This is a genomic window from Pseudonocardia asaccharolytica DSM 44247 = NBRC 16224, assembly GCF_000423625.1.
Classification (GTDB): Bacteria; Actinomycetota; Actinomycetes; order Mycobacteriales; family Pseudonocardiaceae; genus Pseudonocardia; species Pseudonocardia asaccharolytica.
This window is the reverse complement of record NZ_AUII01000002.1, coordinates 346030-394110: the sequence shown is the minus strand read 5'-3', so window position 1 is coordinate 394110 and position 48081 is coordinate 346030. Positions and strand designations below refer to the sequence as shown.

At 72.0% G+C, this 48081-nt stretch carries 52 protein-coding genes (1 of these 52 only partly in view); 21 read left to right on the top strand and 31 right to left on the bottom strand.

The window, feature by feature from the left end; genetic code table 11:
- From G567_RS0104000 to otsB, 4 genes are all read left to right on the top strand, one after another.
- On the top strand, window positions 1-329 hold a 329-nt coding region (locus tag G567_RS0104000; RefSeq protein WP_028928952.1), incomplete at its 5' end, for an IS630 family transposase.
- A gap of 334 nt (window positions 330-663) precedes the next feature.
- Window positions 664-2076, top strand: a complete 1413-nt coding sequence (locus tag G567_RS26680; RefSeq protein ID WP_245585522.1) for a threonine/serine exporter family protein — start codon at window positions 664-666, stop codon at window positions 2074-2076.
- A gap of 56 nt (window positions 2077-2132) precedes the next feature.
- A complete protein-coding gene (locus G567_RS0103985) occupies window positions 2133-3557 on the top strand; it encodes an alpha,alpha-trehalose-phosphate synthase (UDP-forming) (RefSeq protein ID WP_028928951.1) in 1425 nt (474 codons plus the stop codon).
- Complete coding sequence (gene otsB, locus G567_RS0103980; RefSeq protein WP_028928950.1) at window positions 3554-4324, top strand: trehalose-phosphatase; 771 nt, start codon at window positions 3554-3556, stop codon at window positions 4322-4324. Before G567_RS0103985 ends, otsB begins: the two co-directional genes overlap by 4 nt.
- A 14-nt stretch (window positions 4325-4338) precedes the next feature.
- On the opposite strand, the gene G567_RS0103975 is transcribed toward otsB, so the two are convergent.
- Window positions 4339-5442: a LacI family DNA-binding transcriptional regulator gene (locus tag G567_RS0103975; RefSeq protein ID WP_028928949.1), complete on the bottom strand. Its 1104-nt coding sequence runs from the start codon at window positions 5440-5442 to the stop codon at window positions 4339-4341.
- Between the two features lie 139 nt (window positions 5443-5581).
- On the opposite strand from G567_RS0103975, the gene G567_RS0103970 reads away from it, so the two are divergent.
- From G567_RS0103970 to G567_RS0103960, 3 genes are read left to right on the top strand one after another with little or no spacing between them, the layout of a single operon-like run.
- Window positions 5582-6553, top strand: coding sequence for a metal ABC transporter solute-binding protein, Zn/Mn family (locus tag G567_RS0103970; protein ID WP_028928948.1), 972 nt, complete (start codon window positions 5582-5584; stop codon window positions 6551-6553).
- A 37-nt stretch (window positions 6554-6590) separates the two neighbouring features.
- Entirely contained in the window at window positions 6591-7466 is an 876-nt protein-coding gene (locus G567_RS0103965; RefSeq protein WP_051232255.1) for a metal ABC transporter ATP-binding protein, read from the top strand.
- Window positions 7459-8304, top strand: a complete 846-nt coding sequence (locus tag G567_RS0103960; RefSeq protein WP_028928946.1) for a metal ABC transporter permease — start codon at window positions 7459-7461, stop codon at window positions 8302-8304. The genes G567_RS0103965 and G567_RS0103960 overlap by 8 nt, the downstream gene beginning before the upstream one ends.
- 16 nt (window positions 8305-8320) lie before the next feature.
- Here the strand turns inward: G567_RS0103960 and rlmB are convergent, their stop codons facing one another.
- Window positions 8321-9301: a 23S rRNA (guanosine(2251)-2'-O)-methyltransferase RlmB gene (rlmB, locus tag G567_RS0103955; protein WP_028928945.1), complete on the bottom strand. Its 981-nt coding sequence runs from the start codon at window positions 9299-9301 to the stop codon at window positions 8321-8323.
- 40 nt (window positions 9302-9341) lie between these two features.
- Window positions 9342-10733 (bottom strand): cysteine--tRNA ligase, encoded by a 1392-nt coding sequence (cysS, locus tag G567_RS0103950; RefSeq protein ID WP_028928944.1) that lies wholly within the window; start codon window positions 10731-10733, stop codon window positions 9342-9344.
- 95 nt (window positions 10734-10828) lie between these two features.
- Here cysS and G567_RS0103945 point away from each other — a divergent pair, with 95 nt between their 5' ends.
- Window positions 10829-11257 carry a VOC family protein gene (locus tag G567_RS0103945; protein WP_028928943.1) on the top strand — a complete coding sequence of 143 codons (429 nt, stop codon included), beginning with the start codon at window positions 10829-10831 and terminating at the stop codon, window positions 11255-11257.
- Here the strand turns inward: G567_RS0103945 and ispF are convergent, their stop codons facing one another.
- The 3 genes from ispF to G567_RS0103930 are packed head-to-tail and all read right to left on the bottom strand — an operon-like array spanning window position 11258 to window position 12930.
- Window positions 11258-11725 carry a 2-C-methyl-D-erythritol 2,4-cyclodiphosphate synthase gene (gene ispF, locus G567_RS0103940; RefSeq protein WP_028928942.1) on the bottom strand — a complete coding sequence of 156 codons (468 nt, stop codon included), beginning with the start codon at window positions 11723-11725 and terminating at the stop codon, window positions 11258-11260.
- Entirely contained in the window at window positions 11722-12405 is a 684-nt protein-coding gene (gene ispD / locus G567_RS0103935; RefSeq protein WP_028928941.1) for a 2-C-methyl-D-erythritol 4-phosphate cytidylyltransferase, read from the bottom strand. The genes ispF and ispD overlap by 4 nt, the downstream gene beginning before the upstream one ends.
- Before the next feature lie 33 nt (window positions 12406-12438).
- Window positions 12439-12930: a CarD family transcriptional regulator gene (locus tag G567_RS0103930; protein WP_028928940.1), complete on the bottom strand. Its 492-nt coding sequence runs from the start codon at window positions 12928-12930 to the stop codon at window positions 12439-12441.
- A gap of 269 nt (window positions 12931-13199) precedes the next feature.
- Here G567_RS0103930 and G567_RS32760 point away from each other — a divergent pair, with 269 nt between their 5' ends.
- The 7 genes from G567_RS32760 (at window position 13200) to G567_RS0103895 (ending at window position 18375) form a co-directional block, all read left to right on the top strand.
- On the top strand, window positions 13200-13766 hold the full coding sequence (locus G567_RS32760; RefSeq protein WP_147200963.1) for a copper chaperone PCu(A)C: 567 nt from the start codon (window positions 13200-13202) through the stop codon (window positions 13764-13766).
- Window positions 13763-15139: a DNA repair protein RadA gene (gene radA / locus G567_RS26670; protein ID WP_037055824.1), complete on the top strand. Its 1377-nt coding sequence runs from the start codon at window positions 13763-13765 to the stop codon at window positions 15137-15139. Before G567_RS32760 ends, radA begins: the two co-directional genes overlap by 4 nt.
- A 49-nt stretch (window positions 15140-15188) precedes the next feature.
- The gene (locus tag G567_RS0103915; protein ID WP_037055617.1) at window positions 15189-16106 is read left to right on the top strand and encodes an HhH-GPD family protein; all 918 of its coding nucleotides are present in this window, start codon (window positions 15189-15191) and stop codon (window positions 16104-16106) included.
- Between the two features lie 31 nt (window positions 16107-16137).
- A complete protein-coding gene (locus G567_RS26665) occupies window positions 16138-16671 on the top strand; it encodes a hypothetical protein (RefSeq protein ID WP_051232217.1) in 534 nt (177 codons plus the stop codon).
- Complete coding sequence (locus tag G567_RS0103905; protein ID WP_028928938.1) at window positions 16634-16945, top strand: antibiotic biosynthesis monooxygenase family protein; 312 nt, start codon at window positions 16634-16636, stop codon at window positions 16943-16945. The genes G567_RS26665 and G567_RS0103905 overlap by 38 nt, the downstream gene beginning before the upstream one ends.
- A gap of 68 nt (window positions 16946-17013) precedes the next feature.
- Window positions 17014-17781 (top strand): SIR2 family NAD-dependent protein deacylase, encoded by a 768-nt coding sequence (locus tag G567_RS26660; protein ID WP_186814190.1) that lies wholly within the window; start codon window positions 17014-17016, stop codon window positions 17779-17781.
- 105 nt (window positions 17782-17886) lie between these two features.
- Window positions 17887-18375: a beta-class carbonic anhydrase gene (locus G567_RS0103895; protein WP_028928937.1), complete on the top strand. Its 489-nt coding sequence runs from the start codon at window positions 17887-17889 to the stop codon at window positions 18373-18375.
- Between the two features lie 52 nt (window positions 18376-18427).
- Here the strand turns inward: G567_RS0103895 and G567_RS0103890 are convergent, their stop codons facing one another.
- A complete protein-coding gene (locus tag G567_RS0103890; protein WP_028928936.1) occupies window positions 18428-18775 on the bottom strand; it encodes a DUF779 domain-containing protein in 348 nt (115 codons plus the stop codon).
- Window positions 18775-20298, bottom strand: coding sequence for an acetaldehyde dehydrogenase ExaC (gene exaC / locus G567_RS0103885; protein WP_028928935.1), 1524 nt, complete (start codon window positions 20296-20298; stop codon window positions 18775-18777). Before exaC ends, G567_RS0103890 begins: the two co-directional genes overlap by 1 nt.
- 191 nt (window positions 20299-20489) lie before the next feature.
- On the opposite strand from exaC, the gene G567_RS0103880 reads away from it, so the two are divergent.
- Window positions 20490-21944 carry a helix-turn-helix domain-containing protein gene (locus tag G567_RS0103880; RefSeq protein ID WP_028928934.1) on the top strand — a complete coding sequence of 485 codons (1455 nt, stop codon included), beginning with the start codon at window positions 20490-20492 and terminating at the stop codon, window positions 21942-21944.
- 59 nt (window positions 21945-22003) lie between these two features.
- Window positions 22004-22204, top strand: coding sequence for a hypothetical protein (locus G567_RS33890; RefSeq protein ID WP_147200964.1), 201 nt, complete (start codon window positions 22004-22006; stop codon window positions 22202-22204).
- A 76-nt stretch (window positions 22205-22280) separates the two neighbouring features.
- Here the strand turns inward: G567_RS33890 and G567_RS26655 are convergent, their stop codons facing one another.
- The 15 genes from G567_RS26655 to ftsH form a co-directional block, all read right to left on the bottom strand.
- On the bottom strand, window positions 22281-24830 hold the full coding sequence (locus G567_RS26655) for an ATP-dependent Clp protease ATP-binding subunit (RefSeq protein ID WP_037055612.1): 2550 nt from the start codon (window positions 24828-24830) through the stop codon (window positions 22281-22283).
- Window positions 24831-25013: 183 nt separating this feature from the next.
- Complete coding sequence (locus G567_RS0103865) at window positions 25014-25814, bottom strand: siderophore-interacting protein (protein WP_028928933.1); 801 nt, start codon at window positions 25812-25814, stop codon at window positions 25014-25016.
- A gap of 98 nt (window positions 25815-25912) precedes the next feature.
- Window positions 25913-26260, bottom strand: a complete 348-nt coding sequence (locus tag G567_RS0103860) for a histone-like nucleoid-structuring protein Lsr2 (protein WP_028928932.1) — start codon at window positions 26258-26260, stop codon at window positions 25913-25915.
- A gap of 145 nt (window positions 26261-26405) precedes the next feature.
- Window positions 26406-27902 (bottom strand): lysine--tRNA ligase, encoded by a 1497-nt coding sequence (gene lysS / locus G567_RS0103855; RefSeq protein ID WP_028928931.1) that lies wholly within the window; start codon window positions 27900-27902, stop codon window positions 26406-26408.
- A 56-nt stretch (window positions 27903-27958) separates the two neighbouring features.
- Complete coding sequence (locus G567_RS26650; RefSeq protein ID WP_037055610.1) at window positions 27959-28816, bottom strand: type III pantothenate kinase; 858 nt, start codon at window positions 28814-28816, stop codon at window positions 27959-27961.
- A gap of 2 nt (window positions 28817-28818) precedes the next feature.
- Complete coding sequence (panD, locus tag G567_RS26645; protein ID WP_037055609.1) at window positions 28819-29256, bottom strand: aspartate 1-decarboxylase; 438 nt, start codon at window positions 29254-29256, stop codon at window positions 28819-28821.
- Between the two features lie 12 nt (window positions 29257-29268).
- Entirely contained in the window at window positions 29269-30147 is an 879-nt protein-coding gene (gene panC, locus G567_RS0103840) for a pantoate--beta-alanine ligase (RefSeq protein ID WP_028928930.1), read from the bottom strand.
- The gene (locus G567_RS0103835; protein WP_028928929.1) at window positions 30144-31037 is read right to left on the bottom strand and encodes a Rossmann-like and DUF2520 domain-containing protein; all 894 of its coding nucleotides are present in this window, start codon (window positions 31035-31037) and stop codon (window positions 30144-30146) included. The genes panC and G567_RS0103835 overlap by 4 nt, the downstream gene beginning before the upstream one ends.
- A gap of 123 nt (window positions 31038-31160) precedes the next feature.
- A complete protein-coding gene (locus G567_RS26640) occupies window positions 31161-32444 on the bottom strand; it encodes a PrsW family intramembrane metalloprotease (RefSeq protein ID WP_037055608.1) in 1284 nt (427 codons plus the stop codon).
- A gap of 40 nt (window positions 32445-32484) precedes the next feature.
- The gene (locus tag G567_RS0103825) at window positions 32485-32940 is read right to left on the bottom strand and encodes a DUF3180 domain-containing protein (protein WP_028928928.1); all 456 of its coding nucleotides are present in this window, start codon (window positions 32938-32940) and stop codon (window positions 32485-32487) included.
- Window positions 32937-33440: a 2-amino-4-hydroxy-6-hydroxymethyldihydropteridine diphosphokinase gene (folK, locus tag G567_RS0103820; RefSeq protein WP_028928927.1), complete on the bottom strand. Its 504-nt coding sequence runs from the start codon at window positions 33438-33440 to the stop codon at window positions 32937-32939. The genes G567_RS0103825 and folK overlap by 4 nt, the downstream gene beginning before the upstream one ends.
- On the bottom strand, window positions 33437-33835 hold the full coding sequence (gene folB, locus G567_RS0103815; RefSeq protein WP_028928926.1) for a dihydroneopterin aldolase: 399 nt from the start codon (window positions 33833-33835) through the stop codon (window positions 33437-33439). Before folB ends, folK begins: the two co-directional genes overlap by 4 nt.
- A complete protein-coding gene (gene folP / locus G567_RS26635; RefSeq protein ID WP_051232215.1) occupies window positions 33832-34665 on the bottom strand; it encodes a dihydropteroate synthase in 834 nt (277 codons plus the stop codon). Before folP ends, folB begins: the two co-directional genes overlap by 4 nt.
- A gap of 48 nt (window positions 34666-34713) precedes the next feature.
- Complete coding sequence (gene folE / locus G567_RS0103805; protein WP_245585521.1) at window positions 34714-35295, bottom strand: GTP cyclohydrolase I FolE; 582 nt, start codon at window positions 35293-35295, stop codon at window positions 34714-34716.
- 41 nt (window positions 35296-35336) lie between these two features.
- Window positions 35337-37685: an ATP-dependent zinc metalloprotease FtsH gene (ftsH, locus tag G567_RS26630; protein ID WP_084795825.1), complete on the bottom strand. Its 2349-nt coding sequence runs from the start codon at window positions 37683-37685 to the stop codon at window positions 35337-35339.
- Window positions 37686-37988: 303 nt separating this feature from the next.
- Here ftsH and G567_RS0103795 point away from each other — a divergent pair, with 303 nt between their 5' ends.
- Window positions 37989-38966 (top strand): S1 family serine peptidase, encoded by a 978-nt coding sequence (locus tag G567_RS0103795; protein WP_245585520.1) that lies wholly within the window; start codon window positions 37989-37991, stop codon window positions 38964-38966.
- Window positions 38967-38975: 9 nt separating this feature from the next.
- Here the strand turns inward: G567_RS0103795 and hpt are convergent, their stop codons facing one another.
- The 4 genes from hpt to dacB all read right to left on the bottom strand — a co-directional run bounded on the left by hpt (window position 38976) and on the right by dacB (window position 43260).
- Window positions 38976-39539: a hypoxanthine phosphoribosyltransferase gene (gene hpt / locus G567_RS0103790; RefSeq protein ID WP_028928923.1), complete on the bottom strand. Its 564-nt coding sequence runs from the start codon at window positions 39537-39539 to the stop codon at window positions 38976-38978.
- Between the two features lie 76 nt (window positions 39540-39615).
- Complete coding sequence (tilS, locus tag G567_RS0103785; protein WP_028928922.1) at window positions 39616-40608, bottom strand: tRNA lysidine(34) synthetase TilS; 993 nt, start codon at window positions 40606-40608, stop codon at window positions 39616-39618.
- Between the two features lie 126 nt (window positions 40609-40734).
- Window positions 40735-41811: a zinc-dependent metalloprotease gene (locus G567_RS0103780; protein ID WP_186814188.1), complete on the bottom strand. Its 1077-nt coding sequence runs from the start codon at window positions 41809-41811 to the stop codon at window positions 40735-40737.
- 18 nt (window positions 41812-41829) lie between these two features.
- Window positions 41830-43260, bottom strand: coding sequence for a D-alanyl-D-alanine carboxypeptidase/D-alanyl-D-alanine endopeptidase (dacB, locus tag G567_RS0103775; protein ID WP_051232213.1), 1431 nt, complete (start codon window positions 43258-43260; stop codon window positions 41830-41832).
- Between the two features lie 165 nt (window positions 43261-43425).
- On the opposite strand from dacB, the gene G567_RS0103770 reads away from it, so the two are divergent.
- Window positions 43426-43935: an inorganic diphosphatase gene (locus G567_RS0103770; protein ID WP_028928919.1), complete on the top strand. Its 510-nt coding sequence runs from the start codon at window positions 43426-43428 to the stop codon at window positions 43933-43935.
- Window positions 43936-43984: 49 nt separating this feature from the next.
- Here the strand turns inward: G567_RS0103770 and G567_RS0103765 are convergent, their stop codons facing one another.
- From G567_RS0103765 to G567_RS0103755, 3 genes are all read right to left on the bottom strand, one after another.
- A complete protein-coding gene (locus G567_RS0103765; RefSeq protein ID WP_028928918.1) occupies window positions 43985-44239 on the bottom strand; it encodes a hypothetical protein in 255 nt (84 codons plus the stop codon).
- A 97-nt stretch (window positions 44240-44336) separates the two neighbouring features.
- Window positions 44337-45551: an acetyl-CoA C-acetyltransferase gene (locus G567_RS0103760; RefSeq protein ID WP_028928917.1), complete on the bottom strand. Its 1215-nt coding sequence runs from the start codon at window positions 45549-45551 to the stop codon at window positions 44337-44339.
- Window positions 45552-45579: 28 nt separating this feature from the next.
- The gene (locus G567_RS0103755) at window positions 45580-46032 is read right to left on the bottom strand and encodes a MaoC family dehydratase (protein ID WP_028928916.1); all 453 of its coding nucleotides are present in this window, start codon (window positions 46030-46032) and stop codon (window positions 45580-45582) included.
- A gap of 138 nt (window positions 46033-46170) precedes the next feature.
- Between G567_RS0103755 and G567_RS26625 the strand changes: the two genes are divergently transcribed.
- Both G567_RS26625 and surE read left to right on the top strand, forming a co-directional pair.
- Window positions 46171-46980 (top strand): SirB1 family protein, encoded by an 810-nt coding sequence (locus tag G567_RS26625; protein ID WP_051232211.1) that lies wholly within the window; start codon window positions 46171-46173, stop codon window positions 46978-46980.
- 72 nt (window positions 46981-47052) lie between these two features.
- The gene (gene surE / locus G567_RS0103745; protein ID WP_028928915.1) at window positions 47053-47841 is read left to right on the top strand and encodes a 5'/3'-nucleotidase SurE; all 789 of its coding nucleotides are present in this window, start codon (window positions 47053-47055) and stop codon (window positions 47839-47841) included.
- Between the two features lie 21 nt (window positions 47842-47862).
- Here the strand turns inward: surE and G567_RS26620 are convergent, their stop codons facing one another.
- Window positions 47863-48081: the final stretch of an MFS transporter gene (locus G567_RS26620; protein ID WP_084795821.1), read on the bottom strand. 1614 nt of this gene lie beyond the right edge of the window; the window shows 219 of its 1833 coding nt (coding positions 1615-1833); its start codon lies beyond the right edge, outside the window; it ends in the stop codon at window positions 47863-47865.

Sequence of the window (48081 nt, the reverse complement as noted above, 5' to 3'; positions counted from 1 at the left end):
TTGACGTACACCTGGTCTGCGACAACTACAGCACCCACAAGGCGCCCGTGGTCCGTGCCTGGCTGGAGCGCCATCCGCGCTTCCACCTGCACTTCACCCCGACCTACTCGTCCTGGCTCAACCAGGTCGAACGCTGGTTCGGGCTGCTGACCGACCAACGGCTCCGCCGCGGGGTCCACAAGAACCTCCAAGCCCTCGAACGCGACATCCGGGAGTGGATCCAGAGCTGGAACGACAACCCCCGGCCCTTCGCCTGGACCAAGACCGCGGACGAGATCCTCGAACGACTCGCCGCATATCTTGACCGGATTCCTGGCGCGACTCACTAGCCGAACGTGCCCGAACCCACGGCGGTGGCTGCGTCGACGGCCCGGTCGACACCCCCTGGAACACGCGCGATCTGACCACGGTCGATCCGGACGGCAACACCGTGGTGTTCACCGCCGGCCGACCGGCCGAGCACACCGACCCCGTCTTCACCCGCCGGATCCAGCAGCTGAACGAGGAGCAGGACATCACCCTCGGGCCCTGATCGCCGTGCTCCGCAGCGCTACCGGCACCTCTCGGCGCGTCCGGCGGCTTATCTACCCTGGCTGGCATGGCTCCCCCGACCACCGATCAGTTCGCCCGGCCCGGCCGCCGGCTGCGGCGCACGGGCTGAACGTGGTCGCCGAAGGCACCCCCGCCGACCGGTTCACCCGGCGGCTGCGCGGCGCGATACGTCGCGACGCCCGACGGCTGCTCGCCGCGGGCCCGCCGACGGTGCCGATGCTCACCGTCGGTCCGGAGGTCCCCGGCGACGCCCAGGTCCAGCAGGTGCTCGATCTGTGCATGCGCCTCGGCGAGGTCCTGCTGTCCAGCGGCGAGAGCGTCGACGAGGTCACCATGACGATGCTCCGGCTCGCCTCGGCCTGCGGCCTCTCGGCGGTGGCCGTGGACATCACGTTCACCTCGGTCACGATGTGCTGCCACCGCGGCATGACCGCCCCGCCGGTCACGTCCATGCGGCTGGTGCGCCACCGCTCGCTCGACCTCACCCGGCTGGCCGCCGCCCGCCGGATCGTCGTCGAGGTCGAGTCGGGCAGGCTCGACGTGCGCGGCGCCGCCAGGGAGCTCTCCGTGGTCACCGAGGCGCGGCACCCCTACCCGCGCTGGGTCGCGACCGTGGGCTGGGCCGGGTTGGCCGGGTCCATCGCGGTGCTGCTGGGCGGCGGCGCGCTCACCGCGGTCATCGCGTTCGTCGTCACCGCCGTCATCGACCGGACCGGACGGGTGCTCAACCGGTGGGGCCTGCCCGCGTTCTTCCAGCAGGTCGTCGGCGGCCTGCTCGCCACACTCGCGACGGTCGGGCTGCTGACGATCGGGGCCTTCCCGACGGGCACCGGACCCTCGCTCGTCATCGCGGCCGGAATCACGGTGCTGCTGTCCGGGCTGTCGGTCGTCGGCACCGTGCAGGACGCCGTCTTCGGCTTCTACGTCACATCGGCGGGCCGGGCCGCGGAGATCGCGGTGCTGTCCGCGGGCCTGCTGACCGGCGTCGTGATCGGGCTGAAGCTGGGCTTCCACGTCGGCGTGACACTCGAGGTCGCCGGCGCGCTGCGGGTCAGCCCCGGGCAGTTCAGCGCGTCGCTGTTCTCGGGGGCCGCCGCGGCGGCGGCGTTCGCGCTCGCGGGATACGCGCCGCTACGCATGCTGCCGGTCGCGGGCGGCGTGGGTGCGGCGGGATGGGGAACCTACGGCGGGTTGACCCAGTTCGCCGGGTTCGGCCCGGTGGCCGCAACCGGTGCCGCGGCGATCGTCGTCGGAGTCATCGCCGGGTTGCTGCACCGGCGCTTCCGGGTACCGACGGTCATGGTGACGCTCGCCGGGATCACCCCGCTGCTACCCGGGCTCACCGCCTACCGCGGCTTCTACGAGCTCGCGGTGGAGGGTCTGGCCGATGGGCTCGTCACGATCACCATCGCGATGGGTATCGGGCTCGCGCTGGCCTCGGGAGTCGCGCTGGGTGAGTTCGTGACCCGTCCGCGGGCCCGGTCCACCGTCGTCGTCCCCCCGCCGGACGGTGATCAGCAGTAGGCTCATTCGTCGGATCCGTGGCCCGAATGGACCAGGCCGCGGGACGAGGAGGATTCGTGGCTCTGCCAGGCGCCGAGTTCGTTGTGGTGGCCAACCGGCTACCGGTCGACCTGGAGAGGCTGCCGGACGGCAGCCAGCGGTGGAAACGCAGCCCGGGTGGGCTGGTGACCGCACTCGAACCGATGTTGCGCAGCCGCGACGGTGCCTGGGTGGGCTGGCCGGGTACACCGGACGTCGATGTCGAACCGCTCGTCGAGGACGGCCTGCAACTGCACCCGGTCCGGCTCTCGGCCACGGAGGTCGAGGAGTACTACGAGGGCTTCTCCAACGGCACCCTCTGGCCGCTGTACCACGACGTCGTCGCGCCGCCGGTGTTCCACCGGCACTGGTGGCAGGCCTACGTACGGGTCAACCAGCGCTTCGCCATGGCGACGGCGGAGGTGGCGGCCCCCGGGGCGACCATCTGGGTGCAGGACTACCAGCTGCAGCTGCTGCCTGCCGCGCTGCGCTCGCTGCGGCCGGATCTGCGGATCGGGTTCTTCCTGCACATCCCGTTTCCACCCACCGAGCTGTTCATGCAGCTCCCGTGGCGCCGGGAGATCGTCGATGGCCTGCTCGGTGCCGACCTCGTCGGCTTTCACACCCCGGGCGGCGCCCGGAACTTCCGCTGGCTGGCGACCAACCTCGCGAAAGCCAGACCGGGGCGCAGCCGCGACGAGATCACCGTCGACGATCGCCCGGTCCGGTTCGGCGCGTTCCCGATCTCCATCGACTCCGCCGCGCTCGACCAGCTCGCGCGCAGCGAGGCCGTGCAGCAACGCGCGGCGCAGATCCGCGCCGACCTGGGCGAGCCGAAGAAGGTCATTCTGGGGGTCGACCGGCTGGACTACACCAAGGGCATCGACGTGCGGTTGCTCGCCTTCCACGAGCTGCTCGCCGAGGGCCGGGTCAGCGCCGAGGACGCCGTGATGATCCAGCTCGCCACTCCCAGCCGCGAACGGGTGGAGCACTACCAGCGGATGCGCGACGACATCGAGCTGGCGGTCGGGCGGATCAACGGTGAGTTCGCGAGGGTCGGACATCCGGCCGTGCACTACCTCCACCAGTCACTGCCGCGCGAGGAGCTCGCTGCTTTCTTCGTCGCCGCCGACGTGATGCTCGTGACGCCGCTGCGCGACGGCATGAACCTCGTCGCGAAGGAGTACGTCGCCTGCCGGAGCAACATCAGCGGCGCGCTCGTGCTCTCCGAGTTCGCCGGCGCGGCCGCCGAGCTCACCCAGGCGTTCCTGGTCAACCCGCACGACGCCGACGGCGTCAAGAACGCCCTCTACGCGGCCCTCACCGCCCCGGTCGCCGAGCAGCGCAGGCGGATGCGGGCGCTGCGTCGCCAGGTGCTCACCCACGACGTCGACCGCTGGGCCCGGTCCTTCCTCTCCGCGCTCGGCATGCCGGAGATCCCGGCAGCGGAGGCCGGCAAATGACCGAGCGTCAGCTCGCTCCCGATCTCGACGCCGCGCTGCAGACGCTCGCCGCCACGCCCGAACTGCTCGTCGCGCTCGACTTCGACGGAGTGCTCGCCCCGATCGTCAGCCGGCCTTCGGCGGCCCGGCCGCTGCCGGAGAGCGTCCGCGCGATCGAGGGCCTCGCTGCGCTGCCGCACACCACGGTGGTGCTGGTCTCCGGTCGCGGGCTCGCCGATCTGGCCACCGTCTCGGGATTCACCGCGCCCGTGCAGATGGTCGGCAGCCACGGCGGAGAGTTCTCCGACAACCCCGACGGGTTCCTCGACGAGAACGAGAAGCGCCGCCGCGCCGAGCTGATCGACGAGCTGGCCCGGCTGGTAGACGGGGCCCCGGGCGTTGCGTTGGAGCACAAGCCCGCCGGGGTCGCGGTGCACGTGCGCAACGCCGACCCGGCGATCGGGGCCCGCGTGCTCTCCGCGGTGCGCTCCGGACCCGCGGCCCGCCCCGGCGTCCACCCCACCGAAGGCAAGGCCGTGATCGACCTCGCTGTGGTCGATGTGAGCAAGGGCGGCGCGATCGACGTGCTGCGCGAGCGGACCGGCGCAGGCGCGGTCCTCTTCGTCGGTGACGATGTCACCGACGAGGCCGCGTTCGCGCGGCTGCGGCCCGGGGACGTCGGGGTCAAGGTCGGCGACGGGAACACCGTGGCCCGGTACCGGGTGACCGAGCCACCGGACGTCGCGGTGGCGCTGGAGCGGTTGCGGCAGCTGCGGGCGCAGCGCTGAGCACCCGCCCCGGCTCACCATCCGGAGAAGAACCGCTGCAGGGCGCGCGGCGCCTTGCTCGTCGTACCCACCACCAGCTCGGTGGGCAACGTCACCTGACGCGGCCTGCTGCGCTCCCCGCGTCCGAGCAGCAGCTCGCCGGCGACCTGCCCCTTCTCCCGCACCGGCTGGCGGACGGTGGTGAGCCCGGCCCGCTCGGCATCGGGGACCCCGTCGAAACCGGTGATCGTCAGGTCCTCGGGGACGGCGAGGCCCCGCTGCACGGCATGGCGCAACGCACCCAGCGCGAGGATGTCCGAGGTGCACACCAGCGCCGTGACGTCCGGGTGCGCGGCCAGCAGCTCGGCGGCGGCGGCCGCTCCGGCGTCGACGGTGTGCTCGAAGCGCTCGTGCACCGGCACCCCGGCCCATTCCACCCCGACCTCGGCGAACCCGTCGCGCAGCCCCGCCAGCCTGGCCCGCTGCACCGGGTAGCTGGTCTCGGCCTGGCGAGCCTCGTCGGCGGGGCCGTCGTTGCGCTGTGCGGTCAACCGCATGCACAACACCCCGAACCGGCGATGGCCCAGCCCGGTGAGGTGCCGGGCCATGCCCAGCATCGCGGCGCGGTCGTCGACACCCACCCGGTCGACACCCTCGACGCCGACCGGCTGGTCGCACACCACGGTGGGCACGGGCCGCTGCAGCACGGCGAGGAAATGCGGATCGTCCTCGCGCACCGAGTAGACGACGAACCCGTCGACGCCGGCCTGGTGCACCGCGGTGACATCGGCGTGCTCGGGACTCACCGGAACCAGCAACAGGCCCTGCCCGGCCTGTTCGCAGGCCAGGGCGAGGCCCTCGAGAAAACCGGTGGCGACCGGATCTCGGAACGCGTAGGACAGGGCCTCGGTGAGCAGCAGGCCGACCGCACCGGCCCGGCGGGTGCGCAGCGAGCGCGCCACCGGATCCGGACCGGGGTAGCCCAGCCGGCGGGCGGCCTCCAGCACCCTGGCACGCAGCGGGGCGGACAGCTGGTCCGGCCGGTTGTAGGCGTTGGACACCGTGGTTCTGGACACGCCGAGTTCCGCGGCAAGCGAGGCCAACGTGGCCGGCCTGCGGGTATGCGACGCCCCGGACATTCCATGAACCTAACCGGGCGCTCCACGGGACGAAAGAGCCCCCCTCGGCACCGCGCATCGCGGCCGGATACCCGTTAGAGTGTATCGATAATGGTTATCAATCCAAATATGCGCATTCTCTGATACAGGAGTCCTCCTCATGTCTCTGCCCCTCCCGCGGCACCTTCGTGTCGGCACCGTCGCGGCCGGGCTCGCCGCTCTCGCCCTGGTCCTGACCGCCTGCGGGGGCGCGGGTGACGCCGGCGTCACCGCGGCGAGCGAGGGGACCGTCCGGGTCGTCGCCTCGACCAACGTCTACGGATCAATCGTCCGCGCGGTCGGCGGTGACCAGGTCACCGTCACCTCGATCATCAACAACCCGTCCGCCGACCCGCATTCGCACGAGGCCACCCCCGCCGAGGCGGCGAGCGTCGCGCAGGCGCAACTCGTCGTGCTCAACGGCGGCGGGTACGACGACTTCATGGCCAAGCTCGTCGAGTCCGCGGGCGGTGACCGGCCGGTGATCAACGCCGTCGAGGAGTCCGGACTCGAACCCGCAACCGCCGACGGTCACGATCATGCCGACGCTCACGACCACGGCGAGTTCAACGAGCACGTCTGGTACAGCCTGCCCGCGGTGGGCAAGGTCGCAAGCCGGATCGCCACCGAACTCGGAACCGTCGACTCGGCGCACGCCGCGGAGTTCACCGCCAACGCCGACACGTTCAACGCACAGGTCGCCGGGCTGCTCGACCGCACCAAGGCCATCGGCACCGCGCACCCCGGTGTGCGGGTGGCCGTCACCGAGCCGCTGCCGGGCTGGTTGCTGCACGACGCCGGGCTCACCGACGTGACCCCCGAGGAGTTCGCGCACGCCGTGGAGACCGACACCGACCCGCCCGCCGCCGTGGTGCAGCAGACCCTCGCGCTGTTCACCACCGATCCGGTGCGCGCGCTGCTGCTCAACGCCCAGACCCAGACCCCGACCACCGACCAGGTCAGGCAGGCCGCGACGACCGCGAACGTCCCCGTCGTCGAGATGACCGAGACGCTGCCCGAGGGCGTGACCGACTACGTGGGCTGGATGGGCGGGCAGATCGACGCGCTCACCCACGCCGTGGACCGGTCCTGACGAGCACCCGGACGAATGAGGTCGGACCATGGGAAGCGTGACCAGCCAGAGCGCCCAACCGGCCGACACCCGGCCGGTGGGCGCCGCGCCCGCCGCGGTGTCGCTGCGCGGCGCCCGGCTCAGCTTCGGCGCCCGCACCCTGTGGCACGATCTGGACCTCGATATCGCGCCCGGTGAGTTCGTCGCCGTGCTGGGGCCCAACGGCTCCGGCAAGACGACACTGCTCAAGGTGCTGCTCGGGATCCTGCCGCTCTCGGCCGGCGAGGTGCGCATCGCCGGACGGCCACCGCGATGCGGCAGCCCGGACATCGGCTACATCCCGCAGCAGAAGGCGCTCGAACCGGATCTCCCGCTGCGCGGTCGCGACCTCGTCGGGCTCGGCCTCGACGGGCACCGGCCCGGCCTCGGGCTGCGCTCCCGGCGGCAGCGCCGGGAGCGGGTCGAGGCCGCCCTCGCCGCCGTCGGCGGCACCGGCTACGGCGACGCTCCGGTCGGCCGGCTCTCCGGGGGCGAGCAGCAGCGGCTGCGGGTCGCCCAGGCCCTGGTCGGCGACCCCTCGGTGCTGCTGTGCGACGAGCCGCTGCTCTCGCTCGACCTGGCCCACCAGCGCACCGTCACCCGGCTCATCGACGAGCGACGGCGCGCCGCGTCGACCGCGGTCCTCTTCGTCACCCACGAGATCAACCCGGTGCTGGCGCTGGTGGACCGGGTGCTCTACCTCGTCGACGGCCGGTTCCGGATCGGCCGCACCGAGGAGGTGATGACCTCGGCCGTGCTCTCCGAGCTCTATCGATCCGAGATCGACGTGCTGCGGGTGCGCGACCGGCTCGTCGTGGTGGGCGCCGAGGACGGCTGCCATCCCGACCACGGCGACGTCGAACCCGTTGCCCACGAGGCGGTGTGCCATGAGTGAGGTCCTCGACCGGATCTTCAGCTTCGACGGGATCGGCGGGCTGCTCGGACTCCCGTTCGTACAGAACGCGTTGATCGCGTGCGCGGTGCTCGGGTTGGTGGCCGGGGCGCTCGCGCCGCTGATCGTCGCCCGCGGGATGGCGTTCGCCGTCCACGGCACCGCCGAGCTCGCCTTCACCGGCGGTGCCGCCGCCCTGCTCATCGGCGCCGGCGTCGGGATCGGTGCGGTCGCGGGCGCGGTCGTCGCGGGGTTCGTCTTCGGGCTGATGGGGCTGCGCCAGCGCGAGCGCGACTCCGTGATCGGCGTCGTGCTCGCGTTCGGGCTCGGCCTCGGCGTGCTGCTGCTCGCGCTCTACAGCGGCCGGGCCTCGAACAAGTTCGGGCTGCTGACCGGCTCGATCGTGTCGGTGGACTCGACGAACCTGGCCGTGCTCGGCGTGGTCGCGACGCTCGTCGTGCTGGTGCTGGCAGTCCTCTACCGGCCGCTGCTGTTCGCCAGCACCGACCCCGATGTGGCCGTCGCCCGTGGGGTGCCGGTGCGGCTGCTGTCGGTCGTCTTCGCGGTGCTCATCGGGCTCGCGACGGCGCTCGCGGTGCCGATCGTCGGCGCCGTCCTGGTGCTCTCGGTGATGATCGCGCCCGGCGCCGCCGCGGCACAGGTGACGGCCAACCCGCTGGCCGCCAGCCTGCTGGCGATCGCCATCGCGGAACTGGCGCTGCTCGGCGGCACGGTGCTGTCGCTGGCACCGGGTCTGCCGGTGTCGGGCTACGTGGCCGCGATCGCCTTCCTCTGCTACGTCGCGTGCCGGGTCCTCGGCCGGGTCCGCCTCCGAGCCTGATCCCCGGACCCGCCCGTCAGGCGCGCTGCCGGCGGCGGCGCGCGACCTCGGCGAGCACCACACCGGTGGCCACCGCCGCGTTCAGCGACTCCACCGGGCCCGCCATCGGGATCGACACGGTGACGTCGCAGGTCTCGCGGACCAGCCGGGAAAGACCCTTCCCCTCCGAGCCCACCACCAGCACCAGCGGATCGGCGGCGAGGTCGAACTCGTCGAGCGAGACCGTGCCGTCGGCGGCCAGCCCGGCGATCATCAGCCCCGCGGAGGCGTACTCGCGCAGCGTGCGGGTCAGGTTCGTCGCGCGCGCCACCGGAACCCTGGCGGCGGTCCCGGCGGAGGCACGCCAGGCAACCGCGGTCATCCCAGCGGCGCGGCGTTGCGGGACGACGACGCCGTGACCGCCGAACGCGCCCACCGAGCGCACGACGGCACCCAGGTTGCGCGGATCGGTCACCCCGTCGAGCGCCGCGATGAGCGCGGGCTGCCCCGAATCCACCGCGGCCTCCAACAGCTCGTCTGGATGCGCGTAGGCGTACGGCGGAACCTGCAACGCGACGCCCTGATGCAGCGCGCCGCCCGTGATCCGGTCCAGGTCGCCCCGCGGTACCTCGAGGATCGAGACACCGGCCTCGGCGGCGAGCTGCACCGCCTCGGCGATCCGCTCATCGGCCGCGGTGCCGACCGCGACGTGCAGCGCGGTCGCCGGCACCCCGGCCCGCAGGCATTCGACGACCGGGTTGCGGCCGAGCACGGTCTCCGGGGTGTCGCCGTCACCGGGGCGGCGGCGCGATCCGGCCACCTTGGCGCGCTCGTGCTGCGCCTTCGCGGCCTCCCGGGCGGCGCGACGGGCCGCCGGATGCCCGGGCCGCATCTCGGCCGGTGGGGTCGGGCCCTTGCCGCGCAGCCCCCGGCGGCGCTGACCCCCGGAGCCCACGACCGGACCCTTCTTGGTGCCTTCCTTGCGTAGGGCGCCGCGCCGTTTGGAGTTGCCGGCCATGTGCTAGTCCTCGCTCGTTGCGGGATGGAAGTCGCTGTGATCAGAGGTTCTTGAGGGACCAGGTCGGCCCGTCCGGACTGTCCTCGACGAGGATGCCCGCCGCGACCAGCCGATCCCGAAGCTCGTCGGCGGCCGCGAAGTCACGCGCCGCCCTGGCCTGCTGGCGTCGCGCCAGGATGTCCTCGACCAACGCCGAGAGCGCGCTCATCGCGGCGTCGTCGGTGCGGTCGAGGGTGGCCCACTGCGGTCCGAGCGGGTCGAGCCCGAGCACCCCGGTCATCGCCCGGGCCGACGCCGCAGCACCGGTCGCCGCCGCTCGGTCCCCGGCGTCCAGCGCGATGTTGCCCTCACGTACCGTGCCGTGGATCGCGGCCAGCGCGCCCGGCGTGCCGAGGTCGTCGTCCATCGCAGCGGTGAACTCCGCACACAGCATCCCGGGCTCGGGTGTCCCCTCCCGTTCCCGCACGCGGTGCACGAAGCCCTCGATGCGCCGGTAAGCCGCCACGGCCTCGGACAGCGCCGCATCGGAGTACTCGATCGCCGACCGGTAGTGCGGACCGACGAGGTAGTAGCGCAGCTCCACGCCGCGGACCCGGCGCAGCAACGCCTCGATGGACAGCGTATTGCCCAGGGACTTCGACATCTTCTCGCCGCCCATGGTCACCCAGGCGTTGTGCAGCCAGTAGCGGGCGAAGCCGTCACCCGCCGCATGCGACTGCGCCTGCTCGTTCTCGTGGTGCGGGAACACGAGGTCGAGCCCACCGCCGTGAATATCGAACTCCGGGCCGAGGTAGGCGGTCGCCATCGCCGAGCACTCGAGGTGCCAGCCCGGCCTGCCGCGGCCCCACGGCGTCGCCCAGGACGGCTCGCCGGGCTTCGCCGACTTCCACAGGGTGAAATCCACCGGATCGCGCTTGGCGCCGGCGTCGCCCTCGCCCTGCGCGACGTCGTCGACCTTCTGCCGCGACAGCGACCCGTACTCGGGCAGCGTGCGCACCGCGAAGTAGACGTCACCGCCCGCGGCATAGGCGTGCCCCCGATCGATGAGCCGCTCGATCAGCTCGATCATCTGCGGCACATGCCCGGTGGCGCGCGGCTCGATGGACGGCGGCAGGCAGCCCAGCGCGTCGTAGGCGGCGGAGAACGCCCGCTCGTGGGTGGCGGCCCACTCCCACCACGGCCTGCCCGCCTCGGCCGCCTTCCGCAGGATCTTGTCGTCGATGTCGGTGACATTTCGCACCAACGTCACGTCGAATCCCCGGTGGCCGAACCAGCGGCGGAGCACGTCGTAGTTGAGCCCGCTGCGGACGTGGCCGATATGCGGCAGGCCCTGGACGGTGGCGCCACAGACGTACATCGACACAGCCCCGCCCCGCAGCGGGACGAAGTCCCGCTGCTGTCTGGCCGCGGTGTCGAACAGGCGCACATTCACGTGTTCCAGACTACGGACACCCTGGTCAACCCGGTTCGCCGGCCCGGATCCGTTTCGTCCAAGACGACCGGGCCCGACGGCGCGATGCTGGGCGCATGACGGAGATTCGCTCGCTCTACCCCCGGCTCGTCGTCGACGGCGGCGACGCGGCCCTCGACTTCTACGCCGCCGCGCTGGGCGCGGAGATCACCGATCGCTACACCGCGGGCGGCCGGATCGTGCATGCGATGGTGCAGGTCGGGCCGGTGCGCTTCGCGGTCAAGGACGAGGGCGACGGCGACCCCGCCCCCACCGACGGCGGCCCCCCGGTGATCATCGCGCTGGAGGTCGACGACGCCGACGCGGTCGCCGAGCGGATGCTCGCGGCCGGCGCGCGGGTCGTGTTCCCGATCGACGACCACGACTACGGCGACCGCGGCGGCCGGCTCGCCGACCCGTTCGGCCACCACTGGATGATCGCCGCGCGCCGGGCTGACCTGACCCCGGACGAGATCCAGGCCCGGCTCGACGCGACGACCCGGTAACTAGGCGGCCGGCAGCAGCAGGGCGGTCGCGACCGCCGCGAGCCCGTCGCCGCGACCGGTCAGGCCGAGACCGTCGGTCGTCGTCCCGGACACCGCCACCGGACCGCCGACCGCCTCGGAGAGCACCCGCTGGGCCTCGTCGCGGCGCTTTCCGATCTTGGGAGCGTTGCCGATGACCTGGACCGCGGCGTTGCCGACCGTCCAGCCCTCCGCGGTGAGCAGCTGACGCACCTCGGCCAGCAGCGCCACCCCGCTCGCGCCCGCCCGCTCCGGACGGCCGGTGCCGAAGACCGCGCCGACGTCGCCGAGGCCGGCCGCGGAGAGCAGGGCGTCGCACAGCGCGTGCGCGGCGACGTCGCCGTCGGAGTGACCGGCGCAACCGTCGACACCCTCCCAGAACAGCCCTGCGACCCAGCACGGCCGGCCGGCCTCGACCGCGTGCACGTCGGTGCCGATGCCGACCCTCACCGAACCCCCTTCGCGACCAGCAACTCCGCCAGCCCCCGGTCCCACGCTGTTGTGATCTTGAAGGCCGACGGATGCCCGGGAACGGTGTACACGGGCTCGCCCAGCGCCTCGACCAGCCCCGCGTCATCGGTCGCCGCGGCACCGGCCGAGGCAGCAACCGCATGCGCCCGGCGAAGCAGCGCGAGGTCGAAACCCTGCGGGGTCTGGATCGCGCGCAGGGTCGACCGGTCGACCGTGACCTGCACCGTGCCAAGATCGTCAACCTGTTTGACCGTATCCGCGAGTGGCAGGACCGGGACCACCGCTCCATGCCCGGCGCGCACGGTTTCGACGACGGCCGCGGTCAGTCCCGGAGGCGCGAACGGACGCGCCGCGTCGTGCACCACGACGATCCCGTCGGGAACGTCATCGAGGGCGGCGAGCGCGCGCCGGACCGAGGCGGTCCGGTCCGCACCCCCGACGAGCACCTCGACCGGCCGGCCGTCGAGCACCGTTTGCGCGGCCTCCACCTGACCGGCCGGAACGGCGACCAGCACCCGGTCGATCACACCCGAAGCGATCAGCCCGTCGACGGCGTGCACCAGGATGGGAACGCCGTCGATCGTCACGAACGCCTTGGGGACTCCGGCCCCCAGGCGCTGCCCCGACCCGGCGGCGGGAGCGACGGCGATGACGCTCATGTCGAACTCGGGGCGGGACGGGTAGCTCGGGAATCAGGCCGTGGCCGTGGCGAGCACTTCGTCGAGCAGGACCTCGGCGCGCTCCTCGTCGGTCCCTTCCGCCAGCGCGAGCTCGCTGACCAGGATCTGCCGGGCCTTGGCCAGCATGCGCTTCTCACCGGCGGACAGACCGCGGTCCTTCTCGCGCCGCCACAGATCGCGAACGACCTCGGCGACCTTGTTCACATCACCCGAAGCGAGCTTTTCCAGATTCGCCTTGTAGCGGCGCGACCAGTTGGTCGGCTCCTCGGTGTGCGGGGCCCGCAGCACCTCGAAGACCCGATCCAGCCCCTCCTGGCCCACAACATCACGGACGCCGACGACCTCGGCGTTGTCAGCGGGTACTCGCACCGTGAGATCGCCCTGCGCGACCTTGAGGACGAGATATTTGCGCTCCTCGCCCTTGATCGTGCGGGTCTCGATGGCCTCGATGAGCGCGGCACCGTGGTGCGGGTAGACAACGGTCTCTCCGACCTTGAAAACCATGTGTCCTCTGCCCCTTTCGATGCATCCAGGTTAACACGGCCGGTGAACAGCCGCGCCTCGGCTCGGCTCGTCGTCGCAGGTCAGGGGGTTGACAGCAGGCATGAAACGTGCGTCGGAGGAGGACGTCGCCGAGCGCCCACGGGAACCGCGTGTCGGGCCCGTGACCGGCGCGGTTACGCTTCCGCCTGGTCACCCCGCGAAACGGGACGACCACCCGCGACACCGCACCCCGCCGCAGGGGTGGCGACGGCAGGAAGGATGTCCGACCCGTGAGCCGCACCGAGCGCTTCCGCCCGACCCGATTCACCCTCGTCATCGGTGCCATGATCGGAGCGCTGGCGCTGACCGGATGCGGCGCGGGACAGATCTCGCAGACCGCCGAGCAGACCGCCGCGGTCAGCGGCGCGAACGTCACCGCGGGCGATATCGCGGTGCGCAACGCCATGATCACCTTCCCGAGCGGGGTCAAGCCCGAGCGCGTGATCTACCCGAGCGGCGGCTCGGCGCCCGTCACGGTCGTCATCGCCAACTCGTCCGACATCCCCGACAAGCTGCTGTCGGCGAGCAGTCCGATCGCGAGCTCGGTGCAGCTGGCCGGGGAGACGACAGTCCCCGGGGAGCAGACCCTCGTCTCGGGTGGCGACGGAACGAAGCTGTCGAACTCGCGGCAGCTCGAGATCACCCTCGAAGGGCTCACCGGCGACATCCGTCCGGGCCTGACGTACCCGCTCGTGCTGGTCTTCGAACGGGCCGGCGCCATCACCGTCGACCTGCCGGTCGACTCCTCGGAGGCGGCGCGCCGGACCGAGGGCAGCGGCGGTGGAGGCAGCCACTGACCGGACGCACCCGCCCCGCACGCACTGGGTATCGCTGCGCCGAGTGCGGGCACCAGGTCGCCCAGTGGGTAGGGCGCTGCCCCTCTTGCCAGGCCTGGGGCACGCTCGAACAGCACGCCACCCCGGCCGCCCGGTCGAAGCGGGTCGCGGCGGGCGCACCGAGCGCCCCGGCCCGGCCGATCGCCGAGGTCGAACTCGACTCCGCCAGAGCCCGCCGGACCGGCGTCGACGAGCTCGATCGGGTGCTCGGTGGCGGACTGGTCCCCGGCTCGGTGGTGCTGCTGGCCGGAGAGCCGGGCGTCGGCAAGTCGACCCTGCTGCTCGACGTGGCCGCCAAGGCCGCGGCGCGAGGCCCGGTGCTGTATGTCACCGGTGAGGAATCGGCCGGGCAGGTGCGGCTGCGCGCCGAGCGCACCGCCGCCGTCCATGACCGGCTGTACCTGGCGGCGGAGTCCGATCTGGGGGCGATCGTCGGACATCTGGGACTGCTGCGCCCCGACCTGTTGATCGTCGACTCGATCCAGACCATGTCCACCGCCGAGGCGGACGGCAATGTCGGCGGGGTCACCCAGGTCCGCGCGGTCACCGTCGCGCTCACGGCGCTGGCGAAGGAGCGCGGGCTGCCGGTGATCCTGGTCGGGCACGTCACCAAGGACGGCTCCATCGCCGGTCCGCGGGTGCTCGAACACCTCGTCGACGTCGTGTTGTCGTTCGAGGGCGACAGACACTCGACCCTGCGCATGGTGCGCGGGGTGAAGAACCGCTTCGGCCCGGCCGACGAGGTGGGCTGCTTCGAGCTGCGCGACGAGGGCATCGTCGGGCTCGCCGACCCCTCCGGGCTGTTCCTGGCCCGCTTCGGCGCCACCCGCGACGCGGTCGTCCCCGGAACCGCGGTCACCGTCGTCATGGACGGGCGCCGCCCCTTGCTGGCCGAGGTGCAGGCGCTGGTCGCGGGCGAGAACATCCCTAGCCCGCGGCGCGCGGTCAGCGGCCTGGACAGCTCCCGGGTCGCCATGCTCCTGGCGGTGTTGGAGCGGCGGGTGGGGATCAAGCTGTACGACGCGGAGGTCTACACCGCGACCGTCGGCGGGATGCGGGTGCTGGAGCCCGCCGCCGATCTGGCCCTCGCCCTCGCCGTGGTGTCGGCCAAACGCGATGTGGCGCTACCCCCCGATCTGGTCGCGCTCGGCGAGATCGGGCTGGCGGGCGAGGTACGTCAGGTGAACGGGATCGGGCGCAGGCTCGCCGAGGCCGCCCGGCTCGGCTTCACCCGGGCGCTGGTACCGCTAGGCAGCGACGTGAAGCCGATGGGCATGCGGATCCAGGAGGTGGCCGACCTTTCCCATGTCGTGCAGGGGCTGCGCGCCGACTGACCACTCCGGGGCGATGCGGGGCGCCCTCCCCGGACGATCGTCGACGGCGATGGCACGATCATCAGCCGTGGCGCCGCCGGTACCTCCGCTGACCGATCTCGTCCTGCCCTGGTTCGACGCCCAGGCACGAGACCTTCCGTGGCGCAGGGCCGAGACCACGCCGTGGGGCGTCATGGTCAGTGAGTTCATGCTCCAGCAGACCCCGGTGGCCCGCGTCGAGCCGGTCTGGACCCGCTGGATGGCCGAATGGCCGCTGCCGTCCTCGCTCGCCGCCGCACCGCGCGCCGAGGTGCTGCGCGCCTGGGGGAAGCTCGGCTACCCGCGCCGAGCGCTGCGGCTGCACGAGGCGGCGCGGGTGATCGCCACCGAGCACGACGACGTCGTCCCGTCCGATGTGGACGTGCTCGAGTCGCTGCCCGGAGTGGGCAGCTACACCGCACGGGCGGTGGCCGCGTTCGCCTACCGGCGGCGCTGCCCGGTCGTCGACACGAACGTCCGGCGGGTCGTCGCCCGCGCCGTACACGGCCGCGGCGACGCGGGCCCCGTCAGAGCCAGAGCCGACCTGGCCGACGTCGAGGCGCTGCTACCCGCCGACGAGGCGACCGCTGCGCGGCTCTCCGCCGCGCTGATGGAGCTCGGGGCCGTGGTCTGTACCGCGCGCAACCCGCGCTGCGAGCTCTGCCCGGCGCGCCGGACATGCGCCTGGCAGGCCGCCGGGCGTCCCGCCTACACCGGGCCGCGGCGGCCACCGCAGGGCTATGCCGGCACCGATCGACAGGTCCGCGGCAAGCTCCTCGACGTGCTGCGCGAAGCCCCGGCACCGGTCGAGAAGGTCGTCCTGGACGCCGTCTGGTCCAATGCCGCCCAGCGTGACCGCTGCCTGGACTCGCTGCTCGTCGACGGGCTGGCCGAACAGCTCGCCGACGGCCGCTTCAGCCTGGGCTGCACCCCCGTGAGCGGCGAGTGATGCCCCAGCACGACACAACGCTCACGAGGCGATGAGCCACAGCGTGCGGTTCCGTCTCGACGACGACGCGGCCGCCGAGCTCACCGCGCTGCGCGCGCGGCTGCGCGCCGCGGGGATCGCGGTGCCCACCGACCGCCCGGCCGTCACGTTCGCCGCGGCCGCCGCGATCCCGCCCGCTGCCCGCGCCGCGCTCGCCGACGAGCTCCGGGTACTGGCCCTGCCCGCGCTGTGGCTGGCCATCCTCGGAACGATCGCGGGGCGCGACGACGAGCTCGTGCTCGCCGCGATCGTCGACGCCGAGCTGCTGGCCGTCCACGCCGCGGTCCATGACGCGCTGACCGGAAGGGTGCGCGCCCCGGCCGCCGCCTATCTGCCCGGGGCCTGGCTTCCGCACTGCACGCTGTCGCACGAGCGGCCGGCCGCGGCGTTCGCGCTGCTGCACCCGTTCCCGCCGGTACGGGCCGGAGTCATCGGCGTTGAGCTGGTCGACACGCGGACCGGTGCGGCAGAGCCGATAGCCTGGACCCGTGGCAGTCGTGAAGATCAACGCTATCGAGGTCCCTGAGGGCGCCGGCCCGGAGTTGGAGCAGCGCTTCGCCAACCGGCTCCATGCCGTGGACGGCCAGAAGGGCTTCATCTCCTTCGAGCTGTTGCGGCCGGTCAAGGGCGAGGAGCGGTATTTCGTGGTGACGCACTGGGAGTCCGAGGAGGACTTCCAGGCCTGGCTGAACGGACCGGCCATGCAGGCACACTCCGGTGAGCGCGCCCGGCCGGTGGCGTCGGGGTCCTCGCTCCTGGAGTTCGAGGTCGTGCAGTCCTCGACCGCATCGGGCTCCTGAGCGAGCTCGACCGCGCCGCCGGGTTGCTGCGCGGCGCCGACGCGCTGCTGATCTGCGCGGGCGCCGGCATGGGTGTCGACTCGGGATTGCCGGACTTTCGCGGTCCCGAGGGCTTCTGGCGCGCCTACCCGCCGTACCGGGCGCTGGGCCTGCGGTTCGAGGAGCTGGCCGATCCGGTGCATTTCGCCGATGATCCCGAGCTGGCCTGGGGCTTCTACGGCCACCGCCTCGGGCTCTATCGCTCGACGGTGCCGCACGAGGGCTTCGGGGTGTTGCGGGCGTGGGCGCGGCGGCCGGTGCGGGTGTTCACCTCGAACGTCGACGGCCAGTTCCAGCGCGCCGGGTTCGCCGACGACGTGGTCGCCGAATGCCACGGGTCGATCCACCACCTGCAGTGTCTCACCGGCTGCGGACAGCAGGTGTGGCCCGCCGACGGCGCCTCGGTGCAGGTCGACCCGATGACCATGCGGGCGGCCGCACCGCTGCCCTCCTGCCCGGCCTGCGGCGGCCTGGCCAGGCCGAACATCCTCATGTTCGGCGACTGGTCCTGGGATCCCGCCCGCACGCAGCCGCAACTCGACGCGCACACCGGCTGGCTGCGATCGCTGCGCGCCGAGGGCCGCCGGCTCGCCGTGGTCGAGATCGGCGCGGGCACCGCCGTGCCCACGGTCCGCAGGCAGGCCGAGCTCGCCTCCGCGTCGTCGGGCGCGCTCGTCCGGATCAATGTGCGGGAGCCGGCCGTCCGCCACGGCCGAGGCGTCGGGATCGCCGCCCCGGCGGCTGCGACGCTGCTCGCCCTCGACGAGCACCTCCGGGGACCGGCCGGCCGCGGATAGCACGGCGCCGAGGTCGGCGAGACGTCGCGAATACCCCGACTCGCCCGCACAATTACCCCGACTCGCGCGCGTCGATACCGCGACTCGCGGGGAGGGGGAGGAACGATGTCCGTCACCGATGAGCTGCTCGCCAACAACGCCCGTTACGCCGAGTCCTTCTTCGGTCCGCTGCCGATGCCGCCCAGCAGGCACATCGCCGTCGTGGCGTGCATGGACGCTCGGCTGGACGTCTACCGGATGCTCGGCCTGGGGGAGGGCGAGGGGCACGTCATCCGCAACGCGGGCGGCGTCGTCACCGACGACGCGATTCGCTCGCTGACCATCAGCCAGCGGTTGCTCGGCACGACCGAGATCATCCTGATCCACCACACCGACTGCGGCATGCTGACCTTCACCGACGACGAGTTCCGGCGCTCGATCCAGGACGAGACCGGAATCAAGCCGGGGTGGGCGCCCGAGTCATTCCCGGACCCTGTCGCCGATGTCCGCCAGTCCATCGCCCGGATCAAGGCGAGCCCGTTCCTGTGGCACCGGGACTCGGTCCGCGGGTTCGTCTTCGACGTCGCGACGGGGAAGCTGAACGAGGTCAGCTGAGGAGGCGGGTGTGGCGATGCCGCCATCGCGGTCATCACCACACCCGCCCGCGTCAGTTGCGGAGCAACCGGGAGCGAATCAGGAATCGGACGCCCTCGGGTGCCTCGACCGAGAACCCACTGCCCCGGCCGGGCACGACATCGACCGTGAGATGGGTGTGCTTCCAGTACTCGAACTGCGCCGCCGACATCCAGAACGGAACCGGATCGATGCCCTCCACCTCGAGGTCGCCGAGATGGACGTCGGAGTCACCGGTCCGGAACTCCCCCGCCGGGTAGCACATCGGCGAGCTTCCGTCACAGCACCCCCCGGACTGATGGAACATCAGCGGGCCGTGCACCGCGGTCAGCTTCCGCAGCAGCTCGGCGGCCGCCGGTGTCAGCGCGACCCGCTCGGCCATCAGAAGAAGCCCTGCGCGTCCGGCGAGTAGCTGACCATCAGGTTCTTCGTGTTCTGGTAGTGGTCCAGCATCATCTTGTGGTTCTCGCGCCCGATTCCGGACTGCTTGTAGCCGCCGAACGCGGCGTGCGCCGGGTAGGTGTGGTAGTTGTTCACGAACACCCGGCCCGCCTGAATCTCCCGCCCCGCCCGGTAGGTGATGTTGCCGTCGCGCGACCACACGGCGGCGGCCAGCCCGTAGAGCGTGTCGTTGGCGATCTTCATGGCGTCGTCGTAGTCGGCGAAGCGGGTCACCGACACCACCGGGCCGAAGATCTCCTCCTGGAAGATCCGCATCGAGTTGTCACCCTCGAAGACCGTCGGCTGCATGTAGTAGCCGCCGGACAGCTCGCCCCCGAGGTCGGCGCGCTCGCCGCCGGTGAGGATCCGCGCACCCTCCTGCCGGCCGATGTCGATGTAGGAGAGGATCTTCTCGAGCTGGTCGTTGGACGCCTGGGCCCCGATCATCGTCTCGGTGTCGAGCGGGTGCCCCTGCTTGATCTGCTCGGTGCGCTTGACGGCCTGGGCGAGGAAGTCGTCGTAGATCCCGCCCTGGATCAGCGCCCGCGACGGGCAGGTGCAGACCTCGCCCTGGTTGAGGGCGAACATCGCGAAGCCCTCGAGCGCCTTGTCGTAGAAGGCGTCCTGCTGGGCGGCGACGTCGTCGAAGAAGATGTTCGGGCTCTTGCCGCCCAGTTCGAGGGTGACCGGGATCAGGTTCTCGCTGGCGTACTGCATGATCAGCCTGCCGGTGGTGGTCTCCCCGGTGAAGGCGATCTTGCGGATGCGCTTGTTCTGCGCGAGCGGCTTGCCCGCCTCCACGCCGAACCCGTTGACGACGTTGAGCACGCCGGCCGGGAGCAGGTCCGCGACCAGTTCCAGCAGCACATGGATCGACGCCGGGGTTTGCTCGGCGGGCTTGAGCACGATCGCGTTGCCCGCGGCGAGCGCCGGGGCGAGCTTCCAGATCGCCATGAGGATCGGGAAGTTCCAGGGGATGATCTGGCCGACGACACCGAGCGGCTCGTGGAAGTGGTAGGCGACCGTGTTGTCGTCGATCTGCGAGATGCCGCCCTCCTGCGCGCGGATCGCGCCCGCGAAGTAGCGCAGGTGGTCGATCGCGAGCGGGATGTCGGCAGCCAGGGTCTCCCGGCAGGCCTTGCCGTTCTCCCAGCTCTCCGCGATGGCGATCTTCTCGAGGTTCGCCTCGATGCGGTCGGCCATCTTGTTGAGGATGTTGGCCCGCTCGGTGGCCGATGTCCTCCCCCAGTCCGGGGCCGCGGCGTGCGCGGCGTCGAGGGCGGCCTCGACGTCCTCGGCCGTGCCCCGGGCGACCTCGGTGAACGTCTGTCCGGTGACCGGGGTCGAGTTTTCGAAGTACTGCCCCCGCTTCGGCGCGACGTACTCGCCGCCGATGAAGTGGTCGTAGCGGGACCGGAACGAGACGACGCTGCCGGCGTCGCCCGGGGCCGCATACCTGGCCATCGTGCATCCTTCCCTCGTCGATGTGGGTGAGGGGGGACACTAGAGATGCGGGGGTTGCAGCGGCGTTGCACCGCAGCTGCGAACCTATCCGAATAGGGAGTTCGCAGAAGCTGATCATGTTCAGGCTTGCCTTACTACCACGGACGAACCAGGATGGAGTTCCGCCGTCCGCCTGACGTGCAGTGAGGGATATGACAAGCGATCCGGTCGAACGCACCCGGCTGCTGGCCCGAATCCGGGACGCGGTACTGAGCGGCGATGAGACCCCGGCCGTGCCGCGGTCGATCGTGTCCGAGTCCTGGCAGCGTTCGCTTGCCGCACGTGTCGATCCGGAGCGGGACGAGCCGCCGCTGGTCTACCGGTATCGCGAGGTCGAGGAGGTGCGCAGCCACCACCCGCTCGCCCCCGTCCTGCCGCTGCTGCGCGACACCCTGCTCGGCATCGCCGACGAGGCCATGCACATGATGATCGTGACCGACGTGCAGGGGCATATCCTCTGGCGGGAAGGTCACCGCGACGTCCTGCGGCGCGCCGAGCAGGTCGGGATCGTCGAGGGCACCCGGTGGAGCGAGGACTGCATCGGCACCAACGCAATGGGCACGGCGCTCGCCGCCGACAGCGCGGTACAGATCCACTCCGCCGAGCATCTCGTGCGCACCTACCACAGGTGGACCTGCGCGGCCGCACCGCTCCACGACCCCGAGTCCGGGGAGCTGATCGGCGCCGTCGACGTCACCGGGCCGTTGCAGACCTTCCATCCGACGACCTTCGCGCTGGTCATCGCGGCGGCCCGGCTGACCGAGAACCATCTGGCCGCCCGGCTCGCCGTCCGCGACGAGGAGTTGCGGCAACGGAACATGCCGCATCTCGTCGCGCTGCGCGGGGAACCGGGCGCGTTGCTCAGCCCGCAGGGCCGGGTCCTTGCCACGCAGCCCGCCGGGTGGTTGCCCGAGCGGGTCACGCTGCCGCGCGGGGGTGAGCGGGTTCGGCTCTCCGACCACGAGGAAGGGCTGCTCGAACCCCTTGCCGAGGGCTGGCTGCTGCGTGTGCAGCGGCCGGGCACCCGCGCCCTCCCGTCGCTGACGCTGCCGTTTCTCGGAGCCGCGCGGCCCACCGCGCGGCTCGACGGCCGCCGCGTGCAGCTGACCCAGCGACACGCCGAGCTGCTCACCGTGCTCGCCCTGCACCCGGAGGGTCGCACCGCCGACGAGCTGGCCGCCGACCTCTACGGGGACGCCGGCAAGGCCGTCACGGTGCGGGCGGAGATGCACCGGCTGCGGGTCGCGCTCGTGGCCAGCGTGATCCGCACCCAGCCCTACCGGCTGCACACCCGCGTCGAGGCCGATTTCGTGCGCGTCCGGACCGCGCTCACCGCTGGCCGGCGGCGGGAGGCCGCGGAGCTCTATCGCGGTCCGCTGCTGCCGTCCTCCGAGGCGCCCGCGGTGCGCGAGGAGCGGGAACAGCTTGCCGCCGCGATCCGCAACGCGGTGCTGCACCAGGGCGACGCCACCGAGATGTGGGCGCTGGCGCGAACCCCGGACGGCGCGGCCGACGCGGAGCTGGCCGGACAGCTGCTGCGGGTCCTTCCGGCGGCCGACCCGCGCCGCGCCGTGCTCACCGCCCGCACCACCACCCTCCTCCCCTAGCCCCTCCCCGCGAGTCGGTGACACCACGGCGTCACCGTCCCCACCACAACCTGATCCGCATGTTGACGACGACGCCGCGTTCCCTCGCCCGCCCGGATGGCCGGCGGGTCGCGATCTACGACCTGACCCCGCATGCACCGGCAGACGCTCCGGTCGTGTTGCTCTGTCACCCCGCGCCGGGGAGCGGGAGATTCGACCCCGACCCGACGGCGACGGCGCACGCCGCGGTCGGTCAGGCGCACCTCGTCCCTCCCCGGTGACACCGACCGCGGAAACGCGGGGGATGCACAAGGGCCGGCCCGGACGGTGTCCGGACCGGCCCTTGGCGTGAGTGGTCTACTCCTCACCACCACCCGCGGCCATGTCGACCGGCGGGGCGTCGGGGACGGTGACGGCCGGGCGCGGCTCACCGCGGAAGGTGAAATGCGCCTTGTCGTCGGCGGCCCGGGAGCCCTCGGGGGCGTCCGGGTCGATGCCCTCGACGTCGACGATGACGATCTGACCCGGCTCGACCTCGCCGAACAGGATCTTCTCCGAGAGCTGGTCCTCGATCTCGCGCTGGATGGTCCGCCGCAGCGGTCGGGCACCCAGCACGGGGTCGAAGCCGCGGCGGGCGAGCAGGCCCTTCGCGGCCGGGGTCAGCTCGATGGACATGCCCTTGTTGGCCAGCGCCGCCTCGACCCGAGTGATCATCAGGTCGACCATCTTGATGATCTGCCCCTCGGTGAGCTGGTGGAAGACGATGATGTCGTCGATGCGGTTGAGGAACTCCGGCCGGAAGTGCTTCTTCAGCTCGTCGTTGACCTTGTTCTTCATCCGCTCGTAGTTCGACGCCTCGTCGTTGCTCTGGGCGAACCCGAGGCCGACGGCCTTCGAGATGTCCTGGGTACCGAGGTTCGAGGTGAAGATGATGACGGTGTTCTTGAAGTCCACCGTCCGCCCCTGGCCGTCGGTCAGCCGACCGTCCTCCAGCACCTGCAGGAGGGTGTTGTAGACCTCCTGGTGGGCCTTCTCGATCTCGTCGAACAGCACGACCGAGAACGGCTTGCGCCGCACCTTCTCGGTGAGCTGACCACCCTCCTCGTAGCCGACGTATCCGGGAGGAGCACCGAACAGTCGCGACGCGGTGTAGCGGTCGTGGAACTCGCCCATGTCGATCTGGATGAGGGCGTCGTCCTCGCCGAACAGGAAGTTCGCCAGCGCCTTGGACAGCTCGGTCTTACCGACACCGGACGGGCCGGCGAAGATGAACGAGCCGGACGGGCGCTTCGGGTCCTTCAGCCCGGCCCGGGTGCGACGGATCGCCTGCGAGACCGCCTTGACGGCGTCCTCCTGGCCGATGATCCGCTTGTGCAGCTCCTCCTCCATGCGGAGCAGCCGCGTGGTCTCCTCCTCGGTGAGCTTGAACACCGGGATGCCGGTCCAGTTGGCGAGCACCTCGGCGATCTGTTCGTCATCGACCTCCGCGACGACGTCCAGGTCACCGGACTTCCACTGCTTCTCCCGCTCGCTCTTCTGCGCGAGCAGCTGCTTCTCCTGGTCACGCAGGTGCGCGGCCCGTTCGAAGTCCTGCGCGTCGATCGCGGACTCCTTGTCGCGGCGCACCGCGGCGATCCGCTCATCGAACTCGCGCAGGTCCGGCGGCGCGGTCATCCGGCGGATCCGCATCCGCGCACCGGCCTCGTCGATCAGGTCGATCGCCTTGTCCGGCAGGTAGCGGTCGCTGATGTACCGGTCGGCCAGGGTGGCCGCAGCGACCAGCGCCGGATCGGTGATCGTGACGCGGTGGTGGGCCTCGTACCGGTCGCGCAGACCCTTGAGGATCTCGATGGTGTGGGTGACGCTCGGCTCACCGACCTGGATCGGCTGGAAGCGGCGCTCCAGAGCCGCGTCCTTCTCGACGTACTTGCGGTACTCGTCGAGCGTGGTGGCACCGATCGTCTGGAGCTCGCCGCGGGCGAGCATCGGCTTCAGGATCGACGCGGCGTCGATCGCGCCCTCGGCGGCACCCGCACCCACCAGGGTGTGGAGCTCGTCGATGAACAGGATGATGTCGCCGCGCGTGCGGATCTCCTTGAGCACCTTCTTCAGGCGCTCCTCGAAGTCACCGCGGTAGCGCGAGCCGGCGACCAGTGAACCCAGGTCGAGCGTGTAGAGCTGCTTGTCCTTGAGCGTCTCGGGCACCTCGCCCTTGACGATCCCCTGGGCGAGACCCTCGACCACGGCGGTCTTGCCGACGCCGGGCTCGCCGATCAGCACAGGGTTGTTCTTGGTCCGCCGGGACAGGACCTGCATGACCCGCTCGATCTCCTTGGCCCGGCCGATGACCGGGTCCAGCTTGCCCTCGCGGGCCTGCTGGGTGAGATTGCGGCCGAACTGGTCGAGCACCAGCGACGAGGACGGGGTGCCCTCGCCGCGGCCCGTCGAGGCCTCGGCGGGCTCCTTGCCCTGGTAGCCGGACAGGAGCTGGAGCACCTGCTGGCGCACCCGGTTGAGGTCGGCACCCAGCTTGACCAGCACCTGCGCCGCGACGCCCTCGCCCTCGCGGATCAGGCCGAGCAGAATGTGCTCGGTGCCGATGTAGTTGTGGCCGAGCTGCAGCGCCTCACGCAACGAGAGCTCGAGGACCTTCTTCGCCCGCGGTGTGAACGGGATGTGGCCCGAGGGGGCCTGCTGCCCCTGACCGATGATCTCCTCGACCTGCTGGCGGACGCCCTCCAGGGCGATCCCGAGCGACTCGAGCGCCTTGGCTGCCACACCCTCGCCCTCGTGGATCAGGCCAAGGAGGATGTGCTCGGTGCCGATGTAGTTGTGGTTGAGCATCCGGGCCTCTTCTTGGGCCAGGACGACAACCCGCCTCGCTCGGTCGGTAAACCTCTCGAACATGTGCACTCCTTGCCTGCTGCGCCCTCGTGCGGCGCGCGCTGCACCGCGGACGCCCCATACCACTGTATCGGGCGAGCGGCCTCTACCGCCTCCAGTGCGCGCGCTCGGCGCACACGGTAGAAGTCAACACGGTCCCACGCCTTGGGATTCCCGGCGAGCCCCCAGAAATGGTTCGGGGCCGATTCAGCCGGCCGTCATCGGTTCCGGTGCCGCTCGCTCGACGGGCTTGTCCTGGCAAAGCCCGTCCTCGTCGCGGCCGAGGCGCCAGTATCCGGAGATCGACAGCGCGTCACGGGGGATGCCGCGCTCGGCGAGCAGATGCCTGCGCAGTTGCTTGACCGCACCCGCCTCGCCGTGCACGAACGCGTGCACGTCACCCGGCCGGAACGGCAGCGCGGCCACGGCGTCCGGGAGCCGCTCGGGGCGGTGTAGCCAGGTGATGCGCGCGTCACCCGGCGAGCTCAGGTCCTGGTGCTCCTGCGGGCCGTCGACCTGGAGGATCGCCGACACCGGGACGCCGGCGGGGATCCGTTCGAGTGCCGCGGCGATGGCGGGTAGCGCGGCCTCGTCCCCCACCAGCAGGTGCCAGTCCGCGTCGGCCCGCGGGGCGTAGGCCCCGCCGGGGCCCAGCAGGCGCAGCCGGTCGCCGGGTCGCGCCGTCGCGGCCCATGGACCGGCCAGCCCGCTGTCGCCGTGGTGGACGAAGTCGATGGTCATGGTGCCCGCGGCGCGGTCGATAGCGCGGACGGTGTAGGTGCGGGTGCGTGGCCACTGCGACCGCGAGAACGTGCGGCGAACGAGATCGAGATCGAGCGGGTCGGGATAGGCGACCCCCGGCCGCGGGAAGATGATCTTTATGTGGCGGTCGGTGTAGTCCGTGTCGGGAAAGTCCGCCAGATCCGCCCCACCCGCGACGACGCGGATCATGCGCGGGCTGAGCCACTCCGTCCGCACGACCCGCAGGCTGGTGAGTCTGCGACCCATCGCCCCCTCCTTGCCGGCGCGAGCCCCAGCCTAGGCGGAGCAGACGCCGCGGGGCCCGCCGGGTTGAGCCGGCAGGCCCCGCGGAGCGCGCCCCGCACTCAGTTCTCCTGGTGATACGCCTCCAGCACCTCGGCCGGGATCCGGCCACGGTCGGAGACCTTCATCCCGCGCTTGCGCGCCCAGTCGCGAATCGCCTGGTTCTGCTCGCGGTCGATCGAGGGGCGACGGTTCGCGCCACTCGACGCACTGCCCGACGATCCGCGGCGCCGCAGCCCGGAACGGCGAGCGGCCGCGACATACGCCGCGAGTGCATCTCGCAGTTTTCCGGCATTGCCCTTCGACAGGTCGATCTCATAGTTCTTGCCATCGATCCCGAACTCGACGGTCTCCTCGGCGGGCTCGCCGTCCAGATCGTCGATGAGCCTGATCTCGCGGATCTGCGCCACCGCCGCAGCCCTCCATGCTCGAATAGTCAGTAACGACACGCGGCGAGGCCGCGAATTGAAGCGTATCTCTATTGCATCGGCGCTGTCGAGGCAACCCCCCGATCCGCCGGGAACGAATTGGCCCGAGGATCGGAGGGGACCTGGATCACTCCGGTCGCACCAGCGGGAAGAGAATCGTCTCGCGGATCCCGAGCCCGGTCAGGACCATGAGGAGGCGATCGATCCCCATTCCCATACCTCCGGTAGGGGGCATTCCGTACTCCATAGCACGCAAGAAGTCCTCGTCGAGCTGCATCGCCTCGGCATCGCCCGCCGCCGCCAGCAAGGACTGCGCGTTCAGCCGCTCCCGCTGCACCACCGGATCGACGAGCTCGGAATACGCCGTGGCTAGTTCGGTGCCGAAGACGATGAGGTCCCAGGCCTCGGCCAGCCGCGGGTCGCTGCGGTGCTGCCTGGTCAAGGGGCGCACCTCGACCGGGTAGTCCCGCACGAAGGTCGGCTTGATGAGGGTGTGTTCGACGAGCTTCTCGAAGAGTTCCAGTATGATCTCGCCGGCCGACCATGAATCCTTCAGCTCCACGTCATGTACCGCGGCAAGCTTCCGCAGACTTTCCGCGGGGGTCTCCACGCTCACGGCCTCGCCGACCGCTTCCGAGACCGCCTCGTGCAGCGTGACGGAACGCCATGGGCCGGCCAAGTCATGTTCGGACCCGTCCGCGTGACGAACAACGGTGGATCCGAACACAGCGTGTGCGCTGGCCAGCACCAACTGCTGGGTCAACTCGGCCATGTCGTCGTAGGTGGCGTAGGCCTGGTAGGCCTCCAGCATCGCAAACTCGGGCGAATGGGTCGAGTCGATACCCTCGTTGCGGAACACCCGGTTGAGCTCGAAGACACGCTCGATCCCGCCGACCACGGAACGCTTCAGGAACAGTTCCGGGGCGATCCGCAGGTACAGATCCGTATCGAGTGCATTCGACCGCGTGACGAACGGACGCGCCGTAGCGCCGCCGTGGAGCAGCTGCAGCATCGGGGTCTCGACCTCGATGAAACCGCGTTCGTCGAGGGCGTTGCGCAGGGTGCGCAGGACCCTGGCGCGGGACCGGACCATGTCCCGGGCCTGCGGCCGCACGATGAGGTCGGCATAGCGTTGCCGGACCCGGGTCTCCTCGGACAGTTCGCGATGGGCCACCGGCAGCGGCCGGATGGCCTTGGACACCATCTGCCAGCGGTCGGCCGATACCGACAGCTCGCCCCGCCGGGAGGTGATCACCTCACCGTGCACGAGGACGTGGTCGCCGAGATCGACCATCAACTTCCAGCGGGCCAGCTCGTCGCCACCCACGTTCGCCAGGCTCAGCATGGCCTGCAGCTCGGTGCCGTCGCCCTCGCGCAGCGTCGCGAAACAGAGCTTGCCCGTGTTGCGCAGGAAGATGACCCGGCCCACGACGGCGACCTGCTCGCCCGTTGCCGTGTCCACCGGCAGATCCGGATGGGCTTGGCGAACCTCACGGAGCGCATGCGTGCGATGCACCTCGACGGGATAGGCCTCGGCGCCCGATTCGAGCAGCTCGGCCCGCTTGGCCCGGCGCACCCGGATCTGCTCGGGAAGGGCCTCGTCGCCGGGATGCTCGTTGGTCACACCGACCAAGGTTAGCGACGTGGCCCAGGCCCTTCCGCGCCGGGACGGCCGTCGGCCTATCGGGCGACCCGGCCGGAGACCCGCGCCGCCGGTACGGGGTTCGCACCGTTTCTGACCGCAGCGCCGCCGATGTTGCGCAGGTACGTCAGCCGCAGCCCGATCAGGGTGAGATCGGGAACGAACTGGGTGATTGTCGACGACTCGCCCTCCATCAGCGGGGCGAGCCCGCCGGTCGCCAGCACCGTCACCGGCCCCGCCTTCGGCCCGAGCTCGTCGAGGATGCGGCCCACCAGGCCGTCGACCTGTCCGGCGAAGCCGTAGAGCACCCCGGACTGCAGGCATTCGACCGTGTTCTTGCCGATCACGGAGCGCGGCCGGACGAGCTCGACGGTTCGCAGCGCCGCCGCCCGGGTGGCCAGTGCCTCCAGCGAGATCTCGATTCCCGGCGCGAGCGCACCGCCGAGGAACTCACCGCGCCCGGAGACGACGTCGATATTGGTCGAGGTGCCGAAATCGACCACGATGCACGCGGTGCCGAACAGTCGGTGCGCCGCGAGCGTGTTGACGACCCGGTCGGCCCCGACCTCACGCGGGTTGTCGACGAGCAGCGGCACGCCGGTGCGCACCCCCGGCCCGACGACGACCGCGGGTATCCGCGAGCCACCCCGGTCGAGCAGCAGCCGCAGCTCACGCAGCAGCGCCGGCACCGTGGACAACGCCGCGATGCCCGTGACGTGGGCGGCATGCTCGCCGAGCAGCCCGCGGATCGCGACCTCCAGCTCGTCGGCGGTCATCCGGGAGTCGGTGCGCATCCGCCAGTCGTGTACCAGCTCCGGCCGGACCACGTCGCCGGGAACGTCCGGGTAGAGCCCCAGCGCGATCTGGGTGTTGCCGACGTCGATGCACAGCAGCATGGCTACGGGACGAGCTCGACCGAAGGCGGCCTGGTGATCGCCCCGGACCGCAGGCCGGAGCCCGCCGGGGCGTGCGCCGGGTCGGTGCCGAGTTCGACGATCCGGTTGTGCTCGTCGACGAACACCACCTGGGGGTCGTACGCCCGCAGCTCGGCCTCGTCCATCATCGCGTAGGAGATGAGGATGACCAGGTCACCGGGGTGGACGAGATGTGCGGCCGCCCCGTTGATACCGATTACGCCGCTGCCGCGTGGACCGGGGATCACATAGGTCTCCAGCCGGGCCCCGTTGGTGATGTCGACGATCGCGACCTGCTCGCCCTCCAGCAGGTCCGCGGCCTCCATCAGGTCGAGGTCGACGGTGACCGAGCCGACGTAGTGCAGGTCCGCCTGCGTCACGGTCGCGCGGTGGATCTTGGACTTCATCATCGTGCGGAACATGCATTCTCCCCGCTACAGCTGGACCGGGACGTTGTCGATGAGGCGGGTGCCGCCCAGCCGGGCGGCCGCCAGTAGCCGGGCGCGGCCGGAGGCCGGTGTCGGCCCGAGCTCCGGATCGCGAAGCTCGAGGTACTCCACCTGCAGCGCGGGCTCGGTCGCCAGCACCGCCCGGGCCCGTTCGAGGACGGCGTCGGCGCCGCGGGCGCTCACCGACGCACCCTCGGTGAGCGCGCGGGCCAGCGTCGCGGCCCTGGCCCGATGGTCGGGTGAGAGGTAGGCGTTGCGCGACGAGAGCGCGAGCCCGTCCGGCTCGCGGACGGTCGGCACACCGACCACGGCGAGGGGGAAGTCCAGGTCGTGCGCCATCTTCCGGATCAGGACGAGCTGCTGGTAGTCCTTCTCGCCGAACAGCGCGACATCCGGGCCGACGATGTGGAACAGCTTGGCCACGACGGTCAGCACGCCCGCGAAGTGACCAGGGCGGACGGCGCCCTCGAGCTCGTCGGCCAGCGCGTTGGCGACCACCCTGGTATCCGAGCCGGGTGGGTACATGTGCTCCACCCCGGGGGTGAAGACCAGCTCGACGCCCTCCTCGCGGCAGGCTTCCAGGTCGTCCTCGAGCGGGCGCGGATAGCGCTCCAGATCCTCGTCCGGCCCGAACTGCAGAGGGTTGACGAAGATCGACACGGCCGTGACGACCGCGCCCGGCACGCGGCGCGCGTGCCGGATCAGCTCGCGGTGGCCCTCGTGCAGGGCACCCATCGTCGGCACCAGCACGATCTTGCGTCCCGCCCCGCGCAGCGCCCTGGTCACCGCCGTCAGCTGGGCGGGTTCGCGGTGGGTGGTCAGCTGGCCGGCGCGGTAGCCCCCGGCGGCCGGGGCGGTGATCATCGGTCCTCCCGTAGGGTGGTGAGCACGTCGGAGGCGGCGTGCGCGGGCAGCAGGCCGGCGGCCTCGGCGCGGTGCGCGGTCCGCGCGGCCAGCACCCGGTAGGTTTCGGCGAGATCCGGGTCCCGGGCACCGAGCTCGCGCAGATGCAGGCGCACGGTGCCGCTGTCGCCGCGGGCGACCGGCCCGGTGAGCGCGCGGTCGCCGTGCCGCAGGGCGTTGTCCAGGGCCGCCGACAGCAGCGGCCCGATCAGCCGTTCCGCGGGCCGGATGCCGGCCTGCTCCAGCGCGTCGGCGCAGTCGCGCACGAGCGTGACCAGATGGTTCGCGCCGTGGGCGAGGGCGGCGTGGTAAAGGGGACGGACGGCCGCAGGCACCCGCACCGGTTCCGCGTTCATCTCGACGACGAGCGCCTCCCCCACGCTCCATGCCGCCTCGTCATCGGCCGCGGCGGTGACGCTGACGCAGCACGAGGCGAGCCGCTCGACGTCCTCGGAGCGGCCGGTGAACGTCATGACCGGATGCAGGGCCAGCGGCAGCACGCCGTACTCGACCGCCGGATCCAGCACCGCGACACCGTGCGCGCCCGAAGTGTGCACGACGATCTGGCCGGGACGGAAGCAGCCGGCCGCGGCGAGCCCGCGGACCAGGCCGGGCAACACGTCGTCCGGGACCGCGAGCAGCGCGAGATCGGCCCGCTGCACGACCTCGTCGGGGGGCAGCAGCGCGACACCGGGCAGCAGGGTCTGCGCGCGGTGGACCGAAGCCCGGGACACGCCCGAGACGGCCACGACATGGTGTCCGGCGGCCGCCAACGCCGCCCCCACGACGGATCCGACACGGCCGGCGGAGACCACTCCGACGGCCAGCCGAGCAGGCCGGCCTGCACTCATCCCGCGCTCCTTGCTCGTTCCAGTCCCTGCCGGGGTACCAGACGAGGTGTCGACGAATCGCTAGCGACGCGGAGGAAAGATTAAAACGCGGCAGGGGGCCTCGGCGACGGCCCGTGATGGGGTTCACCCAGCGGTCGGGCGGCCGCCGCCACCGCCCGGCGGGCGGTATCCGGGGGGCGGACCGTACCCCGCGCGGTATCCGGCCTGCGAGGGCGGGGCCCAGCCGGGGGGAGGCTGTTGCCGGCGCCACGCCGCGGCGAGCGCGTCGGGCATCCCGATCGCCCGTGCCCGCGCCCGGAACAGCTCGGCGAGCATCTCGTCGTGCCGCCGGCGGGCGTCCCCGCGCACCGTGCCGCGGGAGATCCGGCGGCGCAGGAAGGCGAGCTCGGTGACGGCGGCCTGGTAGTCGGCGACGGCCGCGGCGGCGGCCCGCCCGGAGCGCTGGCGGACGGCGGCCCGCCAACCGCGGCGGCCGGCGAGACTCGCCAGCAGCGGCATCTCGCTCGGTGCGATCCACCCGGACTGGACGAACCCGGGCAGCTGCTGCGCCACGACCCGCTGCTCGTGGCGCCGCTGCCACAGCACCAGCGTGATCACCGCGAGGAACAGCGGCACCATGACGAAGCCGTAGACGCCGACGAAGGCAGCCCCGTCGCCGAGGATCGCCGCGCCGTTCCAGAGCCCGTGCAGCACGACGGCGACGAGGTAGCCCGCGACCACCGCCAGGACCCGCACCACCGCGCTACGGCTGGTCGCGGCGATACCCGCGCCGATCCCGGTCATCGCGGTGAACAGGGGATGCGCGAACGGCGAGAACACCCCGCGCAGCAGCAGCACGGCGAGCACCCCGCCGCTCTGCCCGATCACCCCGTCCTCGGCGAACGCCCGCCCGATGTAGAGGATGTTCTCGGTGAAGGCGAACCCGGTCGCGACCAGGCCCGCGTACACGACGCCGTCGACGATGCCGTCGAACTCACGGCGCCGGAACACCAGGAGCCCCACCAGGAACAGACCCTTGAGCCCCTCCTCGACGAACGGTGCGATGATCGCGCCCCCGACGACGTCGGCCCTACCCCGGCCGAGCAGCTGATCGGCCGCGTACATGGCGCTGCTGTTGATCAACAGAGCGGACAGCGCGGCGAACCCCGCGCCCCACAGGAACGCCACCAGCAGCAACCGGGGCGGTTCGGGCTCCCAGCGATCGATCCACAGGAAGGTCGCCACTACGGGCCCGACCGGCAGCAATGCGCACAGCGCACCGGCAATGACCGCCCCGGGCCCGACCTGCGAGCCGACGATGCCGACCACCGCCAACCCGCAGATGCCGAGCACGACGAGGCCGGCGACGGGGGCCAGCACGCCGCGACGCCGCCGGGTGCGGGCGGGCATCGGGATCGACTGGGCCATATGCGGGAGCCTACGGGCGGTCACCGCCGCGCGGCTCGGGTCATGGTTCCGCGGACGAATCGTCGTCCGGGGTGCGACAGCAGTGCTCCAGCCACAGCGCGCCACCGACGAGGCCGAGCGAGCACGCCAGCCCGACGCCGGCCGCCACCGCATCGCCGGCCGCGGCCGAGATCTCGCCGCTCATCGGCAGCACGTAGGCCAGCAGGCCCGCCCACAGCCCGGCGACGAGCGCTCCGCCCCGGGCAGACGCCTGCGCCACCAGCACCGCTCGCGCGGCGACCAGCGGCTGCACCGGTCTGCTCCCCGGACGGCGCTGGATCCGGGCGCGCAGCAGGTTGCCCGCAATCACCTCGGCGAGGCCGAGCACGCCCAGGGTGGCCCCGGCCGGAACCGGGAACGCCGGAAGCGAACCGTAGGTCATCCGCACGAGCAGATGCCCGATCACCGCCGCCACCGCCGCCATGGCGAGCAGATCGCGGATCCGGGTCGGCTTCATCGTGCGGGCGTCAGCGACAGCTCGTCGCGGCGGCGCATGGTCCCGACGTCGCCGGCCGGGAGCGTGTCGAGCAGCTCCCGTACCGGGCCGTGGCCGGGCAGCACCGCGGCGGGCTCGATATCGAGCCAGGGGACGAGGACCGTCGCCCGCTGCGGTGTGCCGGGATGGGGCAGCAGCAGTTCCGGGTCGTCGCTGACCACGCCGTCCACGGTCACGACGTCGACGTCGAGGGTGCGGGGACCCCAGTGGACGGTTCGGACCCGCCCCGCCGCCTGCTCCAGCCGCTGCCCGCGACGCAACCAGCCCCAGGCGCCGGTGTCCGGATCGTCGACGATGACCACGGCGTTGAGAAAGTCACCCTGCGCGACCCCGCCCCACGGTGCGGTCTCGTAGACCGGGGAGACCGCGACGAGGACGCCGGCCAGGTCGTCGACGACCGAGCGGAGATGCCCGAACCGGTCGCCGAGGTTGGAGCCGAGGCTCAGCACGGCGCGGCTCATCCCGACTCGCTCGCGGAAATACCCCGACTCGCGGGGGCGCGGGTGCGGGACACCACCACCGCGACGTCGGTGAACTGCAGCGGGATCGGCGCCTGCGGCTTGTGGATCGTGACCTCGACGGCGCTCAGCCGTTCATCGGCGAGCACCGCGTCGGCCACCCGGCCGGCGACGGTCTCGATGAGCTTGCACGGCGGGCCCCCGACGATCTCGGCAGCCCGGCGGGCGAGCTCGCCGTAGTCGAGGGTGTCGGCGAGATCGTCGGACGCCGCCGCGGCGCGCAGGTCGAGCCAGACCCTGACGTCGACGAGGAAGTCCTGACCGTCGCGGCGCTCATGGTCGAAGACACCGTGGTGACCGCGCACCTTCAGCCCCGTCAGCACGATGCGGTCGGTCATCGGCCGCCCCGCGACGCGACGCTGCGATCAGGCGCGGCCCCGAACCGCCACGCGGTGGTCACCGCAGCCGCGTCCCGGGAGGAGCCGACGTCATGCACCCGCACCCCCCAGGCCCCCGCGTTCGCCGCCAGCGCGGTGATCACCGCAGTGGCGACCTCGCGGCCGTCCGGTGGGCGGACGGTGCCGTCCTCCGTGGCGAGCAGGTCGCCGAGGAAGCGCTTGCGCGAGGCCCCGACGAGCACCGGGAAACCCAGCGCCACCAGCACGTCGAGCCTGCGCAACAACGCCCAGTTGTGCTCGCCGGTCTTGGCGAAACCGAGCCCGGGGTCGATGACGATCCGCGCCGGGTCGACCCCGGCCAGCACCGCGGCATCGGCCCTGGCGACCAGTTCGGCCCGTACCTCGCCGACGACGTCGGCGTAGCGGGCCAGCTCGTGCATCCGGTCGCTGTGCCCGCGCCAGTGCATGAGAACCCACGGCAGCCCGGCGTCGGCGAGGACCGCGGCCATCCGGGGATCGGCCAGCCCGCCGGAGACGTCGTTGACCACCGTGGCCCCGGCCTCGATCGCGGCCTGCGCCACCTCGGCGCGGGTGGTGTCGACGCTCACCCGGACGCCCTCGGCGACCAGGTCCCGGATCACCGGGACGACGCGGTCGCATTCGACCTGTGCGGACACCCGGTGCGCGCCGGGCCGGGTCGACTCGCCGCCCACGTCGACGAGGTCGGCGCCGGCATCGCGCATCCGGACCCCGTGGCCGACGGCGTCGTCGCGGTCGAGGTAGCGGCCGCCGTCGGAGAACGAGTCCGGCGTGACGTTCAGGATCCCCATGACCGCGCACCGACCCGGACGGGGCAGGCCCTGTCTCACGGCCACCGGTCAGCCGCCCCGGATCAGCGCCAACGCCTCGGCCCGAGACGACGGCGAGGTCTGGAAGAGTCCGCGGACCGCCGATGTCGTCGTGCGCGCACCGGGCTTGTTGATGCCGCGAATCGCCATACAGAGATGTTCGGCGTCGATGACCACGATCACCCCGCGAGGCTCGAGCTTGCGCACGATCGCGTCGGCGATCTGCCCGGTCAGCCGTTCCTGCACCTGTGGGCGGCGCGCGTAGTTCTCGACCACCCGCGCGATCTTGGAAAGCCCGGTGACCCGCCCGCTCTTGTTCGGGATGTACCCGACGTGCGCGAAGCCGTGGAAGGGGACCAGATGATGTTCGCAGGTCGAGAACAGCGGGATCTCCCTGACCAGGATGAGCTCCTGGTGGTCCTCGTCGAAGGTCTTGTCCAGCACCGAGTCCGCGTCGACGTAGAGGCCCGCGAAGATCTCCTCGTAGGCCCGCGCGACCCGGGCCGGGGTCTCGCGCAGGCCCTCGCGGTCCGGATCCTCCCCCAACGCGACCAGCAGTTCCCGGACGGCCGCCTCCGCACGCGGGCGATCGACGCGCCGGCGACCATTCACCCCGGCCGGGACCGGGGTGAAATCGCCGGAGACGTTCGCGCTCAGTTCCCGCCGCCCTGGTTCGGGCCCGGGGGGTCGGCCGGCTCGGCGTCGCCGTCGCGCTCCGGCCCGCCCCGCGGGGGCCGCGTGGGATCGGGTTGCCCCTGCTGGTGCCCGCCCTGCCAGTGCGGCGGCGGCCACGGCTGGCCTCCCGGGGTCGTCGCGGGGCGCCAGTCCGGCGGGGCCCCGTAGTTCGGCGGCACGGAGGTGGGCTGGTCGGGCCGCGACCCCTGCTGCCCCGGCGGGGTGCCCCAGCCCGGCCCGTACGGGGCGCCGGGGAACGGCGGGGGTGGGAACGGCGGGGCCTGCTGGCCCGGCCCGGTCGGGTAGCCCCCGTTCGGGCCCGGCACGGGCACGCCGTACCCGCCGCCGGGGTAGGACCCGACCGGGGCCGGCTCGCGGGCGGGTTCGGTGTCCGGCGGCCAGGGTTCGCCGCGCTCGCGGGCCCGCTCGGCCGGGGTGAGGATCGGCGGCTTCTCGGAGGGAGTGCGCCCGCCGAAATCGTTGAACGCGGTGATCCGCGGCCGCTTCTCGACCCGATCGAAGATCCGCTCCAGGTCCTTTCGGGAGAGCGTCTCCTTCTCCAGGAGCTCGAGGACCAGGTCGTCGAGAACGTCGCGGTAGGTGTTGAGGATGTCCCACGCCTCGGTGTGCGCCACCTCGATGAGCGCGCGCACCTCCTCGTCGATCTCGTGCGCGACCTCGAGCGAGTAGTCGGCCTGCGCCCCCATCGACCGGCCGAGGAACGGATCGCCCTGCTCTCGGCCGTAGCGCACCGCGCCGAGCCGGGCACTCATCCCGTACTCGGTCACCATCGCCTTGGCGATCTTGGTGGCCTGGTCGATATCGGACGACGCGCCGGTGGTCGGCTCGTGGAAGACGAGCTCCTCGGCGCTGCGCCCGCCCATCGCGAAGACCAGCCGCGCGATCATCTCCGAGCGCGTCATCAGGCCCTTGTCGTCCTCGGGGACGACCAGCGCGTGCCCGCCGGTGCGGCCGCGCGGCAGGATCGTGAGCTTGTAGACCGGTTCGAGATCGGGCATCGCCCACGCCGCGAGCGCATGTCCGCCCTCGTGGTAGGCCGTGATCTTCTTCTCTTCCTCAGAGATGATCTTGCTCTTGCGCCGGGGCCCTCCGATGACCCGGTCGACCGACTCCTCCAGCGCGGCCCCCGTGATCACCGTCCCGTGCTCCCGGGCGGTGAGCAACGCGGCCTCGTTGATGACGTTGGCCAGATCGGCACCGGACATCCCGACGGTGCGCTTGGCCAGCCCGTCGAAGTCGACGTCGTTCGCGAACGGCTTGCCCTTGGCGTGCACGTTGAGAATCGCGCGTCGGCCCGCCAGATCGGGGGCGCTCACCGGGATCTGCCGGTCGAACCGGCCGGGGCGCAGCAGCGCGGGGTCGAGGATGTCGGGCCGGTTGGTGGCCGCGATGAGGATGATCCCGCCCCGCGGGTCGAACCCGTCCATCTCCACGAGCAGCTGGTTGAGCGTCTGCTCGCGCTCGTCGTGACCGCCACCGAGGCCGGCGCCGCGCTGGCGTCCGACCGCGTCGATCTCGTCGACGAAGATGATGCAGGGCGCATTCTGTTTCGCCTGTTCGAACAGGTCGCGCACCCGGGAGGCGCCGACACCGACGAACATCTCGACGAAATCGGAGCCGGAGATCGTGTAGAACGGCACGCCCGCCTCGCCGGCGACGGCCCTGGCGAGCAGCGTCTTGCCGGTGCCGGGCGGACCGTAGAGCAGCACGCCCTTCGGGATCTTCGCGCCGAGCGCCTGGTAGCGGGCGGGGTTCTGCAGGAAGTCCTTGATCTCGTGCAGCTCCTCGACGGCCTCGTCGGCTCCCGCCACATCCGCGAAGGTCGACTTCGGCATGTCCTTGGACAGCTGCTTGGCCTTCGACTTGCCGAAGGACATCACCCGGTTCCCGCCGCCCTGGGCGTTGTTCATCATCCAGAACAGGATGAGCAGCACCAGCCCCAGCGGGATCAGGTAGATGAGCATCGTGACCAGGAAGGAGTCCTGGCGCACGGCGGTGTTGAACTCGGGGTTGCTGGTCGCGTTCTGCAGCGAGGTGAAGATCTGGCCCGAGGCCTGGGCCGGGTACTGCGTGATGATCTGGGTGGAGCCCTCGACCGGGGTGTTCAGGGTCAGCCGGAGCCGCTGCTCCTTGTCCTCGACGAGGGCCTTGTTGACATTGCCGTCGGCGATCTGGGCCAATGCCGTGGACGTCGGGACCTGCGTGTATCCGCGGGTGTCGTCGAACAGCGCACTGAACGTGAAATAAATCAGGATCGCGGCGAGGATCCAGATCAGCGGGTTGCGGAGCAGGCGCTTGCGGTCCATGCAGCTTCGGCCTGGCGGCCTTCACCCTCCCTGGCGAGTATCTCCGGCAGCGACCCACCGCGGATGCGCCAAGCCGGCCCCGAGTCAGCCAGGATAGCGGCCTCGCGGCGGACCTGCGTCACCGCTGGCGGCGGACGAACACTGGCGACCACCGAGGTGGACGTTCGTCTGCATAACGAGCGAGCCGTCCGCGGTGTTCCCCGAGGTGGCCGCCGCACCGCCGCGGCGCCCGCAGACCCGGCCGCGACACCATCGGGGACATGGTCCACCCTTCTTCACCTGAAGCGGGATATCCCACAGGCGATGTTGGTCGTTGACGAAGCGAGGCGGGAGCGGTTCCCGCCCACGGTGGCGGGGGAGCACATGGGTCTGAGGTCCGGAGTCCGGCTGCGCGGAATGGCGGTCGCGGCCGCCACCGTCGGCGTCGTGGCCGCGGGAGCGCTGACGCTGCCGGCCACGGCGACAGCGGATCCCGCGATCTCCCCGCAGGCACAGGTCGGCGCGTCGCCGTGGGCGCCCGCCGGCGGCGCCGCGATCCACCCGGGGGTGCAGACCACCACCGCGGGCGGCGGGACCTGCACCAGCAACTTCGTCTTCACCAGCGGCGACCGGACGTTCATCGGCCAGGCGGCACATTGCGCGGGCACCGGCCAGGCGACCGAGACCAACGGCTGCGACTCGGCGTCGATGCCGCTGGGCACCGAGGTCGAGATCGCGGGCGCGAGCGTGCGAGGCACCCTCGCCTACAGCTCGTGGCTGACGATGCAGGACCGCCAGGAGACCGATCCCGACATCTGCGCGTTCAACGACTTCGCGCTGGTGGAGATCGACCCTGCCGATGCGCCGAACGTCAACCCTTCGGTCCCGTTCTTCGGCGGCCCGACGGGCCTCGACGTGGACGGTCTGCCCGTGGGCACCCGGGTCTACTCGTACGGCAACTCGCCGCTGCGCGCCGGCGTCAGCGCGCTCGGCCCGAAGGCGGGCATCAGCGCGGGCGACGTCGGAGGCGGCTTCGGGCACGAGGTCTACACGGTGAGCCCCGGCGTCCCTGGCGACTCCGGCAGCGCGTTCCTCGACGACCATGGTCGCGCCGTCGGCGTCCTCTCGACGCTCAACCTCGCGCCGCTGCCGCTGAGCAACGGGCTCGCCGACGTCAGCCGCGCGCTCGCCTACGCCAACGAGTACGGCGGCGTCGGCTACGTGCGGCTGGTCGAAGGCACCGAGCCGTTCACCCCGCTGCCGCTGCCCGTCCCGGCCCCCGGCCTTCCGGTCGCCGGCTGATCCAGGCACTCAGGCGTAGACGGCCGGAGCGAGCGTGCCGATGAACGGAAGGTCGCGGTAGCGCTCGCCATAGTCCAGCCCGTAACCGACGACGAACTCGTTCGGGATGTCGAACCCGACATACTTCACCGGCAGCTCGACCTTGACGGCATCGGGCTTGCGCAGCAGCGCGCATACCTCCAGCGAGGCGGGGTTGCGCGTCTCCAGGTTCTTCAACAGCCACGACAGCGTGAGCCCCGAGTCGATGATGTCCTCGACGATGAGCACGTGTCGGCCCGAGATGTCCCGGTCGAGGTCCTTGAGGATCCGGACCACCCCCGACGACGACGTGGACGACCCGTACGAGCTCACCGCCATGAACTCGAGCTGGACCGGCACCGGCAACGCGCGGGCGAGGTCCGTCATGAACATCACAGCGCCCTTGAGCACACCGACCAACAGCAGGTCGGAGTCGAAACCGAACCCGTCGCGGTCAACCGTGTAGTCGCGCCCGATGAGCTCGGCCAGCTCGGCGGTCTTGTCCCGAATCTGCTGCTCGGTGACCAGGACGGACGCGATGTCCCCGTCGTACAAGGGGCGGCCTCCTCAACACGGGGCCCGCAGGCCCGGCGATCAGTACGGGCGACCGACCGTCGGTCCCCGCCCGACCTCAACCGCCCGGCGGCGCCTCGGTCCGGCGCACCAGAAGCGTGCCATCTCGGCGAACCAGCTCCAAACCGCCGGGGATCGCGACCCCGCCCTGCCCGCGCCAGCGGCCCACGAGATCATCCGCGGAACGCAGGTGCCCGTCGGTGAGCTCCTTCGCGCCCGCGTCGAGCAGCCAGTCCCGCAGCACCCGCCGCCGGACCGCGGGCGGCACGGGGGCAAGGTCGGCGGATCGCAGGCCACCCCCCGGCGCGGCCGCGTCACTCGCCGCGGCGCGGACCCGCGCGGCCCAGCCCTCGAGCGCCTCGCCGTCCTCCTGCAGTTGACCGGCCGTGCGGGCGAGCGCCTCGGCCACGCCGCCCGCGAGCACCTCCTCCAGCAGCGGCAGCACCTCGTGACGCAGCCGGACCCGGGTGAACCGCGGGTCGATGTTGTGCGGATCGTCCCAGACCGGCAGGCCGAGGCTTCGGCAGGCGGCGCGGGTGACGGCACGGCGCACCCCGAGCAGCGGCCGTGCCCATGGCGGATCCCAGGGCCGCATCCCGGCGATCGAGCGCGGCCCAGAGCCCCGGCCGAGACCGAGCAGCACGGTCTCGGCCTGGTCGTCCAAGGTGTGGCCGAGCAGCACGGGCGAGTCGGGATGCGGGCGCGCCGCCGCGAGCGCGGCATACCGGGCCCGGCGAGCGGCGGCCTCGACCCCGCCCGGCCCCTCGACCGTGACGGTTCGGACCGCCGAGGGAATTCCGCGGCCGGACAGCAGCGCCGCCAGTTCGGCGGACCGCTCCGCCGATCCGGCCTGCAGCCCGTGGTCGATGATCACGGCCCGCACCCGGCCGGGGTGCAGTGCCCGGACCGCGAAGGCCAGCGTCAGCGAATCGGCCCCGCCCGAGCAGGCGACGACCGGCGGCGCCGCCCTGGCCGCGGCGGGCAGCGCGGCGAGGCCCCGGCGCACCGCGAGCCGCACCGCGGTCAGCGCAGGGTCCGGCCGCCGGCTCATGCGCCGAGGTTACGAGGACGCCCGCCGCGAGCCCTCCTCGCGTCATGGCTCCATACCGTCGCCCCAAGCCCACCCCCAGCGCATTATGGGGCCATGACGCTGTGACAGGCCGGGCCTCCCGGGGCGCTAGACCACGCGGCGAAGCCAGGCCGCCGGATCGGCCAGCTCGGCGCGGGTGGGGAGCGTCTCAGGCGACTCCCACACCCGGTTGAAACCGTCCATCCCGATGGCGAGCACGACGTAGCTGGTGAACGCGGAGCCCAGCGCGTACTGCTTGACCTTCGCCTCCACGCCGAGCAGCGCGCGCAGGATCCGGTCGAGCAGCCCGCCGCCCCGGCGGCGAATGGTGAATCGTTCCCGGATCGTCGCGACGCTGGGCACCACCTCGGGGCCGACGGCATCCATCACGTGGTCGGCGTGGCCCTCCAGCAGGGTGGTGAGCGCGAGCAGCCGGTCGAGCACGGCGCGCTGCTCGGGGCCCTGCAGCAGCTCGACCATGACCAGCGCATCCCCACGGGACTCCTTCAGGCTGCGCAGCGCCTCGGGCATCCGGTTGAGCAGGCCGCCGGCACCGCTGTCGGCGATCGAGAGGAACCGTCCGATCTCGGCGGCGAAGAAGTCGCGCAACCACGGGACGGCGGTGAACTGGAGCCGGTGGGTGGCCTCGTGCAGGCAGACCCACAGCCCGAAGTCGGCGGCGGGGACGTCGAGGGCGCGCTGCGCTCCGTGCACATTCGGTGCGACCAGCAGCAGCCTGCCGCTGCCGGCGGCGCCCCCGAACGGGTCGTACTGGCCGAGCACCCGGCCGCCGAGATAGGCCAGTACCGAGCCCACCTGCAGACCCGCGGTGGCGCCGGTGACGGCGCGCGCGAACTGAGGTGTCCGGGGCAGCCGAGCGCCCGCGGTGAGCGCAGCCATCCCGTCGACGGCGGCGGCGGCCCACGCCGGCCGGTCGACGACGTCGGCCGGCAGCAGCGGCAACCCGGCGCCGAGGCCGGTCACGTCACGGACATGCCCCTCGGCGACGACGGCGTCGGCCCGCAGCCGGTCGACGAGCTCCTCGGCCTCGGAACGGGTCGTCGGCGGCCCCGGCTGGACCAGCCGGGCCGCCGTTCGGCGAGCGAGGTCCCAGTTCACCGGAAGGCCGCGTTCGGTCTCGAGCGCGGGCGGGGTGGCGGCGGAACCGGTTGGTACGGACTGCACCCGTTCGAGGCTACGCACTCAGCGGCAACCGCATCGGCTGAGCGCGGCGGCGATGGCGTCGAGCTGGGGTCGCACGCTCGCCGGGGACTCCCCGTTGGACATCAACGCGAACACCAGCAGCCGTCCGTCGGTGTCGGTGACGACCCCCGCCAGGCTGCTCACCCCGGTCAGGGTGCCGGTCTTCGCGCGCACGACGCCGCGTCCGTCGGTGGATCTGGCGGTGTCGAACCGGTCGTCGAGGGTGCCGTCACCGCCCGCGACGGGCAGCCCGGTCAGGATCGGCCGGAGGAACTGGGTGTCGCGGGCGCCCTGGGCCGGCGCCGCCGCGGCCGACAGCAGCGCGCCGATCAGTTTCGGCGACACCCGATCGGCCGTGGACAGCCCGCTGCCGTCGACGAGCCGGACCCCGCTCGGGTCGAACCCGGCCTGCGCGAGCGCCGCCACCACCTGCTCGGCCGCGCCGGTGAACGAAGGGTCGCCGCCGCGGGCGATCGCGACCTCGCGGGCGAGCGCCTCGGCGAGCACGTTGTCCGAGGTGCGCATCAGGTGCTCGACCAGGTCGCCCACCGGCGCCGAGGCCACCGATCCGAGCACCTTCGCGTCCGGCGCGGCGACGGTCTCGGACACCGCGCCCGGGTCGGCGCCGAGCTTCTCGGCGAGCGCCTGACCGGCCGCGAGGGCGGGCTGGGCGACGCGCGGTCCGTCCTGCAGGGTGGGATCGGCACGACCGCCGTCGAGCATCAGCGGCACGATCGGGGCGACGTATCCGCCGGGGACATCGGCGGGCAGCCAGCCCTTCGCGAGCACCGGGCCGGTGTAGCGGCTGGTGTCGACGTACACCGTGCGGACCCGCTGCCCGGGCAGCGCCTTGCCGACCGCGGCGGCGAGGTCGTCGAGCCGGGAGGGCTGCGGGTAGACCGAGTCGCGGCCGGCAGGCAACGCGGTGAGGGTCGGGTCGCCACCGCCGACGAGCACGACCGAGTCGGGGGTGGGTCCGGCCACGACCCTGGTGTAGAGCCGCTTGGTCGAGTCGAGGGTCAGCAGCGCCGCCGCCGCAGTGACCACCTTGCTCACCGATCCCGGGATGAGGGCCTCCCCCGGGCTCCGTTGCCACAGCGTCGCGCCACTCGCCGGGTCGATGACGAGGCCCGCGAAGTCGCCGAGGAGGGCGGCGCCGGCGAGTGGGCCGAGTGTCGCGCTCAGCCCCTCGGGGGTGGGCAGCGGGGCGTCGGCGGGCAGCGGCCCCAGCACGGGCACCGGGGCCGGCAGCGCGGCCGCAGCCTGTCCTCCGCCGCCGAGGCCCAGCCCGGAGACGAGGGAGGGTCCCGAGAGGGCGACCGCGGAACCGGTCGCGCCCGCCAGCATGAACACCAGCAGGATGACGACGGCCCGCCGCCCGCCGCGGCTCGGAACGCGGAGCGTGTTACCGATCCGCTGCCCGAAGCCCACCGGTTCCTCCCCCGCTCACGTCATCCAGCCATCACCGGTGACGTAGACCCCTCGACAGCCCACACCGGGAAGCGGTCCCCCACACTAGACGTCGGCGCCGAACCCGGTCGTCCGACCGGCATCGGCTCTCACCTGCCCTCACCGACCATCAGGAGCATTCACACAGTGGACTTCGACGTCACCATCGAGATCCCCAAGGGCGGCCGGAACAAGTACGAGGTAGATCACCTCACTGGCCGGATCCGTCTCGACCGGACGCTGTTCACCGCCACGCAGTACCCGGCCGACTACGGCTTCATCGAGAACACACTGGGGGAGGACGGCGATCCGCTGGACGCCCTGGTGCTCGTCCAGGAGCCGACCTTCCCCGGCTGCCTCATCCGCGCCCGCGCGATCGGGATGTTCCGGATGAAGGATGAGAAGGGCGGCGACGACAAGGTGCTGTGCGTGCCCGCCGAGGACCCGCGCCTGGAGCACCTGCGCGATATCCACCATCTGCCCGAGTTCGATCGGGCCGAGATCCAGCACTTCTTCGAGATCTACAAGACCCTCGAGCCCGGCAAGAGCGTCGAGGGTGCCACCTGGGTCGGCCGCGCCGACGCCGAGCAGGAGATCATCGCGTCCCGGGAGCGGGAGCGGGCCCGCGTCGCCGCGGAGGCCGACGAGCAGCACTGAGCTCGCCCGCCGGGCAGGGCAACGGCGCCACGCCCGGAACCGGTCGTTCTCAGGAGGCGGGACGCAGCGCCAGTGCGCTGCGTCCGGACGGAGTCAGCACGGCGGGGGCGGGAACGCGGCCGAGAACGGGAGCCTCGACGAGGCCCGCGGCGATGAGCCTGCGGGCGGCGGTGAAGTCGGCGCAGGGAACGTCGTCGACGAGCAGCACCGGCTCGCACGAGCGTCGGAACGTGCAGCGGCCTGCTGCGACGGCGCGCAGCAACCCCAGATCTCGACCCGTCAGATCGGCGCCAACTCTGGACATCCCGGCTCCCCTCGGCGAACGGTGCCTCGCTGAGCATTTCGTCCGCCGAGGGGCAATGTTTCAAGTCCTGTGACGTATTTGAGACGGCGAGCGGGTCTCAGGACCTCCGCTCGAACACCGCGGCGAGACCCTGCCCACCCCCGATGCACATGGTCTCCAGGCCGTAGCGGGCGCCGCGGCGGACCATCTCCCGGCTCAGGGTGGCCAGGATCCGCCCGCCGGTGGCCCCGACGGGGTGCCCCAGCGAGATCCCGGACCCGTTGACGTTCATCCGCTCGAAGTCGGTCGGGGTGAACCCCCACTCCCGGGTGCAGGCCAGCACCTGAGCGGCGAAGGCCTCGTTCAGCTCGATCAGGTCGACGTCCTTGAGCGCCAGCTCGGCCGCGTCGAGCGCGCGGGCCACCGCGGGCACGGGCCCGATGCCCATCGTCGCGGGCGCCACCCCGCCGACCCCCCAGGACACCAGCCGCACCAGCGGCCGCAGCCCCAGCTGCTCGGCCTTCGCCGGGTGTGTGACGACGCAGATCGCGGCGCCGTCGTTCTGGCCGCTCGCGTTGCCGGCGGTCACGGTCGCCTCGGGGTCGTCCCGGCCCAGGATCGGACGCAGCCGGGCAAGCGTCTCGGCCGTGGAGTCCGGGCGGATGTGCTCGTCGCGCTCGACGCGCACTTCGTCCTTGCGGCCCTTGACGGTCACCGGGACCAGCTCGTCGGCGAACCGGCCCGCCGCGGCGGCGGCGGCCGCGCGCTGATGGCTGCGCGCCGCGTACTCGTCCTGCTCCTGACGCGAGATCGAATACTCCCGGCGCAGGTTCTCCGCGGTCTCCAGCATCCCACCGGGAACCGGGTAGTTGACCCCGCCCGCGGTCACCCGCCCACGGGCCAGCGCGTCGTGCAGCATCACCCCGGGCCCGCCCTTGGCCCCCCAGCGCATCGAGGTGGAGTAGAACGGCGCGTTGCTCATCGACTCGGCGCCGCCGGCGAGCACCACCTCCGAGGCGCCCGCCTGCACCTGCATCGCCGCGTAGATCACCGCCTGCAGCCCCGAACCGCAGCGCCGGTCGATCTGCAACCCGGTCGCGGTCACGGGCAGCCCGGCATCCAGCGCGGCGACCCGGCCGATCGCCGGGGCGTCCATGGTCGGATAGCAGTTGCCCAGCAGCACATCGTCCACCGACTCCGCCGGGATCCCGGTGCGCTCCAGCAGCGCCGTGATCACCGTCGTCGCGAGCTCGTGGGCCGGCACGTCGCGCAGGGACCCGCCGAACCCGCCGACCGGGGTCCGCAGCGGTTCACAGATGACCGCCTCACGCATCGATGCGTCTCTCCTTCTGTCAACCGTGCTAGACGTACTGGCGCGTCAGCCACTCGGCGACGAGCGCCGGGCGGTCGGAGCCCTCCATCTCCACGGTGATCTTGTTCGTGAGCTGCACGCCACCGTCCACATCGGCGACGTCGGTGAGCTCGATGCTGCCCCGGATCCGGCTGCCGACCTTCACCGGAGAGGTGAACCTCACCTTGTTCAGCCCGTAGTTGATGCCCATCTTGACGTTCTCGACCTTGTAGACCTGGCTGACGAACTCCGGGAGCAGCGACAGCGTCAGGAAGCCGTGGGCGATCGTGGTGCCGAACGGGCCCTCCTTCGCGCGTTCGACGTCGACGTGGATCCACTGATGGTCCTCGGTCGCATCGGCGAACTGGTTGATCCTGGGCTGATCGACGGTTATCCATCCGCTCTTCCCGAGCTCGGATCCCTTGGCCGCACGCAGCTCGTCGATCCCGCCGATGACACGCATGCTCCTACCCCTTCAACTCGAAACGGGGCGGCCGGCTGGCCGCACCAGTGCCGACCTCGCCACCCTGCCACACCATCGGGTCTCGGCAGACTGTGTCGTTGGACGGCATTCGGTCTGCGGAACGAGCACGATGGTCGGGTGGACCCGGTCGAACGCTTCGCTGTCCTGGTCGCCGCGCCGGAGCCGGCGCTGGACGACGGCGCGCTCGCCATCGCCGCGGGCGCCGATCCCGCCCTCGACCCGGCGCCATGGCTCGCCGAACTCGACCGGCTGGCCGATGGCGTCACGTCGCTGGACGGTCTGGTGCACCGGCTGTTCACCGAGGCCGGCTTCACCGGGAACACCGCCGAGTACTACGACCCGCGCAACTCGCTGCTGCCGCACGTGCTGACCCGCCGGACCGGGATCCCGATCACACTGGCCGTGGTGACCATCGAGGTGGGCCGCCGGGCCGGGATCGAGCTGGAGGGCGTGGGGATGCCGGGCCACTTCCTGGTCCGGCCGGTCGGCGGCAGGCAACATCTCGACGTGTTCGCCGGCGGCAGGCTGCTCGACGACGCCGCGTGCGAGACGCTGTTCCGCGACGTGACCGGCGCGGGCCCCGATGTCCCGTTCGGGCCCCAGCTGCTGGCCCGGTCCACGACCCGGCAGATCCTCACCCGGATGCTGGAGAACCTGCGGGTGATCTACCGGCACCGGCAACGGCCCGCCGATCTGGACTGGGTGCTGCGGATGCGGCTCGCGCTGCGCCCCGGGCACCCCGACGAGATCGCCTTGCTCATCGACCTGGCTCGGGTGCAGGGCGACCGGGGCCGCTGGCTCGACGGCGCCCGGATGCTCGACCGGTACGTCGCCGCGGCGGCCGCCGATCCGGCCTCTCCGGTGACGGCGGCCGAGTTCGATCGGTTGCGGACGGCCGCCCGGGCGCTCCGGGCGCACCTGAACTGACCGGCGGTCCACCCGCGTGGGACCGCTCTCCTCCGAGCGCCATCGGCCGTCGTGCTCACCTACGGTAGATGCGTGGACGACACTCGCCGGCTCCGCGCCCTCATCACCAACGACGACGGGATCGACTCCCCCGGCCTGTGGGAGCTCGCCGCCGCCGCGCGCGGCGCGGGACTCGACGTGACGGTGGCGGCGCCGCACACCGACTCCAGCGGGGTGGGCGCCTCCGTGCTCTCGATCCGCAACGGCGACGGCACCGCGGTGCATCCCCGCGAGCTTCCCGGGCTGCCGGGCGTCCCGGCGTTCGGCGTCGAGGCACACCCCGCCTTCATCGTGCACGCGGCGGGCCGCGGGTGGTTCGACCCGAAGCCCGACATCGTGCTGTCCGGGATCAACATCGGCGCCAACGTCGGTCGTGCGGTCCTGCACTCCGGCACCGTCGGCGCCGCCCTGACCGCCAGCCTGCACGGCTGGTACGGCCTCGCTGTTTCGCTCGACAGTGGACTGTGGATGCCCGAGAACCCGCATTGGGACGCCGTCGCGCACGTGCTGCCCGAGGTGATCGAACTGTTGCTGGCCAGGGAGCCGGGCACGGTGTTCTCACTCAACGTGCCCAACTGCCCTGCGACCCAGCTCGGCGAGCTGCGCGAGGCGCGGCTGAGCCGCTTCGGCGCGGTACAGGTCCGCGTGGTGCACCGCGACGGCGACCCGCACGGCGCGTTGCACGCGTCGGTGGACGAACCGGCCGAGGCCCCGGAGCCAGGGACGGATGTCGCGCTCCTCGCCGAGGGCTACCCGACGCTCACCGAACTCCAGTCGGTGGCCGAACGGCCCGGCGTGCTCAGCGCCCGCGTGGCCACCTGACCGCCCGCGGGCCGGCCGGGGTCAGTGCACGTCGGCGCCGGTGAGCGTCTCCTCGAGCCGGTCGGCGATCTCGACGACGATGCGGAACGGACGCTCGAACCCGTCCAGGTCCAGCTCCTCCAGCGCGATGGAGTGCCGGAACAGCACCACCCCGTCGGTCGAGGCGACACCGCCGACGACCGAGTCACCGGCCAGCTCCAGCAGCCGGGCCAGGTCGATGTCGGTGGCCCTGGCGACGGG

What these genes read in the sequence shown, in the direction of transcription:
- G567_RS0103960 (WP_028928946.1), top strand. Translation starts at nt 7,459, where the DNA reads ATGAGTGAGGTCCTCGACCGGATCTTCAGCTTCGACGGGATCGGCGGG.
- G567_RS0103825 (WP_028928928.1), bottom strand. Translation starts at nt 32,940, where the DNA reads ATGAAGCCGACCCGGATCCGCGATCTGCTCGCCATGGCGGCGGTGGCG.
- tilS (WP_028928922.1), bottom strand. Translation starts at nt 40,608, where the DNA reads ATGAGCCGGCGGCCGGACCCTGCGCTGACCGCGGTGCGGCTCGCGGTG.
- G567_RS0103915 (WP_037055617.1), top strand. Translation starts at nt 15,189, where the DNA reads ATGGCACGATCATCAGCCGTGGCGCCGCCGGTACCTCCGCTGACCGAT.
- G567_RS33890 (WP_147200964.1), top strand. Translation starts at nt 22,004, where the DNA reads ATGTTGACGACGACGCCGCGTTCCCTCGCCCGCCCGGATGGCCGGCGG.
- G567_RS0103895 (WP_028928937.1), top strand. Translation starts at nt 17,887, where the DNA reads ATGTCCGTCACCGATGAGCTGCTCGCCAACAACGCCCGTTACGCCGAG.
- G567_RS0103970 (WP_028928948.1), top strand. Translation starts at nt 5,582, where the DNA reads ATGTCTCTGCCCCTCCCGCGGCACCTTCGTGTCGGCACCGTCGCGGCC.
- G567_RS0103880 (WP_028928934.1), top strand. Translation starts at nt 20,490, where the DNA reads ATGACAAGCGATCCGGTCGAACGCACCCGGCTGCTGGCCCGAATCCGG.
- G567_RS0103890 (WP_028928936.1), bottom strand. Translation starts at nt 18,775, where the DNA reads ATGGCCGAGCGGGTCGCGCTGACACCGGCGGCCGCCGAGCTGCTGCGG.
- G567_RS0103975 (WP_028928949.1), bottom strand. Translation starts at nt 5,442, where the DNA reads ATGTCCGGGGCGTCGCATACCCGCAGGCCGGCCACGTTGGCCTCGCTT.
- G567_RS0103835 (WP_028928929.1), bottom strand. Translation starts at nt 31,037, where the DNA reads ATGAGTGCAGGCCGGCCTGCTCGGCTGGCCGTCGGAGTGGTCTCCGCC.
- G567_RS0103755 (WP_028928916.1), bottom strand. Translation starts at nt 46,032, where the DNA reads ATGCGTGTCATCGGCGGGATCGACGAGCTGCGTGCGGCCAAGGGATCC.
- folP (WP_051232215.1), bottom strand. Translation starts at nt 34,665, where the DNA reads ATGGGGATCCTGAACGTCACGCCGGACTCGTTCTCCGACGGCGGCCGC.
- exaC (WP_028928935.1), bottom strand. Translation starts at nt 20,298, where the DNA reads ATGGCCAGGTATGCGGCCCCGGGCGACGCCGGCAGCGTCGTCTCGTTC.
- G567_RS0103865 (WP_028928933.1), bottom strand. Translation starts at nt 25,814, where the DNA reads ATGGGTCGCAGACTCACCAGCCTGCGGGTCGTGCGGACGGAGTGGCTC.
- folK (WP_028928927.1), bottom strand. Translation starts at nt 33,440, where the DNA reads ATGAGCCGCGCCGTGCTGAGCCTCGGCTCCAACCTCGGCGACCGGTTC.
- G567_RS26665 (WP_051232217.1), top strand. Translation starts at nt 16,138, where the DNA reads ATGAGCCACAGCGTGCGGTTCCGTCTCGACGACGACGCGGCCGCCGAG.
- G567_RS26655 (WP_037055612.1), bottom strand. Translation starts at nt 24,830, where the DNA reads ATGTTCGAGAGGTTTACCGACCGAGCGAGGCGGGTTGTCGTCCTGGCC.
- ispD (WP_028928941.1), bottom strand. Translation starts at nt 12,405, where the DNA reads ATGAGCGTCATCGCCGTCGCTCCCGCCGCCGGGTCGGGGCAGCGCCTG.
- G567_RS0103765 (WP_028928918.1), bottom strand. Translation starts at nt 44,239, where the DNA reads ATGTCCAGAGTTGGCGCCGATCTGACGGGTCGAGATCTGGGGTTGCTG.
- G567_RS26650 (WP_037055610.1), bottom strand. Translation starts at nt 28,816, where the DNA reads ATGCTGCTGTGCATCGACGTCGGCAACACCCAGATCGCGCTGGGGCTC.
- G567_RS0103945 (WP_028928943.1), top strand. Translation starts at nt 10,829, where the DNA reads ATGACGGAGATTCGCTCGCTCTACCCCCGGCTCGTCGTCGACGGCGGC.
- G567_RS0103760 (WP_028928917.1), bottom strand. Translation starts at nt 45,551, where the DNA reads ATGCGTGAGGCGGTCATCTGTGAACCGCTGCGGACCCCGGTCGGCGGG.
- G567_RS0103795 (WP_245585520.1), top strand. Translation starts at nt 37,989, where the DNA reads ATGTTGGTCGTTGACGAAGCGAGGCGGGAGCGGTTCCCGCCCACGGTG.
- ftsH (WP_084795825.1), bottom strand. Translation starts at nt 37,685, where the DNA reads ATGGACCGCAAGCGCCTGCTCCGCAACCCGCTGATCTGGATCCTCGCC.
- panC (WP_028928930.1), bottom strand. Translation starts at nt 30,147, where the DNA reads ATGATCACCGCCCCGGCCGCCGGGGGCTACCGCGCCGGCCAGCTGACC.
- folB (WP_028928926.1), bottom strand. Translation starts at nt 33,835, where the DNA reads ATGACCGACCGCATCGTGCTGACGGGGCTGAAGGTGCGCGGTCACCAC.
- panD (WP_037055609.1), bottom strand. Translation starts at nt 29,256, where the DNA reads ATGTTCCGCACGATGATGAAGTCCAAGATCCACCGCGCGACCGTGACG.
- G567_RS0103930 (WP_028928940.1), bottom strand. Translation starts at nt 12,930, where the DNA reads ATGGTTTTCAAGGTCGGAGAGACCGTTGTCTACCCGCACCACGGTGCC.
- rlmB (WP_028928945.1), bottom strand. Translation starts at nt 9,301, where the DNA reads ATGGCCGGCAACTCCAAACGGCGCGGCGCCCTACGCAAGGAAGGCACC.
- G567_RS26640 (WP_037055608.1), bottom strand. Translation starts at nt 32,444, where the DNA reads ATGGCCCAGTCGATCCCGATGCCCGCCCGCACCCGGCGGCGTCGCGGC.
- G567_RS26660 (WP_186814190.1), top strand. Translation starts at nt 17,014, where the DNA reads ATGGGTGTCGACTCGGGATTGCCGGACTTTCGCGGTCCCGAGGGCTTC.
- otsB (WP_028928950.1), top strand. Translation starts at nt 3,554, where the DNA reads ATGACCGAGCGTCAGCTCGCTCCCGATCTCGACGCCGCGCTGCAGACG.